The sequence below is a fragment of the Saccharopolyspora soli genome, assembly GCF_022678645.1.
Classification (GTDB): Bacteria; Actinomycetota; Actinomycetes; order Mycobacteriales; family Pseudonocardiaceae; genus Saccharopolyspora; species Saccharopolyspora soli.
Genome location: NZ_JALBWV010000051.1, coordinates 1 through 56578, shown reverse-complemented (window position 1 = coordinate 56578; position 56578 = coordinate 1). Strand labels below are relative to the sequence as shown.

General features: G+C 67.9%; 54 protein-coding genes, 1 tRNA gene and 2 pseudogenes (1 of these 57 cut by a window edge). 24 read left to right on the top strand and 33 right to left on the bottom strand.

Going from position 1 to position 56578, the window contains the following annotated elements; all coding sequences use genetic code 11:
- The 6 genes from MOQ72_RS31455 to MOQ72_RS31430 form a co-directional block, all read left to right on the top strand.
- Window positions 1-968, top strand: the 3' end of a protein-coding gene (locus MOQ72_RS31455) for a sodium-translocating pyrophosphatase (RefSeq protein ID WP_242189394.1). It extends 1339 nt beyond the left edge of the window; only the last 968 of its 2307 coding nucleotides appear in the window; its start codon lies beyond the left edge, outside the window; its stop codon occupies window positions 966-968.
- Between the two features lie 178 nt (window positions 969-1146).
- Window positions 1147-1743 carry a hypothetical protein gene (locus MOQ72_RS31450; RefSeq protein WP_242189383.1) on the top strand — a complete coding sequence of 199 codons (597 nt, stop codon included), beginning with the start codon at window positions 1147-1149 and terminating at the stop codon, window positions 1741-1743.
- A gap of 170 nt (window positions 1744-1913) precedes the next feature.
- Window positions 1914-2507: a hypothetical protein gene (locus MOQ72_RS31445; RefSeq protein WP_242189382.1), complete on the top strand. Its 594-nt coding sequence runs from the start codon at window positions 1914-1916 to the stop codon at window positions 2505-2507.
- A 212-nt stretch (window positions 2508-2719) separates the two neighbouring features.
- Window positions 2720-5485: a type I DNA topoisomerase gene (gene topA / locus MOQ72_RS31440; protein WP_372495593.1), complete on the top strand. Its 2766-nt coding sequence runs from the start codon at window positions 2720-2722 to the stop codon at window positions 5483-5485.
- A gap of 63 nt (window positions 5486-5548) precedes the next feature.
- A complete protein-coding gene (locus MOQ72_RS31435; protein WP_242189381.1) occupies window positions 5549-5884 on the top strand; it encodes a hypothetical protein in 336 nt (111 codons plus the stop codon).
- A 124-nt stretch (window positions 5885-6008) separates the two neighbouring features.
- Entirely contained in the window at window positions 6009-7232 is a 1224-nt protein-coding gene (locus tag MOQ72_RS31430; protein ID WP_242189380.1) for a DNA polymerase III subunit delta', read from the top strand.
- Window positions 7233-7270: 38 nt separating this feature from the next.
- Here the strand turns inward: MOQ72_RS31430 and MOQ72_RS31425 are convergent, their stop codons facing one another.
- Complete coding sequence (locus MOQ72_RS31425; RefSeq protein ID WP_242189379.1) at window positions 7271-8212, bottom strand: oxidoreductase; 942 nt, start codon at window positions 8210-8212, stop codon at window positions 7271-7273.
- 52 nt (window positions 8213-8264) lie between these two features.
- Here MOQ72_RS31425 and MOQ72_RS31420 point away from each other — a divergent pair, with 52 nt between their 5' ends.
- Complete coding sequence (locus MOQ72_RS31420) at window positions 8265-8669, top strand: MerR family transcriptional regulator (RefSeq protein WP_242189378.1); 405 nt, start codon at window positions 8265-8267, stop codon at window positions 8667-8669.
- Window position 8670: 1 nt separating this feature from the next.
- On the opposite strand, the gene MOQ72_RS31415 is transcribed toward MOQ72_RS31420, so the two are convergent.
- Together MOQ72_RS31415 and MOQ72_RS31410 are read right to left on the bottom strand one after the other, a co-directional pair.
- Window positions 8671-9447, bottom strand: a complete 777-nt coding sequence (locus MOQ72_RS31415) for a group II truncated hemoglobin (RefSeq protein ID WP_242189377.1) — start codon at window positions 9445-9447, stop codon at window positions 8671-8673.
- 86 nt (window positions 9448-9533) lie between these two features.
- The gene (locus MOQ72_RS31410; RefSeq protein WP_242189376.1) at window positions 9534-10586 is read right to left on the bottom strand and encodes a hypothetical protein; all 1053 of its coding nucleotides are present in this window, start codon (window positions 10584-10586) and stop codon (window positions 9534-9536) included.
- A gap of 370 nt (window positions 10587-10956) precedes the next feature.
- Between MOQ72_RS31410 and MOQ72_RS31405 the strand changes: the two genes are divergently transcribed.
- A tRNA-Thr gene (locus MOQ72_RS31405) sits at window positions 10957-11030 on the top strand.
- Window positions 11031-11145: 115 nt separating this feature from the next.
- On the opposite strand, the gene MOQ72_RS45340 is transcribed toward MOQ72_RS31405, so the two are convergent.
- From MOQ72_RS45340 to MOQ72_RS31390, 3 genes are all read right to left on the bottom strand, one after another.
- Window positions 11146-11892, bottom strand: a complete 747-nt coding sequence (locus MOQ72_RS45340; protein WP_242189375.1) for a tyrosine-type recombinase/integrase — start codon at window positions 11890-11892, stop codon at window positions 11146-11148.
- A gap of 214 nt (window positions 11893-12106) precedes the next feature.
- A complete protein-coding gene (locus MOQ72_RS31395; RefSeq protein WP_242189374.1) occupies window positions 12107-12640 on the bottom strand; it encodes a hypothetical protein in 534 nt (177 codons plus the stop codon).
- A gap of 244 nt (window positions 12641-12884) precedes the next feature.
- Window positions 12885-13196: a hypothetical protein gene (locus MOQ72_RS31390; RefSeq protein ID WP_242189373.1), complete on the bottom strand. Its 312-nt coding sequence runs from the start codon at window positions 13194-13196 to the stop codon at window positions 12885-12887.
- A gap of 437 nt (window positions 13197-13633) precedes the next feature.
- Between MOQ72_RS31390 and MOQ72_RS44745 the strand changes: the two genes are divergently transcribed.
- Entirely contained in the window at window positions 13634-13756 is a 123-nt protein-coding gene (locus MOQ72_RS44745; protein ID WP_277954950.1) for a hypothetical protein, read from the top strand.
- A gap of 64 nt (window positions 13757-13820) precedes the next feature.
- On the opposite strand, the gene MOQ72_RS31385 is transcribed toward MOQ72_RS44745, so the two are convergent.
- Both MOQ72_RS31385 and MOQ72_RS31380 read right to left on the bottom strand, forming a co-directional pair.
- A complete protein-coding gene (locus tag MOQ72_RS31385) occupies window positions 13821-14321 on the bottom strand; it encodes a pyridoxamine 5'-phosphate oxidase family protein (protein WP_242189372.1) in 501 nt (166 codons plus the stop codon).
- A gap of 17 nt (window positions 14322-14338) precedes the next feature.
- Window positions 14339-15745: an MFS transporter gene (locus tag MOQ72_RS31380; protein ID WP_242189371.1), complete on the bottom strand. Its 1407-nt coding sequence runs from the start codon at window positions 15743-15745 to the stop codon at window positions 14339-14341.
- Window positions 15746-15865: 120 nt separating this feature from the next.
- On the opposite strand from MOQ72_RS31380, the gene MOQ72_RS31375 reads away from it, so the two are divergent.
- Window positions 15866-16774, top strand: coding sequence for a LysR family transcriptional regulator (locus MOQ72_RS31375; RefSeq protein WP_242189370.1), 909 nt, complete (start codon window positions 15866-15868; stop codon window positions 16772-16774).
- Between the two features lie 46 nt (window positions 16775-16820).
- Here MOQ72_RS31375 and MOQ72_RS31370 read toward each other — a convergent pair whose 3' ends face one another.
- The 3 genes from MOQ72_RS31370 to MOQ72_RS31360 form a co-directional block, all read right to left on the bottom strand.
- Window positions 16821-17000: an AbgT family transporter gene (locus tag MOQ72_RS31370; protein ID WP_242189369.1), complete on the bottom strand. Its 180-nt coding sequence runs from the start codon at window positions 16998-17000 to the stop codon at window positions 16821-16823.
- Between the two features lie 72 nt (window positions 17001-17072).
- The gene (locus MOQ72_RS31365) at window positions 17073-18047 is read right to left on the bottom strand and encodes an asparaginase (RefSeq protein WP_242189368.1); all 975 of its coding nucleotides are present in this window, start codon (window positions 18045-18047) and stop codon (window positions 17073-17075) included.
- A gap of 22 nt (window positions 18048-18069) precedes the next feature.
- A complete protein-coding gene (locus tag MOQ72_RS31360; RefSeq protein ID WP_242189367.1) occupies window positions 18070-19089 on the bottom strand; it encodes an Lrp/AsnC family transcriptional regulator in 1020 nt (339 codons plus the stop codon).
- Window positions 19090-19248: 159 nt separating this feature from the next.
- Between MOQ72_RS31360 and MOQ72_RS31355 the strand changes: the two genes are divergently transcribed.
- From MOQ72_RS31355 to MOQ72_RS31335, 5 genes are all read left to right on the top strand, one after another.
- A complete protein-coding gene (locus MOQ72_RS31355) occupies window positions 19249-19854 on the top strand; it encodes an ArsR/SmtB family transcription factor (protein WP_242189366.1) in 606 nt (201 codons plus the stop codon).
- The gene (locus MOQ72_RS31350) at window positions 19844-20545 is read left to right on the top strand and encodes an SRPBCC family protein (protein ID WP_242189365.1); all 702 of its coding nucleotides are present in this window, start codon (window positions 19844-19846) and stop codon (window positions 20543-20545) included. Before MOQ72_RS31355 ends, MOQ72_RS31350 begins: the two co-directional genes overlap by 11 nt.
- Complete coding sequence (locus MOQ72_RS31345; RefSeq protein ID WP_242189364.1) at window positions 20542-20949, top strand: VOC family protein; 408 nt, start codon at window positions 20542-20544, stop codon at window positions 20947-20949. The genes MOQ72_RS31350 and MOQ72_RS31345 overlap by 4 nt, the downstream gene beginning before the upstream one ends.
- A 59-nt stretch (window positions 20950-21008) precedes the next feature.
- Window positions 21009-21401 carry a hypothetical protein gene (locus tag MOQ72_RS31340; RefSeq protein WP_242189363.1) on the top strand — a complete coding sequence of 131 codons (393 nt, stop codon included), beginning with the start codon at window positions 21009-21011 and terminating at the stop codon, window positions 21399-21401.
- Between the two features lie 148 nt (window positions 21402-21549).
- Complete coding sequence (locus MOQ72_RS31335; RefSeq protein ID WP_242189362.1) at window positions 21550-22329, top strand: phosphodiesterase; 780 nt, start codon at window positions 21550-21552, stop codon at window positions 22327-22329.
- A gap of 87 nt (window positions 22330-22416) precedes the next feature.
- Here the strand turns inward: MOQ72_RS31335 and MOQ72_RS31330 are convergent, their stop codons facing one another.
- From MOQ72_RS31330 to MOQ72_RS31320, 3 genes are all read right to left on the bottom strand, one after another.
- The gene (locus MOQ72_RS31330; protein WP_242189361.1) at window positions 22417-23694 is read right to left on the bottom strand and encodes a DUF2637 domain-containing protein; all 1278 of its coding nucleotides are present in this window, start codon (window positions 23692-23694) and stop codon (window positions 22417-22419) included.
- A 440-nt stretch (window positions 23695-24134) separates the two neighbouring features.
- Window positions 24135-25313: an NAD(P)/FAD-dependent oxidoreductase gene (locus MOQ72_RS31325; RefSeq protein WP_242189360.1), complete on the bottom strand. Its 1179-nt coding sequence runs from the start codon at window positions 25311-25313 to the stop codon at window positions 24135-24137.
- Between the two features lie 112 nt (window positions 25314-25425).
- Complete coding sequence (locus MOQ72_RS31320; RefSeq protein WP_242189359.1) at window positions 25426-26283, bottom strand: helix-turn-helix transcriptional regulator; 858 nt, start codon at window positions 26281-26283, stop codon at window positions 25426-25428.
- Between the two features lie 101 nt (window positions 26284-26384).
- Here MOQ72_RS31320 and MOQ72_RS31315 point away from each other — a divergent pair, with 101 nt between their 5' ends.
- The gene (locus tag MOQ72_RS31315; RefSeq protein WP_242189358.1) at window positions 26385-26918 is read left to right on the top strand and encodes a YceI family protein; all 534 of its coding nucleotides are present in this window, start codon (window positions 26385-26387) and stop codon (window positions 26916-26918) included.
- A 26-nt stretch (window positions 26919-26944) separates the two neighbouring features.
- Here the strand turns inward: MOQ72_RS31315 and MOQ72_RS31310 are convergent, their stop codons facing one another.
- Entirely contained in the window at window positions 26945-28099 is a 1155-nt protein-coding gene (locus MOQ72_RS31310) for a trans-sulfuration enzyme family protein (protein WP_242189357.1), read from the bottom strand.
- Window positions 28100-28684: 585 nt separating this feature from the next.
- Between MOQ72_RS31310 and MOQ72_RS45335 the strand changes: the two genes are divergently transcribed.
- The 3 genes from MOQ72_RS45335 (at window position 28685) to MOQ72_RS31295 (ending at window position 31351) form a co-directional block, all read left to right on the top strand.
- Window positions 28685-29272 (top strand): M23 family metallopeptidase, encoded by a 588-nt coding sequence (locus MOQ72_RS45335; protein WP_308198001.1) that lies wholly within the window; start codon window positions 28685-28687, stop codon window positions 29270-29272.
- A gap of 298 nt (window positions 29273-29570) precedes the next feature.
- Window positions 29571-30383, top strand: coding sequence for a DUF4231 domain-containing protein (locus MOQ72_RS31300; RefSeq protein ID WP_242189356.1), 813 nt, complete (start codon window positions 29571-29573; stop codon window positions 30381-30383).
- Window positions 30384-30547: 164 nt separating this feature from the next.
- Window positions 30548-31351 (top strand): hypothetical protein, encoded by an 804-nt coding sequence (locus tag MOQ72_RS31295; RefSeq protein WP_242189355.1) that lies wholly within the window; start codon window positions 30548-30550, stop codon window positions 31349-31351.
- A gap of 274 nt (window positions 31352-31625) precedes the next feature.
- Here the strand turns inward: MOQ72_RS31295 and MOQ72_RS31290 are convergent, their stop codons facing one another.
- Window positions 31626-34241 carry a PEP/pyruvate-binding domain-containing protein gene (locus MOQ72_RS31290; RefSeq protein ID WP_242189354.1) on the bottom strand — a complete coding sequence of 872 codons (2616 nt, stop codon included), beginning with the start codon at window positions 34239-34241 and terminating at the stop codon, window positions 31626-31628.
- Between the two features lie 185 nt (window positions 34242-34426).
- Here MOQ72_RS31290 and MOQ72_RS31285 point away from each other — a divergent pair, with 185 nt between their 5' ends.
- Window positions 34427-34684 carry a hypothetical protein gene (locus MOQ72_RS31285; RefSeq protein WP_242189353.1) on the top strand — a complete coding sequence of 86 codons (258 nt, stop codon included), beginning with the start codon at window positions 34427-34429 and terminating at the stop codon, window positions 34682-34684.
- Window positions 34685-34784: 100 nt separating this feature from the next.
- Here MOQ72_RS31285 and trxA read toward each other — a convergent pair whose 3' ends face one another.
- The 3 genes from trxA to MOQ72_RS31270 form a co-directional block, all read right to left on the bottom strand.
- A complete protein-coding gene (trxA, locus tag MOQ72_RS31280) occupies window positions 34785-35129 on the bottom strand; it encodes a thioredoxin (protein ID WP_242189352.1) in 345 nt (114 codons plus the stop codon).
- Complete coding sequence (locus MOQ72_RS31275) at window positions 35129-35533, bottom strand: MerR family transcriptional regulator (protein WP_242189351.1); 405 nt, start codon at window positions 35531-35533, stop codon at window positions 35129-35131. The genes trxA and MOQ72_RS31275 overlap by 1 nt, the downstream gene beginning before the upstream one ends.
- Window positions 35534-35927: 394 nt before the next feature.
- Window positions 35928-36416, bottom strand: coding sequence for an inorganic diphosphatase (locus MOQ72_RS31270; protein WP_168586214.1), 489 nt, complete (start codon window positions 36414-36416; stop codon window positions 35928-35930).
- A 247-nt stretch (window positions 36417-36663) separates the two neighbouring features.
- On the opposite strand from MOQ72_RS31270, the gene dacB reads away from it, so the two are divergent.
- Window positions 36664-39951 carry a D-alanyl-D-alanine carboxypeptidase/D-alanyl-D-alanine endopeptidase gene (dacB, locus tag MOQ72_RS45330; RefSeq protein WP_242189350.1) on the top strand — a complete coding sequence of 1096 codons (3288 nt, stop codon included), beginning with the start codon at window positions 36664-36666 and terminating at the stop codon, window positions 39949-39951.
- Between the two features lie 165 nt (window positions 39952-40116).
- Here the strand turns inward: dacB and MOQ72_RS45325 are convergent.
- Window positions 40117-40239, bottom strand: a pseudogene (locus tag MOQ72_RS45325) (TetR family transcriptional regulator); the annotation flags it as partial.
- Between the two features lie 398 nt (window positions 40240-40637).
- Between MOQ72_RS45325 and MOQ72_RS31255 the strand changes: the two are divergent.
- On the top strand, window positions 40638-41495 hold the full coding sequence (locus tag MOQ72_RS31255; RefSeq protein WP_242189349.1) for a Rossmann-fold NAD(P)-binding domain-containing protein: 858 nt from the start codon (window positions 40638-40640) through the stop codon (window positions 41493-41495).
- Between the two features lie 31 nt (window positions 41496-41526).
- Here MOQ72_RS31255 and MOQ72_RS31250 read toward each other — a convergent pair whose 3' ends face one another.
- The 9 genes from MOQ72_RS31250 to MOQ72_RS31210 form a co-directional block, all read right to left on the bottom strand.
- Entirely contained in the window at window positions 41527-42384 is an 858-nt protein-coding gene (locus MOQ72_RS31250) for an alpha/beta hydrolase (RefSeq protein WP_242189348.1), read from the bottom strand.
- Window positions 42385-42683: 299 nt separating this feature from the next.
- Window positions 42684-43619: an ACP S-malonyltransferase gene (locus MOQ72_RS31245; protein WP_242189347.1), complete on the bottom strand. Its 936-nt coding sequence runs from the start codon at window positions 43617-43619 to the stop codon at window positions 42684-42686.
- Entirely contained in the window at window positions 43616-44215 is a 600-nt protein-coding gene (locus MOQ72_RS31240; protein WP_242189346.1) for a malonate decarboxylase holo-ACP synthase, read from the bottom strand. Before MOQ72_RS31240 ends, MOQ72_RS31245 begins: the two co-directional genes overlap by 4 nt.
- Complete coding sequence (gene mdcD, locus MOQ72_RS31235; RefSeq protein ID WP_242189345.1) at window positions 44212-45933, bottom strand: biotin-independent malonate decarboxylase subunit beta; 1722 nt, start codon at window positions 45931-45933, stop codon at window positions 44212-44214. Before mdcD ends, MOQ72_RS31240 begins: the two co-directional genes overlap by 4 nt.
- The gene (gene mdcC, locus MOQ72_RS31230; protein WP_242189344.1) at window positions 45930-46268 is read right to left on the bottom strand and encodes a malonate decarboxylase acyl carrier protein; all 339 of its coding nucleotides are present in this window, start codon (window positions 46266-46268) and stop codon (window positions 45930-45932) included. The genes mdcD and mdcC overlap by 4 nt, the downstream gene beginning before the upstream one ends.
- Window positions 46237-47133, bottom strand: a complete 897-nt coding sequence (locus MOQ72_RS31225) for a triphosphoribosyl-dephospho-CoA synthase (protein ID WP_242189343.1) — start codon at window positions 47131-47133, stop codon at window positions 46237-46239. Before MOQ72_RS31225 ends, mdcC begins: the two co-directional genes overlap by 32 nt.
- A gap of 5 nt (window positions 47134-47138) precedes the next feature.
- Window positions 47139-48800 (bottom strand): malonate decarboxylase subunit alpha, encoded by a 1662-nt coding sequence (gene mdcA, locus MOQ72_RS31220; protein WP_242189342.1) that lies wholly within the window; start codon window positions 48798-48800, stop codon window positions 47139-47141.
- A gap of 382 nt (window positions 48801-49182) precedes the next feature.
- Complete coding sequence (locus tag MOQ72_RS31215) at window positions 49183-49620, bottom strand: TIGR03618 family F420-dependent PPOX class oxidoreductase (protein WP_242189341.1); 438 nt, start codon at window positions 49618-49620, stop codon at window positions 49183-49185.
- A 273-nt stretch (window positions 49621-49893) separates the two neighbouring features.
- Entirely contained in the window at window positions 49894-50991 is a 1098-nt protein-coding gene (locus MOQ72_RS31210) for a hypothetical protein (RefSeq protein WP_242189340.1), read from the bottom strand.
- A 704-nt stretch (window positions 50992-51695) separates the two neighbouring features.
- On the opposite strand from MOQ72_RS31210, the gene MOQ72_RS31205 reads away from it, so the two are divergent.
- Window positions 51696-51869: a hypothetical protein gene (locus MOQ72_RS31205; protein WP_242189339.1), complete on the top strand. Its 174-nt coding sequence runs from the start codon at window positions 51696-51698 to the stop codon at window positions 51867-51869.
- A 93-nt stretch (window positions 51870-51962) separates the two neighbouring features.
- Entirely contained in the window at window positions 51963-53513 is a 1551-nt protein-coding gene (locus MOQ72_RS31200) for an ISL3 family transposase (protein ID WP_443706324.1), read from the top strand.
- Window positions 53514-53990: 477 nt separating this feature from the next.
- On the opposite strand, the gene MOQ72_RS31195 is transcribed toward MOQ72_RS31200, so the two are convergent.
- The 4 genes and pseudogenes from MOQ72_RS31195 to MOQ72_RS31180 form a co-directional block, all read right to left on the bottom strand.
- On the bottom strand, window positions 53991-54182 hold the full coding sequence (locus tag MOQ72_RS31195; protein WP_242189337.1) for a hypothetical protein: 192 nt from the start codon (window positions 54180-54182) through the stop codon (window positions 53991-53993).
- 94 nt (window positions 54183-54276) lie between these two features.
- Window positions 54277-54855, bottom strand: coding sequence for a hypothetical protein (locus MOQ72_RS31190; protein WP_242189336.1), 579 nt, complete (start codon window positions 54853-54855; stop codon window positions 54277-54279).
- A 532-nt stretch (window positions 54856-55387) separates the two neighbouring features.
- Window positions 55388-55879, bottom strand: a complete 492-nt coding sequence (locus MOQ72_RS31185; RefSeq protein ID WP_242189335.1) for a hypothetical protein — start codon at window positions 55877-55879, stop codon at window positions 55388-55390.
- Window positions 55880-56125: 246 nt separating this feature from the next.
- Window positions 56126-56476 (bottom strand): annotated as a pseudogene (locus tag MOQ72_RS31180) (helix-turn-helix domain-containing protein); the annotation flags it as partial.
- Window positions 56477-56578 lie beyond the last annotated feature (102 nt).

The window sequence follows — 56578 nt, the reverse complement described above, 5'->3', positions numbered from 1 at the left end:
GCGTGATCGTCGCGATGGACACCTTCGGCCCGGTCAGCGACAACGCCCAGGGCATCGCCGAGATGTCCGGTGACGTCGAGGGCGAAGGCGCGAAGATCCTCACCGAGCTGGACGCCGTCGGCAACACCACCAAGGCGATCACCAAGGGCATCGCGATCGCCACGGCGGTGCTCGCCGCGACCGCGCTGTTCGGGTCCTACACGGACGCGATCGGCAAGGCGCTCGCCGATGTGGGCGGCCAGCTCAGCACCATCGAGTTCTTCGTCTACGCGCCGAACGTGCTGGTGGGCGTGATCATCGGGATCGCGGTGGTCTTCCTGTTCTCGGGGCTGGCCATCAACGCGGTGTCCCGCGCGGCCGGTGCCGTCGTCTACGAGGTGCGGCGGCAGTTCCGCGACAAGCCGGGGATCATGGACGGCTCGGAGCGTCCCGAGTACGGCCGGGTCGTCGACATCTGCACCCGCGACTCGCTGCGCGAGCTGGCCACGCCGGGTCTGCTCGCCGTGCTGGCGCCCATCGCGGTCGGTTTCGGCCTGGGTGTCGGTCCGCTGGCCGGTTATCTCGCCGGTGCGATCGCCTCCGGCACCCTGATGGCCATCTTCCTGGCCAACTCCGGTGGTGCCTGGGACAACGCGAAGAAGCTGGTGGAGGACGGCTACCACGGCGGCAAGGGCTCCGAGGCGCACGCTGCCACGGTCATCGGCGACACCGTCGGCGACCCGTTCAAGGACACCGCCGGTCCGGCGATCAACCCGCTGCTGAAGGTGATGAACCTGGTGTCGTTGCTGATCGCACCGGCAGTGGTCACCTTCACCGTCGGCGACGCCGCGTCTCCGGCGGTGCGCATCGGCATCGCGGTCGTCGCGTCCGCGGTGATCATCGGAGCGGTTGTGATCTCCAAGCGGCGTTCCACGGCGATCGCGGAGTCATCCACTTCTGACGACAAGGCGGTCAACGGCGCGACCTGACGTCGCACCAGGGACTGCCACAGCGGTAAGCAGGGCGCCTCCCCAGCTCGGGGTGGCGCCCTGCTGCTGCGCTGGGGTTTCGGCGGCTGATCGACCCCGGCTTCCGGTGACCGGCGGACGGTGCGAGAGAGTCTGGGCGGCACGGCGAAAGCAACTCCGATCTCCGCGAGGAGTGCGCATGAAGATCCGTTCGACGTCCATCGCGGCACTCGCCGCCATCCCCCTGGCGCTCACCGGATGCGCTGCTGCGCCACCGCAGGCGGCGCCGAACCCGCAGGCTGCCGCCCCGAGCCCCGAAGGGGTCGCCTGGGTGGGCCGGTTATGCGGGCTGGTCAGCGGCTTCTCCGCCGCCCAGCAGCAGCTCCCGGGTGTGGATCGGACGAACACGAGCACGCTCAAGAAAACGGTGGTCGACCGAATCGACTCGGCGGCGCGCACTGCCGACGACACGGTCCGCGGGCTGCAGGGCCTGGGCACGCCGCCGATCAAGGGCGCCGACCAGGTCAACAGCGGCTTCCAACAGGGCTTCACCGAGGTCCGCGACATCCTGCGAACCGCGGGTGACCAGGCTAAACAGGTCGATCCGACGGACCAGCAGCGCTTCCAGGCGGGCATGGCGGGGGTGCAGCAGCAGCTGCAGAAGGGCAGCCAGCTCAACCTCAAGGACAAGTTCGTCCAGTTGGAGCAGAACAAGGAGCTCAACACCGCCGCCCACCAAGCACCGGAGTGCAAACCCTTCTTCGCCCCACCCCAGCAGCCACAGTCGCCACGCTGACCCCGAAGCTAAATTTCGCGATGCGGAATCAAGTTTTCTTTTTCCAGTTTTGCCTAAAACTGGCAATCGCTGGATGCCGGGTCGGCAGTTTCAGGCAAAACTGTCGGCCTGCTTCATCTGCTCGCGCAATTGGGTGGATGTGCTGGCCAAGGTCGAACTGCTGTTCTAGCATGCGGGCCGTGGACCAGCTGTCCTTCTACTCGGCCGAGGCGCGGCAGCCCGACGTCGCCGATCTCGCGGGGATGCTGTGCGGACCGGGGCAGGCGGTCGGCTTCGGCCGCGGCACGGCGGCTCGGCTGTCCGTGGTCGTCGATGCCGAATGGCGGGCCCGCTCGCTGGTCAAAGCGTGCGCCGAACGCGGTGTGGAAGCTGAACTCGGCCGCTCCGACGAAGGCCGCCCGCTGGTCCGCACTGCCTTCCGCAGGGACCTCACCGGCCTCGCCGCGCAGTGGCTGCGCGGCGCCGTGAAATCGGTTCCCCAGGACTTCGTCCCGGACGGCGCCGCCCTGCGGATCTGGGCGCTGGCCGCTGGCTGCGCCGAGCCCACCGGCTACCGCCTCGGGCTCGACCCGCACGCTCCCGACACGCACGAGCCGCTGACCGCGGCGCTGCTCGGCTGTGGCCTCCCGGCCAGGCCGGTCGGCCCGCGGGCCGGTGGCCCGGCGCTGCGCGTCACCGGTCGTCGTCGGCTCGCACGACTCGCCGAACTCGTCGGCCCGATTCCCGATGGTGCGATCGAGCGAACGTGGCCGTTGGTGTCCTGACCGGTTTGACGCACATCACGCCAGGTCACGCGTTGGAACACGACCGTAACCCGATACGTTCGTACAAGAAGAAGTTGCCGAGCACCGGCGTGTTATATGCAACCCTGTGCGTTCCCGGTACGGCACAACCGACCGGGTAGGGGGCACACTGAGGAACTTGTCGAGCAACACCGGGTGCGACGGATGCTTCCGGGAGAAGAGAGCAGGTAAGCGTGGCTGGGTCGACACGGACGAAGAAGGCCGGCGGTACCGGCCGGGCTTCGGGGTCCCCCAACGGGGATGGCTCCGCGGGTCGGCGCTTGGTGATCGTCGAGTCGCCTGCGAAGGCCAAGAAGATCGCTTCCTACCTGGGATCGAACTTCATCGTCGAGTCTTCTCGCGGGCACATCCGGGACCTGCCGAAGAACGCCAAGGACGTCCCGGAGAAGTACAAGGGGCAGGCGTGGGCCCGGTTGGGTGTCGACGTCGACAACGACTTTGAGCCGCTGTACCTGGTGACCTCGGACAAGAAGTCGACCGTCACCGAGTTGAGGGACGCTCTGAAGCAGGTCGACGAGCTCTACCTCGCCACGGACGGTGACCGCGAGGGCGAGGCGATCGCCTGGCACCTGATGGAGACGCTGAAGCCGAAGGTGCCGGTGCGCCGGATGGTGTTCCACGAGATCACCGAGTCGGCGATCCGCGCGGCCGCGGCCAACCCGCGCGACCTGGACCACGACCTGGTGGATGCCCAGGAGACCCGCCGCATCCTGGACCGGCTCTACGGCTACGAGGTCAGCCCGGTGCTGTGGAAGAAGGTCATGCCGAAGCTGTCGGCGGGCCGCGTGCAGTCGGTGGCGACCCGGATCGTGGTCGAGCGGGAACGCGAGCGGATCAGGTTCGTTCCGGCCGAGTACTGGGACATCGCCGCCACGATGGACGCCGGCGCGGATGCCTCGCCGCGCCGCTTCGGGGCGCGCTTGGTCACGGTGGACGGCGCGAAGCTGGCCACCGGTCGCGACTTCGGACCGGACGGCCAGCTGAAGAACGCCGACACGCGGGTGCTCACCGAGTCCGAGGCTCGTGCTCTCGCCGCCGCGCTCACCGACGTGCGGCTGCACGTCTCCAGCGTCGAGGAGAAGCCGTACACGCGGAAGCCGTACGCGCCGTTCATGACCTCCACGTTGCAGCAGGAAGCCAGCCGCAAGCTGCGGTTCTCGGCCGACCGGACGATGCGCACAGCGCAGCGGTTGTACGAGAACGGCTACATCACCTACATGCGTACCGACTCGACGACGCTGTCCGAGACGGCGATCAACGCGGCGCGCAACCAGGCCCGCGACCTGTACGGCGAGCAGTACTTGTCGCCGCAGCCGCGCCAGTACAACCGCAAGGTCAAGAACGCCCAGGAAGCGCACGAGGCGATCCGCCCGGCGGGCGAGAGCTTCCGCACTCCGGGCGCTGTCGCGGCCGAGCTGAGCAGCGACGTCGACGGTTTCAAGCTCTACGAGCTGATCTGGCAGCGCACCATCGCCTCGCAGATGGCCGACGCCAAGGGCACCACGCTCTCGGTGCGCATCACCGGCACCGCGACCAGCGGCGAGGAGTGCACGTTCGCCGCCTCCGGCCGCACGATCACCTTCGCCGGTTTCCTCAAGGCGTACGTCGAGGCAGTCGACTCGGAGGCCGGTGGGGTCGCCGACGACGCCGAGTCGCGGCTGCCGCAGCTGGTCAAGGACCAGCCGATCACCGCACCGGAGCTGTCGCCGGACGGGCACACCACCAACCCGCCGCCGCGCTTCACCGAGGCCAGCCTGGTCAAGACGCTGGAAGAGCTGGGCATCGGCCGCCCGTCGACCTACGCGTCGATCATCAGCACCGTGCAGGAGCGCGGCTACGTGTGGAAGAAGGGCTCCGCCCTGGTTCCGTCGTGGATCGCCTTCGCCGTGGTCGGCCTGCTGGAGAAGCACTTCGGCCGACTGGTGGACTACGACTTCACCGCCGCGCTGGAGGACGAGCTGGACCGCATCGCCGAGGGGCGCCAGCAGCGCACCCGGTGGCTGTCCGGGTTCTACTTCGGCGGCGACATCGGCCCGGAGGACTCGATCGGCCGCGCCGGTGGGCTGAAGAAGCTGGTCGGCTCCGGTGTCGAGGAGATCGACCCGCGGGAGATCAACTCGATCCCGATGTTCACCGACGACGCGGACCGCACCGTCTACGTGCGGGTCGGCCGCTACGGCCCGTACCTGGAGCGGACGCTGGAGGACAGCTCGTCGCAGCGCGCGAACCTGCCGGACGACCTGCCGCCGGACGAGCTCACCGTGGAGATCGCGGAGAAGCTGTTCGCCACTCCGATGGAGGGCCGCAGCCTGGGCACCGACCCGGAATCCGGCAACGAGATCGTGGCCAAGGAAGGCCGGTTCGGCCCGTACGTCACGGAGGTCCTGCCCGAGGGCAGCAAGGGCAAGCCGCGCACCGGCAGCCTGTTCAAGGACATGTCGCTGGACACCGTGACGCTCGACGACGCGCTCAAGCTGCTGTCGCTGCCGCGCGTGGTGGGCACCGACCCGGAGTCCGGCAACGAGATCACCGCGCAGAACGGCCGCTACGGCCCGTACCTGAAGAAGGGCACCGACTCGCGGTCGCTGGAGACCGAGGACCAGATCTTCTCGATCACCTTGGACGAGGCGCTGAAGATCTACGCGCAGCCCAAGCAGCGGGGCCGCCGGGCCGCCGCGGCGCCGCTGCGCGAACTCGGCGAGGCGCCGGACACCGGTAAGCCGCTGGTGATCAAGGATGGCCGGTTCGGGCCGTACGTCACGGATGGCGAGACCAACGCGTCGCTGCGCAAGGGCGACGACGTGGCGTCGCTGACCATGGATCGGGCGGTGGAGCTGCTCGCCGAGCGGAGGGCCAAGGCCCCGGCGAAGAAGAAGCCGACCGCCAAGAAGACCACGACGACGAAGAAGAAGGCCAGTTCGTCTTCGAAGTCTTCTTGATCCTGGTGTTCCGCCGACCCGAGGTGGAGACTTTCCGGATAACCGGAGCCTCGGGAGGCGGACATGCGAGATGCCTTGCACGGCTTGGACGGCACGCAGCCGTTGTCGCCCTTGCCCGTTCGACGGGACGCCCTGTCCGGTTCGTTCTCGGTCCCGCAGCAGCGGACCGTGCCGCCTCGCTTGCCGCCGCGGCGCAGAGCTGAGGACGTTCGCAGGCCGGTGCAGCGCCGTCGGGTCTCGGCAGCGGAGCGGAGCCTCCAGACGCCGCGCCTGGAACCGCCGCACGAGAGGCCGCGGCGGACGGCCGGGTCGATCATCGGGCTACTGATCGTGTTGGTCATCGGCGCGGCCGTGGCGTTCGCGATCCTGCGCCGGGTGCTGGAGCTGTACTTCGGTTGATCGCAGGCCGGTCGGTGTCGCCCCGTACAGTCTTGGTGTCCGCGAAGACCGGAGGCGGCGTGAGTGGCGATGCCTTCTCCGCCGACCGGGTGCGGGTGTCCCGCAAGACGCTGGAGGCGACGTGATGCAGACCGACGCTCCGGAGCAGCCGAGGACCGGGGTGTGGGCGGAGGTCGTCGGGCAACCCGACGCGGTGCGGACGCTGTTCGCGGCAGTGCGGGCCGCTCGTCTCCAGGTGACGGGTGAGCCCGTCCCGCCGGGTGCGATGACGCACGCGTGGCTGTTCACCGGGCCGCCGGGATCGGGCCGGTCGATCGCGGCGCGGGCTTTCGCTGCGGCTCTGGAGTGCACGGACACCGATTCGCCGGGCTGCGGGCAGTGCGCGGCGTGCCGGACGGTGCTGCACGGTACCCACGCCGATGTGCGGTTGGTGGTGCCGGAGGGCCTGTCGATCTCGGTCGCGGAAATGCGCGCGCTCGTGCAGGCCGCCGCGCGGCGGCCGACCACCGGCCAGTGGCGCGTGGTGCTGATCGAGGATTCCGACCGGCTCACCGAAGGCGCGGCGAACGCGCTGCTCAAGGCGGTGGAGGAGCCGCCGCCGCGCACCGTGTTCCTGCTGTGCGCGCCATCGGACCACCCGGAGGACGTGTCCGTCACGATCCGCTCCCGGTGCCGCGTGGTGCAGCTGCGCACTCCGCTGTCCGGCGCGATCGCCGAGGTGTTGCAGGAGCGCGACGGCGTTGGCGCCGAGCTCGCCCAGTGGGCGGCGTCGGTGTGCGGCGGTCACATCGGCCGGGCGCGGCGGCTGGCGACCGACGAGGAGGCGCGGGAGCGGCGTGAGTCGGTGTTGCGCATTCCGCTGGGGCTGCGCCGGTTTTCGGACGTGTTCACGGCGGCGACCGGACTGGTGAAGCTGGCGGAGACCGAAGCGGTCACGGCGAACGAGGACCGCAACGAGGCTGAGAAGGAAGAGCTGAAGACCGCGATGGGTGCGGGCGGCACCGGCAAGGGCACGGCAGCGGCCACCCGAGGCGCGAACGCGGCACTGAAAGAGCTGGAGAAGCGCCAGAAGTCGCGCGCCACCCGTTCGCAACGGGATGCGCTCGACCTGGCGCTGGTCGATCTCGCGGGCTTCTACCGGGACGTGCTGGTGACCCGCGCGGGCTCGGAGGCGCCGCTGAACCACCCGGACTTCGGGAGCGCGGTGTCCAAGGCGGCAACCGAATGGACGTCGGAATCGGCGCTGCGCCGCCTGGACGCGGTGCTGGAATGCCGCTTGGCCCTGACCCAGAACGTCAAACCGATCATCGCGGTGGAAGCCATGCTCGCCACTCTCTACACCGGCTGACTCCACAGTGGACAACCGGTCCGGACCGCAGGAAGGGATCAGGCGAACGCGTTCACGCCGGTGAGGCTGGCCGAGAGGTCCCAGAGGCGGGCTGCGGCGGCGGGGTCGGTGGCCCAGGGTTTGACGCCGCCGATCAGCATGTCGTCGGTCGCGGCGGGTTCGGCGATGTCGCAGTCCTGGCAGTAGGCCCCGCCGTGTTCGTCCAGCACTGGCGCGGTCGCTGCCCACACCGCGGTCGCCGCGCCCTGCGCCGGGGTTTTGAACCCGACGGCGGGCTTGCCGTCCGGTGTCACCCAGCCCAGGCCGTCCCATTCCTCGCGTGGCACGTGCCGTTGCAGCGGTGTGAGGATGCTCCCCGGATGCACGGCGAAAGCGCGCAAGCCGAGCGCGTCGAGGTGCCGGGCGAACAGGGCGTTCGCGGTCTTCGACTGGGCGTAGGCCAGCCACCGGTCGTAGCCGCTGCGGAACTGCACGTCGTCCCAGCGGATTCCGGAGAGGAAGTGCCCCGACGACGCCACCGAAACCACTCGTGCCCTCGCTGACAACGTCGGAAGCAGGCGGTTGACGAGCGCGAAGTGCCCCAGGTGGTTGGTCGCGAAGTGCGCTTCCCAACCGGGACCGACCCGCGTTTTCGGGCAGGCCATGATCCCGGCACCGTTGATGACGATGTCGAGCGCGCCGGGGGTCTCCCTGAACCGGTCGGCGAATTCCCGGACGCTCCGCTGATCGCCCAGGTCGAGTTCGTGCACTTCCGCCCGGCCGATGTCGCGCAGCGCGGCTGATGCGGTGCTCGGTCGGCGGGCGGGCACGACGACGTGCGCTCCGGCGCGGGACAGGGACCGGGTGGTTTCCAGACCGAGACCCGAATACCCACCGGTGACCAGCGCGGTCCAGCCGGACAGGTCGATACCGGTGAGGACGTCGTCGGCGGTGCTCTCGGCGCCGAAGCCGGTGCCGATCCTGCGTTGTTCTGCCATCACGGTGACGACGCTAAGAGCTAGAGAGGACTCTAGGTCAAGGTATTGTGGTGTGGTGCGCGGACTGTCCATCGGGAAGGTCGCCGAGGCGACCGGGATGAGCGTGCACGCGCTGCGGTTCTTCGAGCGCGAAGGGCTCTTCCTGCGATCGATCCCGCGCTCCGGCGGGGGCCAGCGGGTTTACGACCACGCCGACGTGGAATGGCTGCTGCTGTGCAACCGGTTCCGCGAGTCGGGCATGCCCATCGCGAAGATCAAGGAGTTCGCCCGGTTGGTGCGCTCCGGACCGGGCAACGAGCCGGAGCGCCTGGCGCTGCTGAGGGAGCACGAACGAGCCGTGCAGGGCAAGATCGACGAGCTCCGCGCCAGCCTTGCGGTCATCCACGACAAGGTCGTCACCTACGAGGAGCACGTCCGCGACGGGACCGCTGCCGACCTCTGGGCGCCCACGTCCTCCTGACCTACGACGCGGGCTGCCAAGGCCGGACCTCGCCCCAGCCCCAGCGGGGCATCGGCTCGTCGAAGTCCGGGCGGGCGTCGGGCTGGGACAGCAGCCGGGCCATCCGGCTGCCCAACTCCAGGTAGGCCACGAACGCCGAGCGGAACTCCGGGTCGTCCGGGAGGCCGATTTCGTCGGCGGTGTCGAGCAGCAGGTCGACCCACCTGCGGCGTTGGGTCTCGGTGATCGCCTTGCCGACGTGCTTTCCGAGCATGTGCGCGTGGCCGCCGCGCTGTTCGGAGTACCGCGCAGGGCCGCCGAAGACCTCACCGAGCCAGGTGGCCACGTGCTTCGCGTGTTCCGGCGACATCTCCGCGAACACCGGCGCGAGCTCCGGGTCGAGCCGCATACGCTCGTAGAAGGTGGTGAACAGCTTCTCCAACGCTGCCGCGCCACCGGCCCACTCGTAGAGGGTCGGCACCGACGAACCGCAGCCGTCGATCCCGAGCGGCTCGTAGTGCCGCATCTCCTCGATGTTGCCGACGTACGGCTCGATCTCGGCGAAGAACGCGCCGAACGCCGCGCTGCGCCGGAAGCCCGCGGTGTGATCGTTGGCCGAGGTCCACCTGATCCGCAGGGCGTAGCAGCCGGGTTCGTCCGCGCACCTCGTCAACTCGTAGTCAACGCATTGCGGCGCGGCTGAAAGCGGCACCACGGCCCGTCGGTAGGCGTCCTCGAAAGCGGCAGCGCCGGGCTCGGGTACCCGGTAGCGGATGTACTCGACGATCACGCCCAGCATTCGAGCACGTTGGTTTTTCCTGCTCAAGTACGTACTTTTTGGTGCGTGAGCGCGCCCAGGAGCAGCAACGCCGTACCGCTCCAGAATCACGGGCTCGCCTTGCTGGTCGACGCCAGCGGTTCGATCCGCGCCTGGTAAACGGCCGGGCCGGTCGCCGCCGGAGCCGCGACTCCCGAGTCCCGGCAGTCCACACCGCCGCCCGGCGCCCCGACGCGGACGATCTGCTCGCCGAAGGTGATCCGCACCAGCGAGGTCGGAACCCCCACCGGGTGGCCACGAAGCACCTGGAGGTCGAAAAGCCTCGCCCCCGCGCGAATTTCGGTCCCGACGACGTTCTGCTGAAGCTCCCCGGCGCTCATCCGCAACACGCCACCGTCTAGAGCCCCAGGCAGCGGCAGGTCCAGGTCCGGGTGCGCGGCGTCGAGCACCCCGAGCTCCTTCCCGCCCTGCGACACCCGGAACACCGGAACCTGGTAGTCCACAGTGGACGTAGCAGGGTCCCCGGTGGCGGTGGCGACGAGCCGAGGCGCACCGATCACGTCAACCCGAACCTCCTGCGCGCTACCAGCGAACAACCGCACGCTGGACACCTGCATCGTCGAGCTCGCCTGAACGGCCTTGCCGACCTGCCCGGCGGCGGAAACCAGCTGCACGTTGGAATGCGCATCGACGACATCCGGCACGTCCAACAACGCACCAGCAGCAGGCGTCCCACCCGGCAGCGCGTTCACCACGGACGCACTGCCCATCGAATAACGCGCGTCGGCGATCGGCGACACGCACGGCCCTGCCTGCTCGTCCCAGCGGGCCTGCACGCTGCCGTCCAGCCCGCTGAGTTCGACCAGCTGGTCGGCCGGAGACGCGGGCGGGTGCAAGCTCCCGCTGGTCGGTTCGGCGTGATCAGGTAGCGCGGTTTGCGCGAGCCCCATCGGCATCTGCGGCGCCTTGCCGAACACCGCCACGCCGACCGGGGAGGCTTCGGCGACCGCGCGTTCGGGCGCGAAGAACGCGGTGGAGTTCGCCTGCGCGATGGCCCGCCCCATCCCGGCCTCGGCCACCGACTGCTTCGGCAACCGCTCCGTGAACTCGGGGTCGTCGATGATCGAGTCGCCCGGCACGGTGCCGGGCAGCAAGCGCACGATCCCGACCATGGTGCCCGCATCGGCCACGATCGGGCCAGGAGTGGAGGCGGGCCCGGAAGGAGGCGGCTGACCGGGCCGTTCAGGCGTGGGAACAGGAGTCGTCGGAGGGGAGCTCTGAGCAACAGCCGCGGGCAGGGAAAACCCGACGACGGTCACCGAAACAACGGTGCACGCGCTGAAGCGGCGAACGGCTCGCACCCAACCACCTCCTGGTCACGAAAGCAGAAGTGGCAAAGATCACGCCAGGCCCAACGAGCAGGAACCAGGGAGGTAACGACCAAGTGGCCCGCCAACGGAGCCGGAAGAGAAGACGACCAGGGGCCGCGAACGAAGGAAAGAAAGGTGCCAGCTACACTCAACGAGCACTGCCGCCTTAGCTCAGTCGGCCAGAGCGACGCACTCGTAATGCGTAGGTCGAGGGTTCGATTCCCTCAGGCGGCTCCGCTCTCACCAGGCGCTTTCCACGATGTGGAAAGCGCCTGGTGTCGTTCCGGCTCAGTTTCTGTCTCATTCATGGCTCCACAGGTGGCTCCACGCGGAGTCGTCGAGCGCCCGATCAGGCAGGTACGAGAGCCCCGGCCGGGCCGTCGTCGTCCTCGTCGCTCGGACGCTCCCAGCCCTTCCACAGCAGGCCGCCGACCTGGTCCGCGATGCCGCGCTTGATCTCGTCGGGCACGTGGACGTAGCGCTTGAGCATGAACGTTTCCGACCAGCCCATCATGTCCATGATCGCGCGGTGCGGGACGTTGAGCACCAGCAGCATGGTCGCTGCGGTGTGCCGAGCATCGTGTAGCCGGGAGGGGCGCACTTTGGTCTCACGCAGCTTCCCGGCGCTGGACTTCGGCGGCACGATCACCAGGCCGCCACCGTGCCGCTGCGGGCAATCCGCACCGCGTTTCCGTCCGCAGGACTTGCCCTCATCGCACCCGTGCTGCCAGGTCTGCCGCTGCAAGGCGCGCTGAATCGTCATGACGGCTGTTGGGTACGCCGCCGGGCAGTCCGCCACATCGTCGTTGCCGCATTCCTTGCAGCCGTGATGCCAGGTGATCCGCAGGTCCGACCATTTCAGGCCAAGAGCCTCGCCCTGTCGCAGCCCCAGTGAAAGGGCAAGGGCGAACCGTGCACCATTGCGTCGCTTTCGCGCCGCGTCGAGGACCCGCTGTGCTTCGGCAACGGCGAACGGCTCCATCTCCGGCTCCACGAGCTTCGGCGCTTTCGCCACCAGGACCGGGTTCTTCGTGATGTGCTCGCGCTTGACTGCTTCGTTGAGCGCTACTCGTAGTGTTCGGTGAACGTGGTGCACAGTGGACGATGCCAAACCGCGAGCGAGCAGTTTGCTGTACAGCTTCTCGACGTGCTCGGGTTGCAGCCGGTCAATTCGGTGTGCGCCAAGCCCACGCTAACCTTCCTTGCCAACCTAGTGCGGGGGATGACAGCGACGCAGACCATCGCCCGGAAACCTGCTCGGTGCGGGAGGTTGCCCTCATGGGTGTCGGGGTGCACTTTCGGGTGGCAGGTTATCGGTTGTTTGTGGCTTTGAAGTACTGGTTCGAGGGTTTGAGGAAGACCAGGATGAGAAACAGCAGCATCGCGATCGCCGCCATCGACGAATCGAGGATGGTAAGGATCGCGCTCGCATGGGTGGTGAGGGGCCCCTGCGTGAGCATTACGGTGATGCCGAAAAGGCTGTAGAGCAGCCAGACCACGGCGAGGATCGCGAGTGTGGTCCGAGACCAGTTCCGGCCAGCCCGCATCTGTAACGCGAAGATCACCCACAGCACTGCAAGCGCGAGGGTGCCCAACGTGTTGGCCACCATGAACATGACCGGGCCCAGCCAGTCATCGGTATATCTGATGAGTTCCAGAGCGTTTAGCACGAAGCTGATAACGGTCAGCACTGCCGAGAGGATCGGCACCACGATGCCGATCAAGGTCGCGGACACCACCGTACGGGGCGGGTTCGGTCGGTCAAACTGCTGCTGTGGCGGCAACTGCTGATAAGCCGCCGACTGGAACTGCTGCTGCTGCCAAGGATTTTGAGGCGCTGTCATGCGAAGAGAGTAAGACACCGACAAAGATCGACAAGGTCCAGTACGTGCCGGCGTGCCGGAGACCCCGCGATCTGGCCAAACGGATACCGCGCGACCCACCGATGCGGTAGTTCGCCCAGGCACGTAGGGACGTTGCCGCCGTGCTCGTGGGCTTTCCCGGAGTACCACAGGTCAATCTGCTTCCCTTGGACACTCATGGTTTTCTCACTGCAGCGGTCAGCGGAGAAGATCTTCCCGTCGAGGATCACGTAGGCCAGTCCGTCGGCCTTGGCCTGCTTGAGGGCGTCGTGGAGATCTGGTGCCTGGTCGGCGAGCACCTCGAGACCTCGTCGAGGTAGCGGTATCCCGTGGCGCGGGAGATCCCGTCGTCGCGGGCCAACGCGGTGACGTCGACGTCCTGGCGGAACCAGCGCAACCCCAGCACCGCTTGGCGGAAGCAGGTCAAGGCCCTGCTGTTCTTGCGGATACCACGTCGGCGGCGTTCGGTGTGGAACAGTCGGCTGACGTAGTGGGCGAGTTCGCGTGGCACGTCGAGCATGGCACGATAGGCGATCACGTGGAGTCCTACGGTGAAGATGATCTTTGGTCAGGCGAGGGTCAGGCGTTGTACCCGACCCTTGCCGGTGCTTCTGTTACCGCGTCCGGAACGCCCCAACGAGGGCTGCAAGCACGCCAAGAGCTGTGAGGAAAGCGCTGCCAGCGAACAGCACGGCTTCCTGCCAGGGTGCACCTGCGGCGCTCTTGATGACGCCAGAGGTCAGGGCGATAACTAAAGACGTCAAGAAGAAGACCAGGTGGAGCGGGTTCATGGTTCGTCCTGAACTGGTTCATGTGCGCGTCGGGCGTGAAACCGGCAGGAATTCCTAGATGCTGCACTGGTTCTGCGTTGACTCGGTATATCCGGCGTTGGCCGGTGAAGGCGCGTCGGCTGTGTAGCCATCGGCGGTTGTTCAGGATGTAGCCGTGTCCTGCGTCGAGGCTGAATGTGATGGCGTGGCGGTCGATCGAGGCCCGGAGCGCGGGCAGCCATCGCGTGGTGTCTGGGCCGAACTGGGCGAGTTCATCGAAGCGGAACCGGACCGCGATGAGCCCGTCAGCATTCGGTTCGTGGCGTGACCGCGCTCGGCACAACCGAGTGCGGTCACCCTGATTGAACTGCGAAGGATCCGAACAGCCTCGTTCAGTCGGTCGTGGCGGATGCTGTGTCGAGCCGCCAGATCGTGCTGTGCAGATCAGATCCCCGGACGAGTTGGACTCGCCAAGGGGAGATGCGGATCACGCCATATTCGGGGTCGCCGGGCCCGCCGCGCCAGTAGCGGATTGGGTCGTAACCTACGCCCGGCGGGCCGCCTTTGAGGTACACGTCCCAGGCATGGAGCTTGGACTCTTCGTCGTCGGCCCAGGTTGAGGTGCTGTCGACGAAGACGGCGTTTTGGCGCGGGCTCCAGTACGAGTACGTGGTGTGCGGATTGTTGGAAAGGTGAGCCGTTTTGATGGGGGTCTTGTAGGCGGCGAGCCAGCCGACCGGTCGTCCGTTGACGGTCTCCCAGACAGGGAGCAGCACCCTGGCTCGCGGGCGGTGCTGCCGGTCGACGGTGATCATCGTGGCGTACTTGATGTCGCGGATGTAGCTGAAGAAGGTGTCCTGAAGGGCCGAGAAGGTGCTGACTCTGGTGGCCATGACGGGCTCCTTTGCGGTCAGTGCGCGGCGGGGATCTTGGTGTCGTCGGATGTGATCGCCGGGCTCTTGCAGGGTCGCAGCCCGAATGCGCTGACGAGAGTGGCGATCAGGGCCGCCGTGAGCGGAACGACGAGGGCGGCGTGGTAGCCGTCGAGCATCGCGGCCGGAGTTCCAGAGTCGGTGGCAGCGATGTTGACAGCTGTCACGGTGGAAAGGCCGAGTGCGGCACCGAACTGGAACGACGTGTAGAGGAGACCTCCGGCCAAGCCTTGGTCGGCGTCGTCGATCCCGTCGGTGGCGACGATGGTGAGCGGGCCGTACACCAGCGCAAAAGCGAGGCCGAGCATGATCAGGCTGGGGAACATCATCGGGTACGTCCAGTCCGCGCCGACGGGCAGGAACAGCGCGTATGACAGTGCGGCGAGCAGCAGTCCGCCGAAGATCACCCCTGCGTTGCCGAATCGGTCGACCAGCTTGGGGGTGAGGGTGGGCGAGAGAAGGGCATCGATGCCGATGACGATCATCGCGAAGCTGGTCTGCAACGTCGACCAGCCGCGTAGTTCCTGCAGGTACAGCACCACGAGGAACTGGAAACCGAAGAACCCGGCGGCGAAGAGCACCCCGGTTACGTTGGCGCGCACCACCGACCCGGTGCGGAAGATGCCCAGCCGAACGAGTGGCATCGGGGATCGCCGTTCGATGGCGATAAAGGCGGCAAGGAAGGCCAACCCCGCGGCGAGCGTGCCCAGTGTCCAGCCGATGTTGGTGTGCGTGGCGCGCTCGACACCGAGGACGAGCAGCACGATAGCGGCGGTGATGGTGGCGCCACCGGCCAGGTCGATGCGCTGACCGGTCCGTTCGGGTCGCGGCGACTTGGGCACTAGTGCGAGCGCGGCGACCAGGATGAGGAAGGACAGCACAACCGGGGCGAAGAAGACCCATCGCCAGTCGACGGAGGTGAGCAAGCCGCCGACGACCAGGCCGATCGAGAAGCCACCCGCTGCCGTCCCGGAGTAGATGAGCAGCGCCTTGTTGCGCTGCGGACCCTCTTCGAAGGTCGTGGTGATGATGGACAGCCCGGCAGGGGTCATGAAGGCGGCGGCGACGCCGGTAACGAACCGGGCGACGATCAGCATCCAGCCTTCGGTCGCGAGCCCACCCAGGCCGGAGAAGAGCAGGAAGACGGTGAGCCAGAAGACGAACATCTGACGCTGTCCGAGGAGGTCGGCGGCCCTGCCGCCCACCAGCATGAAACCGCCGTAGCCGAGGACGTAGGCGCTCATGACCCATTGCAGTTCGCCGGTGGGCATGCCCAGATCGGCCCGGATGGCGGGAAGGGCCACGTTGAGCATGGCCACGTCGATACCTTCCAGGAAGATCGCCCCGCACAGGGCGAACAGCACTCCCCAGTCACGCGCACGCATCTGAATTCCTTGCTGTTGTTGGGAAACTTGGTGCCACCACGATCGATCGAGGCGTGCGGGGGAACAACGGCGAAGATCTCGACGTTCGTTCAACCAGGCTTACCGGTCGGGAGGATGCGGATGGAACGCGACGAGTTGGAGTGCTTTCTGATCCTCGCCGAGGAATTGCACTTCGGCCGCACAGCAGAACGGATGCGGTTGTCGAGGGCCAGGGTGAGTCAGCTCATCCAGCGTCTGGAACGCCGCGTCGGAGCCCAACTCTTCGTCCGCACGAGCCGCCGCGTCACCCTCACCAGTCTCGGTCGGCAGCTCCGCGGCGACCTCGAACCGCACCACCGCGCGATCGAAGCCGCCCTTGCGCGGGCCGCTGCGAGCGCACGAGGCATTGACGGGGTGCTGCACGTCGGGTTCGCCAACCCGCTGGCCGGGGAGATCGTGCTGAAGACGGCCGAGGCGTTGCGCGCTGCCCACCCTGGGCTGGCCGTGGAGATCTGCGAAGTACCGCTGTCGAACCCGTACGGGCAACTCCGAAAGGGGGAGTTCGACGTTCAATTGACGGAATTGCCAGTGCGCGAGGAAGACCTCGGCGAGGGGCCGACCCTGCTGACGGAAACACGCACCCTGGCGATTGCCTCCAGCCATCCGTTGTCGAAACGCGATGCGGTGTCGGTCGAGGACCTGGCCAGCGTACGGTTGCTGACCATCGATGGGGAGTTGTCGAACTACCGGTTGGAACGCCACGTCCCGACGCACACGCCCAGGGGCAGACCGATCGGCCGCGGACCCGCGATCACCAACATGCAGGAAGCGCTCATGCTCGTCGCTGGCGGCAAGGGAGCCTTGCTAGCGGCGGCGCACGCTGCCACGTACTACGCGCGGCCAGGAGTGGCTTACGTGCCGCTCGCGGACTCCGACCCGGTGGGCTACGGCCTGGTGTGGCGGGTCGGCGACAACACCAGCGCGATCAAGGCATTCGCCCGGACCGCCACTGACATGGTGCAGAAGATGACTCTGGGTGTCCGCGATTGAGCGTTGATGTTCAGCCCGTACGCGCTTCCGATGCGTGCCCATTGCGTCAGCACGAGACCGTGCCGATGACCATGAGGAACAGCATCAGGAACACCGCGATGTTGTCCATCAGCGGGGAGTCCACAATAGACCCTCCATCGCCGCGCAACGGCGAACCGGCTGGCACCATCGCCAGCACCAGCGCTACGGCACGACTCGGCTTGTCCTCGGTCGAGGTCTTGGTCATGCCGCACCCCCTTGGCGGACGCCGGGGTTGCTGCCGTTGACGTCATGGCGGGGCATGAGCTGTCCTTTGCGATTACTGGGATGCGGGGAGCAATTGCTCGACTGCTCGGATCACGCCGACGGGTTTGCCGTGTCCGAGGACCGGTACTTCGGCCAGTTCGTCGAGCTCGGCGTTGGTGATGCCGAGCGCGCGGAGCAGTGCCACGGCGAGCACGGGATTGGGCCGGTGCGAACCGTCGGCGATCTTGATCGCGATGGCGGGGCCGTCCGGAACCGCGAGGGCGAGGACGCCTTCGGCGCCGCCCTTCCCGATGCTGCCCGGTAGCGCCCGAAGCAGCCTGGTGTTCGGGTGCGTTGTGCTCGCAACCCACTCCGGATGCTCGCTGATCGCCGTCGAAACCCGCTGCGTCGCAGTGGTTTTCGCCGTTCTGATCTTGGCGAACGCGGTGGCGAGGCCGTGCAGGCTCAGGCCGAACAGCGGGGCGCCGCAACCGTCGATGGAGGTGGTGGCGATCGGTTCGCTGGCCAGTTCGGTGACGGTGGCCGCGATCTGCCGCTGCAAAGGGTGGTCCGGCATCCGGTAGGTGACCGTCGGCCAGTCGTTGGCGACGCAGGTGGCGAGCATCGCGGCGTGCTTGCCGGAGCAGTCGCCCGCGAGTGAACTCGGCACCGCGCCGTAGGCGGCTCGGGCGTCGTCGTCCAGGGGCAACCCAGGAGTGTTCTGCAGATCCGCTTCGGCGAGGCCAGCCCGGCCGAGCACGCGGCGAACCCCTTCGAGGTGGAACTGCTCACCGCCGTGCGAAGCGCACGCGAGGGCGAGCAGCTCCCCGTCCAGTTCGAGCCCGGCGCCGAGCATGCCCACGCTCTGCAGGGGTTTCATCGACGAACGCGGGAACATCGGCGTACGGCTGGCCCCGACCTCGAACAACACAGCGCCGTCGGGGTCGACGGCGATCGCCGAACCGAAATGCACCGATTCCACCAGCTCGCCCCGCACCACTTCGGCGAGCGGGACCGGATTTGCGTTGGTTCGCAGGCTGGCACTCATGCATGACCTCTCTGACGATCGCCTATTCGGGGCGCGAGTACCGGCTGACGGTGGCGCCGATCTCGCCGTGCGCACGTGGCAGCCAATGCCGCTTGTAGATGTTGAGCAGGACGGAGACCTCGAACGATGTGATGCCGCCGAGCGCGGCGAGATCACCGGTGAGGAACTCGCCCAGTGCCTCCTCGTCGGCGAAGACGCCGCCGTGGATGACCGACGAGGTGCCAGCGGTGACCGAGACGTACCGCGCGGAGGGGTGTTGTGCGAGTTCCTCGGCGACCGTGTTGGTCTGGCCGGGGCGCACCTGCAACGCGATCATCGCTTCGTACCGGTAGCCGAGCAGTCGGGGCTCCACTTCGACGCTCGGTCGGATCACACCGCGGTGCAACAGCGATTGCGTCAGCCGGTAGGCCGTGGACGGGGCGATGCCGAGTCGTCTGGCGATCTGGGCAGCGCTGATCCGGCCGTCCTCGTGCAGCAGGCGTACCGCCGCCAGCTCGTCGCGGCCGAGTTCGTCACCGAGTTCGTCATCGACTTCGTCGGGAAGTGTCGCGGTGTGCAGCGCGGCGGACTGTTCGGCACTGAGCCGCCGCAACCGCCACGAGCTCGACTTGGTGAACGCGCGCAGCACGAGCTCCGAGTGCACCGAGCGGATCCCGTCCAGGTCTTGGAGCTGTTCGGTGAGCAGGTTCTCCACATGCACCCGGCGGGCGGGTTGCACGGCGCAGTACACGTCCGCGCGGCCAGCCGCGGTGGCGGCCATCTGGACGTCCGGCATCCCGGCGAGGTGCTCGGCGACCTGCTTGGCGCAGCCCCGTTCGGTGCGCACCCAGACGTGCCACGGGTTTCCTTCGCCGGACAGCGACCAGTCCAGCTGTCCGATCACCCGGATCAGCCGCTCGTCGTGGAGCCTGCTCAGCCGCCGCCGGACCGTGTTCACCGAAACCCCGAGCACCTCGGCGAGCAGGTTCAACGGCGCCCGCGGTGCGATCTGCAGGGTGGCGACGAGATCAAGCTCGTCGTCGCTCAAAGATCGATCACTCATCGACACGAAGCGTATCAGAGCGCGGTTTTAGGAGAATGAAACATGCTAGATATACGGTGATGTTGACCGTTTTTTCCATTCGGCTGGACGTGGTAGGCGAGCTCTCCGACAGTTATGGCTGTCTTGACAACAAATCTTGTCAAGGGCATGCTCGGGTGCATGTTGGATGTTGCGGTTATCGACGAGCCGTCCGCGGCTGCGGTGACGCTGGAACCGGTGCGGGCGCGGCTGCTGCACGAACTCGCCGAACCCGCCTCGGCGTCGTCACTCGCGGCCAAGCTCGGTCTGAGCAGGCAGAAGGTCAACTACTACCTGCGTGGCCTGGAGAAGCACGGCCTCATCGGGCTGGTCGAGGAGCGGCGCAAGGGCAACATGACCGAGCGCGTGATGCGCGCGACCGCTGGGGCCTACGTGATCTCGCCGTCGGCCTGCGGTCCGGTGGCGCCGGACCCGTCCCGCTCGCCGGACCGGCTCTCCGCCCAATGGCTGCTGGCCGTGGCCGCCCGCCTGGTGCAGGACGTCGGCGCGTTGATCGGCGCCGGAGCCAAGGCGGGCAAACGGGTGGCCACCTTCGCCATCGACGGGGAGATCCGCTTCGCAAGCGCGGCCGAACGGGCCGCGTTCGCCCAGGAACTCTCCGACGCGGTCGCCGGGTTGGTGGCGAAGTACCACGATGAGAGCGCGGCCAGGGGCCGCGGGCACCGGCTCGTGGTGGGGTTGCACCCGTCGATGAGCCCAGCGCAGGAGGGCCGAGATGGCGCGTGAGTTCAAGCTGCCCAAGGAGATCGAGCTGCCCGCGTCGCCGGAGGAGGTCTGGCAGGCCATCGCCACCGGTCCCGGCCTGGCCGCATGGCTCATGCCGATGGAGATCGACCCGGACAGCTCCGAGGTCGCCGAGTGGGACCCGCCGCGCAAGCTGACCATCCGCACCCCGGCGGCCGAGGACGGCTCCACGAACGCCTTCGAGTACCTGATCGAGGGCAGGGACGGTGGGACGAGCGTGCTCCGGTTCGTCCACAGTGGCGTCCTCGGCGACGACTGGAGCGACGAGTACGAGGGCATGACCAGCAGCGGTTGGGACATGTACCTGTTCACGCTCGCCCAGTACCTGCGGCACTTCCACGGTCGTCCGGCGTCCTATGCGGAGGCGCAGGCGCCCGCGGTCGGCGGATGGGACCGGCTGCACCGGCTGCTCGCACCGGTCCGGCTCGGCGGACAGGTGACGATCGACCTGCCTGGCGGAGGGCGGATCCGCGGCGAGGTGGACTACCTGACCGAGCAGTTCATCGGGCTGCGCACCTCCGATGAGCTCATCCGATTCCACGAACGTTCCGCGATCGGCATGCCGATCGCGGTCAGTGACCACCACTACGGCGCACTCGCCGACCCGCAGCAGCGCGCCGAGCGTTGGCAGCACTGGCTTGCCGCCGCCATCGACCAGGGAGATCAGGCATGACCGAGGGCACACCGCAGAAGCTGACCACGTTTCTGATGTTCGAGGGCAGGGCCGAGGAAGCGATGACGCTCTACACCTCGCTGTTCGCCGACTCGAAGGTTTTGAACATCACCCGCTACGGCCCGAACGAGGCAGGCGCGGAGGGCAGCGTGCAGCACGCCACGTTTTCCCTGGCTGGTCAGCAGTTCATGTGCATCGACAGCTACGTCTCACACGCGTTCACCTTCACGCCCGCAACCTCGATCTACGTGCAGTGCGCCGACGACGCCGAGCTCAAGCGACTCCACGCCGAGCTGTCCAAAGACGGGGACGAGCTCATGCCGCTGGACAACTACGGATTCAGCACCAGGTTCGCCTGGGTAAACGACCGCTTCGGCGTCTCCTGGCAGCTCAACCTGCCCTGACCCCAACCGTTCGTCATCGGGGTTGACTTCGAGTTTGATCGAAGTTTGACACTGGCGCCATGTTGTCATCAGATGAAGGTCCGATCCTGTTTCGCAACACCATGCAGATCGCAACCGGCCACTTGGAGGATTTCCGGCTCGATGTGCGGAAAGCGGTCGAGTTCGTCGCAGAGCACGGCCCGCAGTTGATGGTGGACGTGTTCATCGACGAGGAGCGCATGCTGGCCTACAGCTACCAGCTCTACCGCGACTCGGAGTCGATCCTGATGCACTGGCAGATGTCAGACCCCTACATCCGCGAGGTGATGGCGCACTGCACGGTGCGGCAGTTCGACGTATACGGCGAGCCCGATGAAGCAGTGCTGGAGGGGGTCCGATCGATGGGCGACGACGGGGTCCCGGTGACGATCAACCCGCGCTTCGTGGGTTTCGCCCGCTTCCTGCACGCCTGACGTCAGGACGGCGCTGGGAGGTGCCCGGCGGAGCCGCAGTTGCTTGGACGGTTCCCCATTCACCGGGACGCGGCGTTGGCAAGTTCCGATGTTTCGCCTTCGGCGTGATTGATTGCCGTTGGGGATTGATGTCGTGGACTGTTCGAGGATGACTCTGGCGATTGCACATCTCAGCGATCCGCACATCACCACCGGCATGCTGGCCAGCGCTCCGGCCGCTGGGCTCAACCGCGCTCTCGGCCGTGTTCTCGCGCTCGATCCGCAGCCGGACTGCGTTGTGATCACCGGTGACCTGGTCGATCGAGGCAGCCCGGATGAGTACCAGGCGCTGCGCGAGGTGATCGGCCGTTTTCCGCTGCCGCTGCACTTCGCGACGGGCAACCATGACGACCCCGAGGCGTTGTTGGGCGAGTTCAGCGGCACGGGCTTCCTCGGCGGCGCAACGGAAACCCACTACGCCGTGGAATACCCCGCGTTCACCTTGATCGTCCTGGACTCCAAGGTGCCCGATTCGGGCGGTGGTCGGTTGGGCGCGGCCCAGCTGGCTTGGCTCGACGAGGTTCTCGCGCGCAGGTCGGATCTTCCGGCGATCGTCTGCGTGCACCATCCGCCGATCTCGATCGGCATCCCGTTCCTGGACGGGATGCGGCTGGCGGACGGCGAGGAGTTGGGCGAGGTGCTCGCTGGCCATCGCCACGTCGCTCGTGTCCTGACCGGGCACGTGCACCGTCCCATCACCGCGGCCTTCGCGGGCAGCGTCCTGGCCGTGGCGCCCAGCACACATCTCCAAAGCGGCCTGACCCTGCGCGATGGGCTCCCGTACTTCGTTCCGGAGCCGACGTCGCTCCTGCTGCATCTCCTCAGCGGCGGCTCGTGGGTCACGCACACCGTCCCCATCAGCCACACCGCCGCACCATCCGCTCGCTGACCGGTTGGCCGTCGAGATCTGCGAAGCACCGCTGTCGCTCGCGATTTCTCGCGAAATCGCGAGCCCTGGTCCTACGAGCTCGGGTTTTCAGTCCACGCTGATGAGTTCGCGGTTCGGGGTTTTGGTGAGTTCGTCGTGTTCCATCTCGTCTCGGACCGCCGCGATCTGGCGGCGACCCCAGCGTTCCGAGAAGCCGTAGCGCTGGCCGAGTTGGGCGCCCGTGATGGGTTCGCCGATCTCCAGGGACAGGCGGTAGTCGCGGCGGGCGAAGGTGCGCTTGTTCTCGTCCGTCAGGGGTTCTTCCGGTACCGGCGGCAGGGTTTGGGTTTGCTCCGACGGGTCGACCTCGTGGTTGCGGTCCAGCTTCGCGGTGGTGCCGTTGCTCGCGTTCGCTGGCTCGGGTGCGGCCGGGGCTTCGGCAGCGCCGGGGGTCTGGTCGGAAGGTTCGTCCCGCTCGACGTTGGTTTCGGCCGGAGCTTGCGGTCGACCGTTGGTCCCGGACTCGGCCGGTGTTTCGAGCTCGGAACGGCCTTCCGGCTCGGCTTCGGCCACGACGCGCGTCTGGGCTTCGGTCGCTTCCGGCGTTTTCGATGCGGGCTGCTGGGACTGGAAGCGCACAGATTCGGCACGGTCCGGTAGTTCTGCCGGACCTGGCGATTCGGGCGAGCGCCGTGGTTCGGCGGCGACCGGCGCTCGCGGCGGGGCTTGGCTCGGCTGTTGGACGATGGGGATCCGCTGGTACCCGGACCGCGGTGGTTCCGGCGGCTTCGACGGCAGGGCTGGTTTGGTCGATCCGACCTGTTCGTGGAAGGTCGGTCCGAGGCCAGCGATCTCGGACACCGGGATGTCGGTGACCTGGCGGCGGAACGCGCCAGCGGTGCCGCCGCGGTCCACGAGCCACCGCAGCAGCAGGAGTCCAGGACGCAGCCGGAGGCGGCGCTTGCCGTGCCGTTCTTCGTAGTCGGCGCGCAGCTCGGCCAGCACGACGTCGAACACGGCGACCGCGGCGACCGGGAGACCGGCGGCCACGACCCTGGCCTCCGGGGTCAGCTGGTGGATCCAGTTGATCCACGACGAGATCGCGGTGAAGGTCCACATCAGCAGACGTCCGCGCAGCGCGCTGCGGCCGTAGATCGAGGCGCGGTAGGTGATCAGCGTGGCGCCGAAGGCCGCGCCGTCGAACGTCGCCGGGATCAGCCATGCCGTCCAGTAGCTGAAGCCGACCATCTGGTCCTGGCCGTAGGCGTGCAGGCCGACGAAACTGGCACCCCAGCCCATCACCGCAGCAAGGGCGACGAAGCCCAGTGCGGCACGGGACAACCAGAGACCGTGGCCGGGTTTCGTGTTCTTCGGTTGATCGCTCAACGTCGGTCCTCAGTCAGCCGGGTCTTCGCGGGACTTGACGATCTTAGACGTGTGTCACTCGAAGGGGTGACGCGTATCGGGAGTTTGCTCGGATCCGGTGCGGACGCGGGCCCACGGGTGGTCTCGGCGGTGCGACGGCGTCCGGTTGGTCACCGGCGGGAAGGCCGCTGCGTTGTCGTTCCGCTCCTGGTATTCCCGCATTTCAGTCACCGTCTGATGTGGATGGACGTGGTCGTGCCGATCAGCCGGGGAGCCTCGACTCGTGCTTGGCCAGCGAAGGTGCTGCGGGCCGTGCGACTCGGCTCGCACCTGGAACGGCGCACAAGTACTTCGAATCGGTCGAATTCGCCATTCGCGCGGCGGTGCGGGCGGAACCGGACGAATCCGCGGGACCGACGGGACCAATGCCGTGATCGTCCGGATCCGCCTCGACAGCCGGGTCACGCGGTGGCGTAGATGTCCCGGTACAGGCGCAGCGCGCGGGTTTCGAGGTCGCTCGGGTCCTGGTCGGCGAAGCGGTCTGGGCGCAGTCGGTCGAGGTCGGGGATGGTCGGCTCCTCGTCGCACATCAACTCGACCAGACCTCGGGCCGCGCCTCCGGCGGCAGTCACCCAGATCGCCACCGCTGACCAGAGTCCGGCGATGTCCGGGAAGGCGCCGAGCAGCGGCAGGTTGTCCGGTGTCATGGCGAACACGCCGTTCAGCCGCTCCGCGATCGGGAAGCGGTGCGCTGCGGGCAGCAGTTCCATCGCTCGTCGCACGGCATCGTCGAACAGCTCACCCGGCCACGGCTGCTCCGCGTGCTGGCCGAGCTGGTCGAGGGGGACCGGCTGCGGGGTGTGGTCGTAGGTGCCGAGGCCGAGGCGGGCACCGTGGTCACGCGCGTAGGCGTGGTGCTCGGGCCAGCGCACGAACGGTGTCGGCGCGCTGGATCGCGGGCGTTGCGGTCCGTGCACGTAGGGGTGGGCGACCGGTGTCAGCGGGAGCTGCTGATCGACCAGCGATGCGGTCACCGGGCCCCAGATGCCGCTCGCCAGCACCACGTCGTCCGCCGGGAACGACTCCGTCGCGGTCCGCACCGAGGACACCTGGTTGCCGCGGATTTCGATGCCGACCACCGCAGCATCGTCGACGAACCGAGCGTTGCTGCGCTTCCGCAGCGCCGCGGTGATGATCCCGGCGCGCGCGGTGCCGTCGTCGGCGAAGTGCAGGCCGCGGACGCAGTGCGCCGGGTCGATCAGTTCCGGCGCCAGCGCAACCGTCTCGGCCGCGTCGAGCAACCGGTGCGGAAGTCCGGCAGCTGCCGCGAGCTCCGCGCGTTCTTCCAGTTTGGCCACGGCTTCCGGGGTGAACGCGACCTCCACGCCACCGACGCGGTCGAAAGCCCGCTCGCCGTTGAATTCGAGGTCGTCGTACAGCGCAGCGCTCGCGCGTGCCAGCTCGGTCAACACCGGCGCTTCGTTGAACAGGCCCACCAAGCCGGGTGCGCGCCCGGTCGATCCGCGCAGTTGGCCGGTCGGCGCATGGTCGAGCACAGTCACCGCGACGTCCTCGGGCAGCTGCGCCGCGATCGACGACCCGACGATTCCGGCACCGATTACCACGATCTTCCTTGTCATACCAACCAACTTAGAGCCGTCCGGCATCTTGCCCCGCGTGCCGGTGCGGGTCGCGGAACGGCCAATTTCGCGCGAAATCGGACATGGACGCGCCCCTCGCGAGTGGCGCGGATCAGCCGGGGACGGCGCGCAGTGCGCCGGGGTGGCGTCCGTTGAGGCGGTCGAGCGCGGCGGCGGTCGCTTCGTCGTCGGGCAGGTAGATGATCATCTGCTGGTTGTCGGCATCCGGGAGTTCGAGGACCTCGAAGCCCAGCCGCAACTCGCCGACCTCCGGGTGCACCCACCGCTGCACGCCGGTGCGCTCGGGCACCGCGGGCGGCGATTCGGACCGGGCGGTGAACTCGTATCCAGCGGCATCGGCCAGCTCCTCGGCGATCCGGCTGGAGTGCGCGTCCTCGGGGTGGAATCCGAGTTTGAAGAAGTTGACCTGCGAGTCCGCGGCGCGACCCCACTCGGGGTGCGCCGTGCGGGCTCGGCCGTCGGTGAACAGGAAGCGCAGCAGGTTGGGCGGCGCACCGTCCAACACGCCAACCGGGCCCGCCAGCCGCTGGTATCCGTCGGTGCACGCGAGCACATCGCTGATTCGGTTCACGACCAGCGCCGGACCAGGTTCGAGCCGATCGAGGATCGCCTGCACCCCCGGACGGACTGCCTGGACCGGCGGGTCTGGCACCCGCGGGCACAACGCGGCCGGTTTGTCGTAGCCGAGGATGAGGAACAGCTGGGAGCGGTCTTCAGCGGAGAGCTGCAACGCGTCGAGGAGCGCGCCCAGCACTTCGGCGGAGGGGTGCCGGTCGCGACCCTGTTCCAGCCGGGTGAGGTATTCGACGCTGATCCCGGCGAGCGTGGCGAGTTCCGCCCGGCGCAGCCCTGGAGTGCGGCGACGCGGGCCGGTGGGCAGGCCCACCTCGGCAGGGGCGATGGCTTCCCGGCGGGCGCGCAGGAAGACGCCGAGCTCGTTGTCGCGCACGACTGGAATCTACCTGCTGGAATCGCGCGGATCGTGGCCCTGCGAGGGCCAGTATCCGCACGGTCTTCCTCGCGTTCGGCGCGACCAGCAGGTTGGTGGCCATGACGATTGCACTTCCGCTCGCATCCGGGCGCTGGGCGCTGGACCCGTTCCACTCCTCGGTCGGCTTCGCGATCCGCCATCTCGGCGTGTCGAAGGTGCGCGGCCGCTTCGCCGAGATCGACGCCGAACTACTCGTCGGCCAGACGCTCGACGGCAGCGTGATCAACGCCACCGTCGCCACCGCGTCCATCGACACCGGCAACACCGACCGCGACGCGCACGTCCTCTCCGCCGAACTGCTCGACGTCGAGCGCCGCCCGACGATGACCTTCCGCTCCACCGGGTTGCGAGGCGACGGCGCGGACTGGTCGCTCGACGGCGAGCTGACCATCGGCGAGGTGACCAACCCGATCACCTTCGAGGTCGAGTTCGGCGGCATCCAGGACTTCCCCGACGGCTCCCGGCACGCCGGGTTCGAGGCGACCGGCGAGATCCGCCGCGGCGACTACGGCATCCACTTCGGCGCCTCGAACGCGCTGCTCGGCGACGTCGTCAAGGTCCAACTCGACGTGCAGTTCGTCGAGCCCAAGTGACGTGCTGACCCGGTGGCGCGACCGGGTCAGAGCTTGGCCAGGGCCTGGGCGAAATCGGCGATGAGGTCGTCGCGATGCTCGATGCCGACGCTGATGCGGACCAGGTCGTCGGTGATGCCCAGGGCTTCCCGGTCCGCTCGGCTCATCCCGGCGTGCGAAGTGGCCGCCGGGCGGGTGATCAGCGACTCCACCCCGCCCAGACTCGGTGCGTCATAGGGGAGTTGCACCGCGTCGATGAGCGCCTGGGCCGCTTCGACACCGCCGCTGGGCCGGATGCTGAGCATGCCGCCGAAGCCGTTGAACAGCTCGGCCGCGCGCCCGTGATCCGGGTGCGCGGCCAGGCCGGGGTAGTTGACTTCGCGGATTTCCGGTTGCGCAGCGAGGAATTCGGCCAGCGCCAAGGCGTTCTCGTTCTGCGTCCGGACCCGCAGCGCCAGCGTTTTCAGGCCGCGGGCGAGGAGGAACCCGGTGTGCGGGTCGAGGCTGCCACCGAAGTGGTTCGAAGTGGTCCGGGCGCGCTCCACGTAGTCGACCCGGCCGATGATCGCGCCCGCCACGATGTCCGAGTGGCCGTTGAGGTATTTCGTCGCGCTGTGCAGGGAGAGGTCGAAACCCGCGGCCGTCGGCCGGAAGTTCACCGGCGTGGCGAAGGTGTTGTCGATCAGGCTGACCAAGCCCGAATCCCTGGCGAATTCGGCGATTTCGCGCAGCCGCCCGACCCGGACCAGGGGATTGGTGATGCTCTCCACCAGGATCGCGCGGGTGCTCGGGGTGCGGGCGGCTGCCCAGGTTTCCGGGCGCTGCGGATCGATGAACGTGTAGCTCCAACCGAAATCCGCGGCGTGGTGGGTTAGGAAGTCGTGCGTGCCGCCGTAGAGGCAGTCGCCGACCAGCAGGTGATCACCGGTGCGCAGCACGCTGTGCAACGCCGTCGAGATCGCCGCCAAGCCGGAAGCGGTCGCGAGCGCGGCTTCGGCGCCTTCCAGCGCGGCGAGCTTGTCGTGCAGGTACGTCTGCGACGGCGTCGAGTTCAGCCGGATGTACCTGATGTCGTGGTAGTCGGTGTCGGCCGGGACCGAATACACCGTGCTCTGGTAGATCGGGAACACCACGGACCCCTCGGGGCCGGGCCGCCGCTCGCCCCCGTGCACCGCCACCGTCTCGATCCGCGCCTCGTCCACCTCAACCTCCCACTGGTACCCGCTGCTCCCACCGCAGCGCCCGGGTGAAGGGCACCTTTCACCAACTTACTGGGTAAAAGGTGCCCTTCACTCGTCACTCGATTGGGGTGGGTGCCGGTGCGGTGGTCACCCGGTGCACCTCGGATGCGGGATGCGCGAAGGGTGCCTTCGGGTGAAGCGGCCGGGCCGAACGCACCCGTCACTTTTGGCTCGATCGGGTGACTCTCGGTCGGGTGGAGTGGGGGTCGGGGAGGTGAATCGGGCGGATCGGCGGCGTTCGGCACCCGGTGTAACAGGTGGAAAGGACTTCGGGTTCGACCCCGTCGCGATTCACCGAGAATCGTGACCACTGTGGACACAGAGTGTCGGCGAGGATTTCTTGTGGTTGACCTTCCCACTCATCCGGCCGGGGCAACGGCGAATTCCGCTGTCGTCCTGATCGGTCATTTCCGAATGCATTCGCGGCGCGGTTCAGCTGCAATCTTGCCGAACCGCCTTGCCGTCGGATTGGAAATGTTCGGCGGCTGCGGAATTCGGCCCGGCCACCGCGCGGAAAGCCGCGGGTGGCGGGAGGAGTTGAACGCAATGTCAATTCGAGAAAAGACCGTGATTCGCGGCTTGGTCAGCCTGCTCGGCGCGAGTGCGCTGTGCTCCGCCGGTGTTGTGGCCGCCACGCTGGCTGTGCAGGGTGCCCAGCAGGTTCCTCCGACGGCTGCTCCGGATCGAATCGCTCAGTTCGCCGCGCAGGCATCTCGCGACCTCGGTCCGCCCGTTGATCCTGCACGGATGTGGGTCGCTCCCACGGCTGGTGAGATCAGCAGCGGCTTCGGTGAGCGCTGGGGCACTGTGCACAAGGGTGTTGACATCGCCAACGACATCGGCACTCCGATCCGGGCGAGTTCGTCCGGCACCGTCATCGATTCCGGACCCGCCAGCGGTTATGGCCTGTGGATCAGAATTTCGCACCAGCGCGACATCGTTTCGATTTACGGGCACATCGACGAGAGCTTCGTCGAGGTCGGGCAACAGGTGCGGGCCGGGCAACTGATCGCGACGATGGGCGACCGCGGCGAATCAACCGGGCCGCACCTGCACTTCCAGGTCGAAGTATCCGGAGTTCCAGTGGATCCGGTGCTGTTCTACCGGGAGGTGGCCGCTCGGTTGACGCATTGATCCAGCGCACCTTCCTCGCGCGTTCTCATCGGAGTTCCGCGGGACCCGGTTGACGGCCGCTTCGACGGCGCTGTCACAGTGGCAAGCCCTGCAAACCGCCCGCGATGCCGGGCATGGCACCACTGGCTGTTATCACTGCCGGATATCGATCAGCGCGCAATGTTCGAGGCCAGCAGCGATCACTCGGCGCATCTGATGGTGGACCGATCGGCCTATTCGACGATCACCCTGATAGCCGATTGTCGTGGTGCTCCGGGAGCTACTTCGATCGCACTAACGCGCTGGAAGGATCGATGTGATGGAGCGAGTGGATACGGCCGGAATCGTCGGCGGTGGAGTGCTCGCCGAGGATCGTCAGCCGCCGGACTGGGAACGCCGGATCGCTGAGCGTTCCGAGCAGCACTACCGCGCGCGGATGGTGCAGCGGCTGCTCCTGCTGTGGGCGTTGCCGGGCAACCTGGTGCTGATCGGTGTTGCGGCGGCCGTGCTGGGGTTATGGGGTGCCGTGCTACCGGCCGGGATCGTGTTCGCGCTGGCGGTGGCCTCGATCGCGGTGTCGGCGAAGTTCCTCTACCGGCAGCACTTTAGGGTTCGCGCGGTGGAGTCAGAACTGCGCACGCTTGAGCACGCGCACCGCGAGCACCTGTTGGACGAACTGGAGTCCGGCGATCTGCTGGGCGCGCACAAGCGCTACCGGGCCCAGCTGCCGGAGCTCATCGAGCGCTACCGGAGCGAGGCCCGCCGGGACCGCTGGAAGGGCAATGCGCTGCAGACGGTCGTCATCGGCGGCTCGATAGTCGCCGCGACGGCCACCGCGACCGCGATGTCCGTTGTGGACGTTCGCTGGATGGCGGCGGTGTTGAGCGTGCTCGTCGCGCTGTCCGCGGCGTTCGCCGGACATGCCAACTACCGGGACCGGTCCACCGCGTGGCAGCAGACCGCCGACGCCTTGGAGCGCGAGTACGAGTCGGTGGAGTTGCGGGTCGGCCGGTATCGGCGGTGTGACGGTGAGCGCGAGGCGTACGCGGAATTCGCCGACGCGGTCGAGGCGCTGCGGGCCGAACAGGCGCGCCGGTTGCCCTCGGCAGCCACAGATGGGCTCGGGCAGTAATCACGTCAGAACCCATATCCCACAAAAGTGGGGTGAAAGGTATCGATGGTGATCACTGAACGTCCACATTTCCCACTTATGTGATCGCTGAATAGTGGAGGGTGATTCTTCCGTAATCTCCGGCGGGCGCACAGGAAACGGCCTGTGCAGAAAGGAGCATTGCGATGAAGCGCACCCTTACCGCAGCGGCCGCTGTGCTGGCCAGCAGCGCTGGCGCTGTCGGCTTCGCCGCGACCGCGAACGCCGCCGAGACCCCGCAGCTGCCCGCCGAGCTGCCCACGGACAACAACCTCGCCCAGACGGCCTACCACTTCGCGGGCACGCTGCACTCCGCGAAGCAGACCGTGGGCGACGTGGTTCCGCTGGAACAACAGCTAGCCGGGCCCAGCAACCGACAGCTCCCGCTCGGCTCGCTGTCCGGCCTGCTCGGCGGCACCCCGCTGGGCGGTTTGCTGGGCGGCGCAACCGGCGGCCAGGGCCTCGCCCCGAGCAACGCGCTGGGTGGCCTGCTCGGCGGTGCGACCGGTGGCCGGAGCCTGGACCCGAGCAGCACGCTCGGGGCGCTGCCGATCGGCGAGGTGATCCCCGCTGGGCAGACCCTGCCCGCACCGAAGTCCGGTGGCCCGGCGGACGACCTGCTGCCGCCCGGCACGGGTTCGGCACTGGACCACGCCACGGCCGGCACTCCGGAGACCAAGCCCGCCCAGCTGCCGCCCGCGGAGCAGAACCCCGACCTGGTCGGCGAAGCGCTCAGCGGCGTGCTTGCCGGATCCCCGGTCGGCGACACCGAACTGCCGGTGGGCAAGGCTGGCGACCCGCTGAGCGGCATCACCGGACCAGAGGGCCCGCTCGGTGGCCTCAGCGGCGGTCTGCCGATCGGCAAGGCCACCCCGGCCGCGCCGCTGGACAAGGTCAACGACCTGCTCAGCCACGGCCCGCTCGGCGGCACCAACCAGCTCGGCGGCTGACGCACCGAACCTGATCGTCGACGGCGCCCGTCCGCGCCGCAGCAGTTCACCGACCCACCGGAACTCGCCGGAAAACCCCCTCCCGCAGCGGGTTCTCGGTCGAGCACACCGCTGGACCGGCGGTCGCACCACCGATCGCGCCCCCGAAAAGGACTCGATGGCCCCCGCCACCCCAGGCGGGGGCCATCGCCGCGCCAGGATCCGAAAGCGCTCGGCCTCGCGCTTCGACGCGTCCCGTCGGCGCTGCGGTGCTCTCGGGACCGGGCGTGGTGGGTCAGGACAGTTCGACGGTGCCTGCGGAGCCGTGCACGGTGATCTGCTGGCCGTCGCTGATCCGGCTCGTCGCGCTGGGAACGCCGACCACCGCTGGGATTCCGTACTCCCGCGCCACCGTCGCGCCGTGCGAGTACGGCCCGCCCATCTCCATCACCAAGCCCCCAGCGGTCAGGAACAACGGCGTCCAGCCGGGATCCGTGGACGGCGCGACCAAGATCTCGCCCGGTGCCAACTGCGCGCCGACCGGGTCGTGCACCACCCGCGCCGTTCCCGTGACGCTGCCCGCCGATGCGGACGTTCCGACCAACTGGCCGTCGGCCGTTTCGGCGGGCAGCATCGCCTCCGGTTCGGCACCGTCCGAAAGCAGCACCCGCGGCAGGTGTCGACGCCGCAGTTCTCGCTCGTGGGTTTCGCGGCGCTGCGCCACCAACTTCCGGTGGTCAGCGCCGTCGAGCACCTCGGCGAGTTCGTCGTAGTCGAGGAAGAACACGTCTTCGGCCTGCGCCAACCGGCTGGTCGTAGCGAGTTCCCGGCCGATGGCCCGCAGCTGGCGACGAGCTTGCGCGAGCGCCATGACCAGGCAGTACTTCGGCAGTTCGCGGATTCCGATGAGCTGTCGCACCCGGTCCATCGCCAAGTCGGCGATCCGAGCGCGCAGCCGGTTCTTGCGCCGCAGCCGGGACACGATCTCGGCGGCCATCCGCTCCGCCTCGGCCACTCCGCTCCGGTACTGCTCGTCGGCGGCGTGCCCGTCCTCCCCGGTCCGCACGTAGTTCGCGATGAGGCCGAGCACGTGCGCGGGATTCTCCGACCAGCGCGCTACTCCGATGTCGATCTCGGCCACCGCGCGGTGCCCGTGGTGGTCGAGGAACGCGCCGAGTCCACTTTGGATTCCGGTGGGCAGCGTCCGGTCCTGGTAGCGCTGGGCCAGGTCGGCAACGGTCGATTCGCCGAACAGCCGGGCCGTTTCGGGGTCCTGGCGAGCGTCTTGTGCGATGCCCCAGAGTTCCAGGTCCATCTCGGTTGTGACGTTGTGCGGGATGCCGCGCAGCACGATCTGCACTTCCTCGGCGGTCGCCGCGTTGCCAACGAGCTTCGGCAGCAAGCGGCTCAGGGCGAGGATCGGCAGCAGCCGCGGCGGGATCTTCGCGATGCGTGGAGTCGTGATCTCCAGCAGGTATTGCCGGACTGCGGCCAGCCGCTCGGGTGCGGACGACGGTTCGACGCGGGCGAGTTCCGCGCGGATTTCAGGCACCAGCCGGAAGACCTGATCGCGAGCGCGCTTCGGGTCGCGCAGGGTTCGCACGACCTCGATCGGTGCCCTGGTGTGCGCGACGATTCCGGCGAGTCGGCGCAGCAGCGGCCACGGCACCTTCGCATCCAGCGGCAGCCGCGGATCGTCGAGCAGCGACTCGAAGACCTTGCCGGTGCGGGCTTCGGCCATCGCGAACACCCGAGGGGCCACCGCTCGGCCGATCTTGTTGCGGGTCATGCCGGTGATGTCGGCGAACAGCCAACCGTCGGCCTGCCGCCACACCTTGGGCCGCGTCCCGTCGACGGGAATCCCGAGATTGCGCATCAGGCCGGTGAACATCAGCGCCAACGTCGCCCCGCCCAGTGGTGTGATCGGCCGGTAGACGCCCTGTGCCACGTTGATCGACAGGTAGACGTGCAGGCCTTCGTACGGTTCGTCGGGCAGCGGGAACAGCGTGGTGATCGGCCTCGACTGGGTCAGCCAGAGCACGCCGTCGCCGTCGATAGCCCACTCGATGTCCTGCGGGGCACCGTAGTGCTGCGCCACATCCGCGCCCAACGCGGCGAGGGCGTGCGCCTGGTCGTCGCTGATCGAAGCCCGATCGCCTTGCTGCGCAACGGATTCCGTGCCGCCACCGGACCTCGGGCGGATGCTGGTTGGTTTGTCGCCGAGCCGTCGCGCGGTGATGCGGCCGGATTCGACCACGAAGTGGTCCGGGGTGACCGCGCCGGACACCACCGATTCGCCGAGCCCGGTGTTCGCGTCGATCACCGCCTCCGTCCGGCGCCCCGTGACCGGGTTCGCGGTGAACAGCACCCCGGCCGCTGCCGCGTCCACCATGCGTTGCACGACGACTGCCAGCCGCACCGCGCGGTGGTCGATGTCGTTGGCCGCTCGGTAGGCCACTGCCCGGTCGGTCCACAGCGAAGCCCAGCACTGGCGCACCGCGTCCAGCAGCGCTGCTTCGCCGATGACGTTCAGACAGGTGTCCTGCTGACCGGCGAAGCTGGCGTGCGGCAGGTCCTCGGCGGTCGCCGAGGAGCGCACCGCGACCGGCACGTCCCGGCCGAGTTCTGCGTAGGCCGAGCTGATCGCGGCGACCAGCCCGGCGGGGAGCTCGGCGACCGCCAACCGGGAGCGGATTTCGGCGGCCGAGCCGGGTAGGCGGTCGAGCAGTTCGTCCGTCAGCTCCCGGCAGACCTCGTCGTAGGCGAGCGTGCTGATGCAGAAGCCGGGCGGCACCCGGAAACCGGCGGCCAGCAGCTCACCGAGGTTCGCGGCCTTGCCGCCGACCAGCTCGCCGCCGCTCGCGTCGATCTCACCGAGGTCGAGAAGGGTCCGGGTCCTCAGCGCGCTCATACCAACCTCCACGTGCTGTTGCGAGCAAGGTAACGCGGAGTGGCCAAAAAATCAACAATTGTTGAATTTGATGCGACGATGGGGTGGTCTCGGTCGCAGCCGCGTCAGAAACCGCGCGGATCGGCATTTCTCCTTTGGAACTCGTTTGGACGCGACACGGCCGCGCGCCTGGCGGAAGGAGCGGGATGCAGTGGTGGATGGTGACGGCAGTGGCAGTCGGCGGCCTGCTCGTGTCGGCTCCAGCAGTGCGCAGGCACCTGCTCCGGCGTCGGGCGGTCGCTCGGGTGCGGACCGAGCTGGCCTGGTTCTACCAGCAGCGAGCACCGCGCGACCGGTACACGCCGGGTAGCGGGAAGCACGCTTCGACGACACCGGTCGTGGTGCTGCGCCGGTCCGACGGTTCGGCACTCGGCTGGGTGTCGCGGCATGTGCGTCGTCGCTGACGTAGGCGGCGGCACCGAAAAATGAAGTTGCTCCGAGACGAGTTATCCACAGGTTCGGCACTTATCCACAGCTCTGTGGATAAGTGCCTAGCGTTGTTCATCAACGCAGGGCGGCGTCCAGTTCTGCCAGGAGCTTGGCCTTCGGGCGCGCGCCGACGAGCGCCTGCACCGGTTGGCCGTCGCGGAAGAGCATCAGCGTCGGCAGCGACATCACCTGGTAGTTCCGCGCCACGAGCGGGTTCTCGTCGGTGTTGATCTTGCGGACGGTCAGCGAGCCCGCCCGCTCGACCGCGATTTCCGCCAGCACCGGCGCGATCATGTGGCACGGCGGGCACCACTGCGCCCAGAAGTCCACCAGGACAGGTGTGCCGTGCCGCAGGACCTCGCGCTCGAACGTCTCATCCGTGACTGCGGAAACCTCGCCGGAAAGGCTCGTCGGTGACATCAGGACTCCTCGGTTTCGTTCGGTTCACTGGTCACGCGGCACGGCTCGGGTTGCCTCGCCACAGCCGCGGCCAACTTGGTGAGCAGGCTCGCCCGCACCGAGTTGAGCCGGTCCAGGCAGGCATCCACCTCCGCGAGCTTGCGCTGGTAGACCTCGATCGAATCGGCGCAGGAGTCCCCGGCCTCGTGACCGGCGCGCAGGCAATCGACGAACGGCCTGGTGTCGTCGAGGCTGAGTCCGACGGCCTGCAGCGTCAGGATCTCGTTGACCAGCCGGAAGTCCGCCTCGTCGTACTCCCGGTAGCCGTTGGTCGAGCGCCGTGCCGTCAGCAACCCCTGTGATTCGTAGAACCGCAGCGCGCGAGTGGTCGTTCCAGCGCGCCTGGCCAGTTCACCGATTCGCATGCGCTCGACGGTAAACGTTGACGCGCGCGGCAAGGCAACGTCTTCGCGCGGCAGCACCGATGAAAAGGTGCCCCACGTTCGGCAATCGGGCACGGAAAAGCCCTCCTCGAATCCAGCGCGAGGAGGGCGGTCTTTCCTGCACGGCGCTTTCGGCTGCTGGCTTCGAACCCGTTCGGCGGGCCGTGGAGGTGCCAATTTCGCGTGAAATTGGCACCCTCGCTCCACGGGAAGCGGCGATTTCGCGCCAACCCGCCCGTCTCAGAACTCGCGCGGATTGGGGTGAGGGGTGGTCGTCAGGCAAGCGGCGGCAGCCGCTTCCTCCCACGCTCGCAGCTGGCACCGCCTCTGAGGTTCCGCTACCCGCACCGCTACGCAAGCCAATCCGCGCACCCTGTTAGTGCCCCTGTTCTTTGGCTCGTTCGTAGGAGCGCTTGATCTCCGCTTCGGCCTCGGTGCGGCCGACCCACGTCGCGCCCTCCACGCTCTTGCCCGGCTCCAAGTCCTTGTACACCTCGAAGAAGTGCTGGATCTCCAGCCGGTAGAACTCGGCGAGGTGGTGGATGTCGCGCAGGTGCTCCTGCCGCGGGTCGTCCGAGGGCACGCAGATGACCTTGTCGTCGCCGCCCTTCTCGTCGCGCATCCGGAACATGCCGATGGCCCGCGACTTGATCAGGCAGCCGGGGAACGTCGGCTCCTGGACGAGCACCAGCGCGTCCAGCGGATCGCCGTCCTCGCCGAGGGTGTCCTCGATGAACCCGTAGTCCGCCGGGTACTGGGTGGCGGTGAACAGCGTCCGGTCGAGACGGATCCGCCCCGTCTCGTGGTCCACCTCGTACTTGTTCCGGTTCCCCTTGGGGATCTCGATCGTGACGTCGAAGTCCACGCGGTTCCTCACTCGTCTTGCGTCGGGTGCGGCCGCCAGCTCGCGCGAGCGACCGCGTCTAGGGCCTGTTCGTTCGCGGTGTGGGACTCAGCTCGCACCGCCGCAGCTACTGCGGTTCCGCCACCCGCACCGCTGCGCAGACCACTGCTGAAACAATCTCTAGTGTGGACCACGGTGAGCCTCCAGGCCCCACCGCAGTGCGGGAGGTCGCAATCTGGCAGTCTGGCGATCCGTCGAGGAGGAGCACGTGCCCGAACCCCAGAACAGCGGGGGTGAGGTGTCCGAAACCAAGGTCCAGGCGTCAGCACCGGATGGTGAGAACCCGACCCGAACCGATGCGTCGTCCCCGGACGGCTCGCGGTCTGCCGAACGCGACGCCGCAGCGGAGTCGGAGAACACCAAACCCACGACCACCCCTGATCAGCCTGCCGAGGACGCGACCTCGGCCGACGCCGCGGCGCCCGATGGTTCGGCGCAACCCGGCGACCCGGAGCGCTCCGACGCTGCCCAGCAACCCGCGGATCAGTCGGCCGTCGCGGAGAAGGCGGCTGCATCGGTGGCCGAGCCAGCGGTTACCGCGACGAAGCGGGTTGCCGGGGATCTCGGTGCGGAGCCCCCTGGGGAGTCGGCGGAAGGCGCTGGGGAAACTGCTGTCGCCAGTGCGTCATCGCAGGTCAGCGGCACTGTTGAGCTGGACGAGCCGGATCCCGAAGGTGCGCGGGCCAGCGATGTGGACCAGCCTGCGCCGGAGACCGCTCCTGCCGAGGCGGAGGATTCCGCGCCGCCCGAATCGAGTTCTGGCGATGAGTCGTCGCAAGCCCGCGTCGATGCTGAGCAGCCGGAGGACGCGGCTGATGCGCGGGAGACCGTGCGGCTGACGGCTGGCGATCGGTCATCGACCGTGTCGTCGCAGGTCAGCGGCACTGTCGAAGTTGATCGGCCGAGTGAGCCCCAGCAGCCGACGCCGACTGACGGCGGTGCGTCTTCGCAGGCGGGTATCACGAGCAAGCGGGTCGCCGGGAGCCTCGGCGAGGAGGAGCCCGCGACTGACGCGGGTAGCGACGAGCCAGCAGGCGACCAGGACGAGCAGCCGACCGAGGCTGACGGCGACGAGCCTGCGGCAGCGGTGGTTGTCGAACCCGAAACCGAATCCGACGCTGAGCCGGTTGATGCCGACGAGTCCCCGGCGGAGGCGGATGCCGAGCCCGAGGCCGCAGAAGATACCGCTGCGGAAGCTCCGGTCGAGGAGGAAAGCGGTCCTGCTGCCGACTCCGGCGCGGATGTCCAGGCCCAACCGGTTGTTGAGTCTGAGGAAGAAGTCGCGGACCAGCCTGGATCGGATGCTGCGGTCGAGGCCGGTGCCAGCGCCGAGTCGGACCCCGCGGCTGCCGAAGTAGCTGCCCCGGAGCGGGCCCCGGTCAGCGGCGAGGCGGCGGAGCGCGACGATCGGCCGACCGACGAGCAGGAACGTGTCGTCGAGCCACCGCCGTCGGTGGTCGAACAGACGCAGCAGTTCGCGCCGATCACCGACGCGACACCGCCGCCCAGCGCAGCCGAGCAGACGCAGCAGATCAGGCTGGTCGAGGTCGCCGAGCCCCCGCGTATCGACGAGACCCAGCAGATCCCGCGGATCGACGTCGCGCCCGTCGATGAGGTGCGGCCCGCGAAGGCACCTGAAGAATCCGAGGTGGAAAAGACCACCCGGATCGAGCTCAAGGACTTGGCGGAGCTGCGCACCTCTGGTGAACCCGCGCCGCAACAGATGCGGACCGCCCCGCCGGTCGCACCCGCGGAGCAGACCCAGCAGTTCGCCCGCCCCGACTTCAGCGGCCCGCCGCCGCGTGCCGCGTCCGCTGCGGATTTCGCGGGTCTGACCGCCCCGCACGTCAAGCCTTCGAGCGGGCCGCCGCAAGCTCCGATGGGTCTGGCCCCGCCGGTGCCAGCGGCGTCGCCGCAGGATTTCGCGGGCTTGGCACCGCCTCGGGCGCAACCGCAACGCCTCGCACACCCCGCAGCACCGCAGGACTTCGCCGGTCTCGTCGCTCCGCAACCCGCTTCACCAGCGGATTTCGCGGGTCTGACGGCACCTCGGGCGCAGCCGCAGCGGATTCCGCAGAGCCCGCCGGAGCCACCGGAAACCGCCGACCAGCCGAGGGCCGAACGGCCCCGGCGGCGCCGGACGTTCATCGCGGTGGCCGTGGTCGTCGTCGTGCTGCTCGGGGTCGGCATCGCCTTCGGTCCGGCGCTGGTCGACGTCCTGAAGCAGACCCAGATCGCGGCACCGCCCGCGCCGGTCCAGCTCAACCCGGCGATCAAGCCGCTAAACCGGAACGCGTCGCTGCCGCAGCAATCCGGCATCGCAGCCGCGCTCGCCGGCCCGCTCGCCGATCCCGGCCTGGGCACGTTCAGCGGCATCGTGCTGGATGCCCAGACCGGGGCAGCGCTGTGGCAGCAGAACCCCAGCCAAGCGCTCATCCCGGCGTCCACCGGCAAGCTGTTGACCACGAGCGCGGCGCTGCTCGCACTCGACCACCAGCAGCGGCTCACCACCAAGGTGGTGCGCGGCAGCCAGCCGGGCAGCGTCGTGCTGGTCGGCGGTGGTGATCCGACCTTGTCCTCGCTGCCCGCGGGCGAGGAATCGGTGTATCCGGGCGCGGCTCGGCTCGACGACCTGGTGGCCCAGGTCAAGGCCGCGACCGGCGGGAACGTGACTTCCGTGCAGGTCGACACCAGCCGGTACACCGGGCCGACCAGCGCGCCGGGCTGGCTCCCGCAGGACGTCGCGGCCGGGTTCTACGCCCCGATCGAGCCGGTGATGCTCGACGGTGGCCGGGCCGATCCGACTCGGGACACCAGCCCCCGCTCCTCGGCTCCGGCGATGCAGACCGCGCAGGAGTTGGCCAACCGGCTCGGCGGCGCCGCGGTGTCGCAAGGCCGGGCCCCGGCCAACGCCCAGGTGCTCGGCCAGGTCCAGTCGGCGACCGTGCAGGACTTGGTCGCGACCGTGTTGCAGCACTCGGACAACGTGCTCGCCGAAGCACTGGCCCGCGAGGTCGCCATCGCCACCGGCAACGAGCCGTCCTTCGCCGGTGGGGTCAAGGCGGTGCGCGAGGTCTTGCAGAACAACGGCTTCAACCTCGGCGGCACGACGATGGCCGACGGCAGCGGACTGTCGCTGGACGACCGGGTCACGCCGAACCTGCTCGGGGCGCTGCTGACCTCGGCCACCGCGTCGGCGGGCCCGGACGGCGGGCTGCCGCCGCAGGCGGTGAAGCTGCGCGCGCTGCTGCCCGGCCTGCCGATCGGCGGGGGCAGCGGCAGCCTGAACGACCGCTACCAGGGCAGCGCGGGCCAGGGCTGGGTGCGGGCGAAGACCGGCACCCTGGACGGCGCCAACAGTCTCGCTGGCACGGTGGTCACCGAAGACGGCCGACTGCTGGTGTTCGCGCTGATGTCCAACGGCACCAGCTCGGCGGCGGCCCGCCCGGCGCTGGACAAGCTCGCCGACGCCCTGCGCGGCTGCGGCTGCCGCTGACCGGCCGAAGCGACCACCGGGCGGGGTGGGGGGGGGGGGGGGGGGGGCCCCGCGGGCCCCGCCCCCCCCCCCCCCCCCCCCCTTCCGCAGGTCCGGTTCCCGCCGCGCCTGCTCCAACGCCGGTTGGATCGTCACGGCGAACCGCTGCTGCATCACGGCCCTGATCAGGTCTTCGCGTCGGGGGAATCGGCGGTACAGGGTGGCGATGCCCACCCCTGCCGCTGCGGCGATCTCCTCCATGGACGCCGAGGGATCGCCGCGCTGGAACACCTGGTGCGCGGCCTCCACGATGCGTCGCACGTTCCGGGCCGCGTCGGCGCGCAGCGGCTGTCGGGCACTGTCGGTCACACCGCACACTACCAATTGATAGGAACCTATCAAGTCTGTGGTAGCGTAACTGATAGAAGTCAATCAGTTAGGGGTGTCAGTGCGTGCCAGCTGGGATGTTCCGCCGCCGATTCGTGGCCGCGGGCTTCGTTGGCGGTATGAGCATCGAGGCGCACCCTGCGTTGAACTGCTGGTCGGCGAGTCCCGGTGCGGCCAGTTGGTCACGCCCGCCGGAGGCGAGCAACCGCGCAAGAAGGGGAGTATCGATGAACGCCGCAAGCCAATCCGCTCCGAGTGCGTCCAAAATTCGCCGGAGGCAACGTCTTTCCGCCACAGGGGTGCCGGATCGGAGTGTGGCCGTGCGACTGGCGCCCATCGAGCAGCTCGACCTGTCCGCGAAGAAGTTGGTCGTCATAGGCGGCACCAACGGCCTCGGGCGAGCCATCGCCCAGCAAGCCCTGGCGCGACGTGCCGATGTCACAGTCGTCGGGCGCACGTTTCGCGATGCCCCGACCGACCGGTTGACGTTCGTGCCAGCCGATCTGTCGTCGATGCGCGAGGCCGTCCGCGTGGGCCGCGATCTTCCGGCGGAATCCTTCGACGTCGCACTCTTCACCACCGGGATCTTCGCTGCCCGGACACGTGAGGAGACGCACGAGCACATCGAACGCGACCTGGCGATCAGCTACCTGAGTCGCCTGGCGATACTGCGAGGTCTCAGCCCCGAACTCGGATCAGCACGTGGCGACGGTGCGCCCAGGCCGCGCGTTTTCGTCATGGGGTCCCCCGGAATCGGCGCGCTCGGAAACCCGGATGACCTCAACTCCGAGAAGAGCTACAAATCCATGGTCGCGCACTTCAACACCGTGGCCGGGAACGAGGCCATCGTGCTCGGCGCCGCGGAACGGTTCCCGGGCCCGGCGTTCTTCGGCCTGGGCCCGTACATGATCAAAACCGATATCCGAAGCAACTTCCTGGGCGAAGGCAGCACCATCCACCGGCTGTTCGAGGCGGCCGTCGGCCTTTTCATGCAATCTCCCGAGGCATATGCGAAGCGGATCGTGCCACTCCTGTTCGCGCCGGAGCTCGAAGGCCGGACCGGGCTCATGTTCGGCCACAAAGCGCAACCGATCCGACCGACGCAGGGCTTCGACAGCGCCTACGTCGATCGCTACCTGTCGGCGTCCGAAGCCCTGCTGCGGCGCGCGCTCGCCTGATCGGCCGGGGCCACCGCCCGCATCGAAGCGTTCAGCGGACGGCGCAGATGGCGTTACCGATCACCGCGGTCACCGCGTCCGGGTTCGAGATCAGCGTGAGGTGGGAGCCGCCCGGGAACTCGGTGATGTTCGAGCGGGCCCGTTGGGCCATCGACCGCTCCGAGGACAGCGTGATGATCCGGTCGCCGGTGCTGATGAAGTACCAGGACGGAATCGTCTTCCACCCGGCTTCCTTCGACGGCGTCATGAACGCGCTGTTCGAAGCCGCTCGTTGGGAGGCCCACAGCCGGTTGGCGACGTCCTGGGGCAGGTCCGAGCCGAACGAGCCGACGAAGACCTGTTGCTTGAGGTACAGGTCCATCGCTGCCGCTGGAGCCCCCGCGTAGGCCACCATGTCGTAGAGATCGGCGGGGTTCGCGTTGAGTGCGGAGTCGGACCCGCTGAGCTGGCCGGTGGTCTCACCAACATCCGGCGCGGCTGCGTCGACGTACACGAGGGCCTTGACGTTCGGATTTCCCACCGAGGCGTTCGTGATCACGGACCCTCCGTAGGAGTGCCCGACGAGCACGACAGGTCCGGGAATGGTCTTCAGGAAGTCGGAAACAGTAGCGGCATCGCCGGTCAAGTCCCGGAGCGGGTTGCCGATGGCCCGAGCGACGTACCCGGCTTGCTGCAGGGCACCGACCTCGCCGTTCCAACTGGAAGTATCGGCCCAAGCGCCGTGGACCAGCACGACAGTGGGCTTGACAGCGGCGGGTGCGCAGGGCACCAGCGGTCTCGGCGCCGCGAACGACGTGCACGCGGCCGTGAGCATGGCGATCACGAAAAGCGCCATCACGACCGTGATCCTGTTGCGCTGCTGCGTTCTCTGTTGTCGCTTGAGTCCCATCTGCCTCTCCTCTCGCGCGACCGATCTGGTGGGGCAATGGTGAGTCGGCAGCACGGAACCCCGAACCGAGAAGAACGTTGAACGGCAAATAGCCCCTTGCCGAGGTGGAAGGTCGCGCCGTCACCGCCGCTGATGCGCACCTCCGCGATGACCGTCGGCGCCGTCCACAACGCACGACATGGCCCCGAAAACGACGATGTGCCCCAGATTCGTCAACTGCGCATCGCCCCCTTCCGCTGCGAACGGTGCGCATGTCGGACCCGCCCATCGTCACCCCCGGCAGCCAAAGCCGCGACTCGTTAGCTGACCGCTCCCAGGAAGCGGCGGGAGTGCGCGAGGACTTGGTCGATGCCGTCATCCAGAGCATCGGCGTGGAGTTGGGGGAGGGTGCGGACCAGGAGTCGGCTCAGGACGTCGCCCGGCGGCAGCTGCACTGCGTAGGTGGCGCCGAGTTCGCTCATCAGCCGGGTCGCGTCGTGCCACTGCACCGGCCGTGCCACGGCGCGGGCAAGGTCGTCGAGAACCGCGTCGCTGTCGCCGCGAATGCATCGGCCACCGGTGTTGGTCAAGTACGCGACCCGCTGGGGACGACGTGGCAGGCGGGCCAGGTGCTGGGCGAGGCGGCTGGCGGTGCGTTCCTGGAGCGGGCAGTGCGAAGCGACCGCCACGTCGAGGTGCTGCACGCGCCCGCCCCCGGCATCGCGCACGGCCGGTTCAGCTCGGCGGAGCGCGGTGCTGGTGCCGCTGATGACAATCTGGTCCTGGGCGTTGACATTGGCGATCCACAGTGGATCGTCGTGGGTGCTGATCTGCTCGGTCAGCGAGCGAACGGTGGGCAGGCGCAGCCCGATGATGGCGGCCATGCCCCAGCGGCCGTCCGCGCACACCTCCCGCATGAGATCGCCGCGCAGCCGCACGGCGGTGAGTGCTTCGGGCAGGGTGAGCACGCCTGCGGTGACGGCGGCGGCGAACGCGCCAACGGAGTGCCCGGCGAGGAATTCGGGCGACAAACCGTGGTCGTCGGTGAGGGCTCGGGCTGCGGCAACTCCGGAGACCAGCAGTGCCAGTTGGGTGTCGGTGCTCGAACGCAGCGCTTTTTCGGTGTCGAGCCGGTCGAGATCGAGGTGGTCGCCCGCGTCGGCGAGGGTAGTTCGAACGGCGGGGCTGTCGGGTAGGGCGTGCAGCATTCCGGGCCGCTGCGATCCCTGTCCGGGGAAGAGCAGCGCCAAACTCATGTCAAGGTCTCCGTCCACACCAGCCGAGGTCCGTTAGGGGTGCGCAGGAGCACCCGGTCGGCGCCGGACAAGAGTTCGGCGAGCGCGACGGCGCCCCAAGGCGCGTCGAGTTGGCAGTCGACCCGGACGGACAGGTCTTGCAGCGACGCTTGGACGGCCGCGAGTTCGGCCAGTGGCGGTGGGTGCTCGACCCGCAGCACGATGTCCAGGTCGCTGTCGCGCGTGATGGCGGGCAGCCCGGTGGCCAGCTCGAAGCCCACGCTGCCACCGGGGCCCCAGCGCAAGCCCGTCCTGTCGAGGCGCGGCCGTACCGCGTGCAGTGCGCGGACCGCAGGTAACTCCGCGCGCAGCGTGTGCGCGCGAGCGGTCAGCGCTTCGGGTGGGAGCACCGCGGCCACGGCGTCGAGCGGGACGTCCAGGGCGAACCGTTGCGCCCGATGCGGGCCGCGCACACCCACCGCGACACGGCCTTCCGCCGCGAGTGCGCGGCGGGCCACGACCCAGGGGGTCCGGCACAGCGCCAGCACCACCCACCTCGGGGCGGTCGCCGGGGTGACCGGCCAGTTCAGCCGGAGCAGGTCGTGCGGGCGAATCATGTGTTCGACCACTGCTGGCCGAGCCGATCCCGGACTGTTCGCGAGGCACTACGGGTGCGCACGGCCGTTGGCGAGTCGAGCCTGGTGGACAGGTCGCTCGGCCCCCGGCGGGCTCGGTCGACGGCTGCGGCGACGGCGTCCCGAACCGTGCTGGCGTCCTTGGTCGTCGGGGCGTCCGCGTCGTTCACGGACAGGAGTCCGTCGCAGAAGCCCAATCCCGCCCAGTCCCGCACGTCGTAGCTCAGCGGGGCGATCTTCTTGGCGAGTTCGTCGAGTTCTTCGACGGTGCGCATGGTGATGCGCGCGGCGGCGGGTTTGTGCATGGCGTGGATCTCCACCTGCGGATCGTCGAGGGCCAGGATCTGCTGGGCTTGCAACCCGTGGGCGAGAAAGCCGCCGGAGAGCGCGGTCCCGACCACGACGGCCACCAAGGGGTGGCCGACGGTGCGCGCGGTCCAGTAGGCGTCCACGGTCGTGGCGATGGCCTGGTGCAGTCCGGCCATTTCCTCGATCCGCCCGTATGCCTGGCTGGCGAGGTCGACCACGGCCACGATCGCACGGCGCCGCTCGGCGTCGGAATCCTCGCGCACCACCTCGCGGATCGTCCGAGCCAGCGCCAGGCATTCGGTCAAGCCGACCTCACCGCCCCGCGCCCGGTAGAAGGGATTGTCCGGATCTGGCACGACGCTCAAGTGCACGGCGTCGGCGGTGTCGGCACGCAGCACCGAGGGGATGACCTCGACGGGATCGGCGTCGGCAAGAGTGCGGAGCCACGTGCGGCCGCGGCTGCGGGGCGGGGTGGATTTCCCCCTGGTGGAAGGCGATTCGGTCCCGGTGCGCAGCGGCGCGTAGTCCTGGCCCCACGAGGCCCGCAGGTCGCCCGGTGCGGGAGGGTGTGCCGGGTCGAGAGTGGCCAGCCGGGTGGCGAGCACGTCGAGCCGTTCGCTGCGGTGCGTTCCCGGCTCGCGCGGGCCAGCGGCCAAAGACGCGCGCACGGCATCGCGAATCGCGTTGGCGTCATCCGGAACCAGGGTTTCGGCCAGGCCGAGGGCGCGGCGTTGTTCGCCGCCGTCGATGGCCCAGATCAGCGCCCGGTCGGACGAGTCGAACTCCGCTATCCCGGCCTCCTGCTCGATCACGGCCGGTCCGTCGAGCCCGATCCGCCCCTGCGGGGTGACGATCAGGTGGGTGCACAGTCCGGCGGCGATGCTGACCCCTCCGAAAGAACCGACCTCGCCAGCGACGACGCCGACGACCGGAGCCAACGGGCGCAGTTCGAGCAGTGCGGAGCAGATCTCCGCCACCGCGTTCAACCCCAGGTTGGCCTCTTGCAGCCGAACGCCGCCGGTTTCCAGCAGCAGCAAGGCGGCTGTCGGCGCACCCGATCGGGAGTCGGCCGCGGCCAGCCGCAGCGCCTGGCTGATCTTGGCGCCAGCGACTTCACCGGTGCCGCCGCCCTGGAAGCCCTGCTCGATCGAAGCGATGACCACTGCGGCTGCATCCACCGCGCCGCGCGCGATGACAACACCGTCGTCGGCCTGCGGCACGATGCCCTGCGGTTGCAGCCAGGGGGACTCGATGCGGTCGAAAGGTCCGCAAAGCACCCGCATCGACCCGGTGTCCAGCAGAGCTTCGGCGCGGGCGCGTGCATCGAGTTCGAGGAAACTGCGGCGCTGGAGCTGCCAGTGGGATTCGGCAAGCTTGGTGGGGGTGATCATGCCGGTTCGCCTCCGGTCGCGTTGTCGGTCCTCGTGGCGGATTCCGCCGCCTGCCGCAGTCGCAGCGCGACCACACCCGGTGTGGCGCCGAAGTCGTTGAGCTCCCATCGCCCCAGCAGGGAAGTCCGGGCGAAGAAGCGCTCCAGCACGGCCTGCCAGAGCACCTCGAAGCCGTCGATGCTGGTGCGGACCCGCACCTCGGCCTGCCCACCCGGCTCGGTCTCCGGCGCGGGCAGGTCCAGCAGGATCTCCAGGTCACCGGAGGCGACCACGCCGACGTGGACGCGCCGCAGGGGTACCCGATCAGCGGGAAAACGGTAGGTCAGGATCTGCATGGCGATCGGGGTGTCCTTTCTCGACGGGCAACGAATCGAGGAACACGGCAGCGGACAACAGATCGGCGCTGCCCCCGGGCGAGAGCCGTCGGGTTCGGGCGAGCCGGTCGAGTGCGGCCAGCCGCAGCCGACCGGCGACCGTGGCGCAGCCCCCGGCAGCGAGCACACCGACCGCCGCGCCGCGGACCGCGGCCAACCCGCGCGGGCCACCTCGGTGCAACAGGCACGTGTCCTCCAGCGACGCCATCACCGCCAGCAGTGCGTCCAGGCGGGCCGACGCTTCGTCCGCGCCACGGGCCCGAGCGCGCCGCAAGGCGGGCAGGGCATGCTCGGTGACGTGCGGGAACTCGGCCCGAGCCTCACCTGCTGCGCCGACGGCGCCGTAGCAATGCCGGGCCCGAGCCCCGTGCGAGAGCGGCCGGAGCGATTCCGGCGGCAGTCGATGATCGGGCAGCCGGGCCAACTTCGCCGCGGCACCAACCGCTTCCCGCGATCCGGGCCACTGCGCTATACCGGCGCTGAGCAGACCCAACGCCCACAGCGCACCGCGGTGGGTGTTGACGCCGCCGGTCACCGCCAGCATCCGGCGTTCCCCGTCCCGGCCGATCGCGCCGAGTTCGGCGCGCAGTTCGAGCCCCAGTGGCAACGTCGTGGCGACCTCCGCGCATCGTTGGAACGCCACGCGCAGCGCCTCGGCCGAGCGGATCAGCAGGTCCAGCGTCATGTCGCGGTGCGCACCGCCACCACGACGATCGGTCAAACCGGGCTTCGGCGTGAGTTCGGCTTCGGCTCGCAGCGCGGCGACGGCGAACTCGGCGATGCGCCGGGGTGCGAGCCGAGTTCGCACGCGGGTGGCCGTTGACATCCGGGTCACCAATCCCGGAACTGGGCTGGTGGTTCGTACAGCCCACCGGACCAGGCCACCAGGTCACCGATGCTGCGGGCCGCCAGCAGGGACCGGTGGGCCAAGCCGACCTCGACACCGAGATCCTCGGGCAAGGCGACCAGGCCGTCCTTGCGCAGTTGCTCGACCTGGTCCGCGGTCATCCGCCGACCGACCGACGTGACCCCGGCGACCGCCGCGAGCGCATCCCGGCGATCGGCCAGCGAGTGGGCTTTGTAGAGGTAGGCCACGCCCTCTTCGGTCACCACGTGCGTCACGTCATCGCCGTAGATCATCACCGGTGCGACGGGCATCCCGGCGTGCTCGCCCACCTCGACGGCGTCCAACGTCTCCAGGAACGTGGGAGTCGCTCCGGTGCGGAAGGTCTGGGCGATCTGGACCACCAGCTTGCGGCCGCGCAGGGCAGGAGACACCCCGTGCAGCATGCTCAACCACGCGCGAGAGGGGTGGCGTCGACCGTGCGGATCGTGCCCCATGTTGGGTGCACCACCGAATCCGCTCAGTCGCCCGTCGGTGACCGTCGAGGAGTTGGCGTCGCCGTCGATCTGCAACGACGACCCGATGAACATGTCGATCGCGTACTGCCCGGCCAGCTGGCACAGCACCCGGTTGGATCGCAGCGACCCGTCCTGGCCGGTGAAGAACACGTCCGGCCGGGCGGCGGTGTAGCGCTCCATGCCAGCCTCGCCGCCGAAGGAATGCACCGACTCCACCCACCCGGACTCGATCGCCGGGATCAGCGTCGGATGCGGGTTGAGCGTCCAGTGCCGCGCGATCTTGCCCTTGAGCCCGAGCCGCTGCCCGTAGGTGGGCAGGATCAACTCGATGGCGGCGGTGTCGAAGCCGATCCCGTGGTTCAGCGAAACCACCTGGTGCCGCTCGTAAATCCCGCGCACCGCCAGCATCGCCTGGAGGATCTCCAGATCACCGATGTGCCTGGGATCTCGGGTGAACAGCGGTTCCAGCGCGAAGGGCCGGTCCGCGGCGACCACCAGGTCCACCCAGTCCCCGGGGATGTCCACCCGGGGCAGTTCGGCGGGGTCGACGATCTCATCGGCCTGCACCAGCACCACCCCGTCCCGGAACGCCGTCGCTTCGGCGATCGTCGGGGTGTCCTCGGTGTTCGCCCCGGTGTAGAGGTTGCCCAGCCGATCAGCCTTGGCCGCGCACAGCAGCGCCACCTGCGGAGCGAGGTCGACGAACATGCGCGCGTACAGCTCGACGTAGGTGTGGATCGCGCCGACCGCGACCGTCCCGTCGGTCACCATCTGCGCCATCCGCACGCTCTGCGGACCGGCGAAGGCCAGATCCAGCTTGGTGGCGATACCGCGCTCGAAAAGGTCGAGGTGTTCCGGCCGGGACACGGACGAGATCAACATGTGCAAACCGTTGACCCGTTTCGGATCGCAGGTGGCCAACGTCCGCGAGAGGAAGTCGGCCTGCTTCTGGTTGTCCCCTTCCAACGCCACGCGATCACCCGGCCGCAGCAGGGCCTCCAGAACATCCCGAAGACGCCCGTCAGTGACAACCTTGCCCGAGGTCAACGTTTCCACGGCAGCGAGCCTGTCCCGCTTCGCCGCGCGCCGCCGATCCCACACCCCGGAGGAAGTGCCCGCAGTCGCGCCCATGATCCCCCCAACACCAACCACCGACACAAAAGCGGCGGCTGTACCCCAGTCCCGGCTCCAGAGCCTGGCCCGCACAACAACGGGTGGCGTGCGGGAGTCGCTGCCACCGTCTCGCTGCTGGAATCCCCGACATCGGCCAGGCCCAAACACCACGTCGAGGGCTGCCCAACAGCAGAGCCGCTGGGCAGAGTCCGAGAGCCTGCGCGCGTAGCTGGGCCAAGCGGCTGCGCCGCGAGAAAGAAGAGGGACCGTCTGCGTGGAGCCCCGCCGGGGGCGCCAGGCTGCCTCCTCGGATCTCGCTCGGCTATCGCTAGGCGCTCAGCCCGTCGATCGCACCTCGGGCAGTAGCCGCCTGCCGGGCCGTGGCGAGGCGGGGCTGCGGTCAGCTGCCGTAGATTCGGGTGGGGTCAACCAGAACGACCGTGCGCCGTTGCTCGGCCATGACCCGGTCGTACTCGTCCCAGTCCTCGTGGCTACCGCCTGCCGCCGTGAATACCTCACGCCGCAGCAGTCGCAACCTCTCGCCGTCGATGCCGGAGACCGGATCATCCGGCCCGATGAGCATTGCGGTGCCCTCGATGGTGGCCCAGGCCCAGCCAGACCGAACCGTTGCGGTCACCTGCGGGCGTGCCCGCAGATTGGTCAGCTTCACCCGTCCGTAGGTAACGAACCCGAGCACCGGAATGCTGGTGCGCGGGTGGGGCAGCAGGCCAGCGTTGACCAGCGACGCCTGGATCGTGCCGTCCGCTCGCAGGGTTGAGACGACGACCAGGCCGCGTTCCTTCGTTGCCAGCGCGGCAAAATCGTCCAGCGTTGTCATACCCACCGTGTCCCTCACCAACGGCCGTACGGGTCTCGGGCGGTGGCCACGACCCGGTGGCCCCGCTGGGCGAGCTCGGTGGTGATCGCTCGGCCGATGTCTTTGGAACTTCCTGTGTTCAGGATCGAAGACATGGTTTTCGGTCGCTCCTCGCTTGATGGGGTGTTGAACGGCGGGGGTGGTCAGGCGGCACCAGGTGCGCCCTCATCAAGACAAATCCCTGCCCGCCATTTCGCGCAACTCGGGTGATGCACGGATCGGAGACAGCGGTGCTCAGGAACCAGGGACGAAGGGGACGTTCTCGGGTGCGGCCTTGCGGTTCTTCTCGTGCCGCGCGCGGGTCGGCGGTGCGACACCGCGGGCGAGTTCGGTGACGCGCGCCAGCACCTGCCGTGGGCGGACCCGGTCGCGCAGCACGCTCTCGCTGGTGGGGTCCGCAGTCACTGTCGCGACCGCCTGGACCAGCACCAGCGGCACGATCAGCCGCACCTCGTTCCACGCCCCCGCCAGCAGGATTGCGACCAGATACGGCGTTGCCAGCAGGTACAGCACCGTGGCCGACGTGCGACCCGATCCTCCGGCGGCGGCGACCGCCGCACAGTGCACCATGTAAACCGCGACGAGGGCGCCAGCCAGCCCCAGGATCGCCAACAGCCCTACGTCGAACACGGTCAAGCCGTTGATCACGCTGGTGTCCCAACCGAGCACCACCCGCAGACCGACGTACGTGGCGGCGAAGGCAAGTGCCGAGACCCCCGTGAGCACGAGCCCGCGGCGCGCCTCGCTCCTGCTGCTGCGCAGCGCGAAGACCGCAGCGCAGGCAATCGCGAGAGCCTGCGTCTCGCGGGTCAACGTGCCGAGGACGGTGATCAGCACCAATGCGTACGGTGCGGCGCCCGAACGCCACCGCAAGCACGCGACGGCGGCGAGCAAGAACGCGTAAGCCAGCATGTCATACGGCGTCATGACCCAACTCGACGCGAGAACGATCACCTGCACGAGCAGGTAGAGGGCCGGAGTCAAGGGGCGGTCCGGATCCCACAGCAGCCGTTGGAGCAGGATCGACATCGCGAGGTAGGCGACCAGGTTGACCAGCACGAGCGAGCCGTACAGGCCGACGTCCATGCCTGGGACTGCGGCGGTCATCCACAAAGGCCGGTTGTGCAGCACCTCGACGAGCACATCGCCGAGGTGGTCGTCGACCACGCGAACGAGCCACGCCCCGAGAATGCGGAACCGGTAAACTCCTTCGGCGAGCTGGGAATCGAAGCTGGAGCGGGTGTAAGCGAGCTTGCTGTAGACCGGGAAAAAACCGTAGTGCAGGAAGTGCCATGCCCAGATTGGCAGCACTACCGCAGCGATTGCGGACAACCGCGACCATCTCTGCGCCGTGTGCACACTGACCTCCTCGGTGCTGTTGCAGGCTACGCGTGGCGCGGTGAGAAGGCGATAGCAATCGTGCAAGCGCTGTCCCTTTGTCGCGGCAAAAGGGAAATCTGGCAATGTCGTGTCGGTTCCGCATGCGGTACTGGGCGTTTGCCCGGTTCGAGGTGGCTCCCGCAGGCCGGGAAACTGATCCAGAAGTCCTCGCCGACGAGAACATCCACTGTGGACGACAATGGCTGGTCCTGCCGTCGAAGAGCGTGTGGAACTGCTCGGCATCACTCGGGGACCTGCGAGGGGCGGTTCGCGGTGTTGACACCAGAGGGCCCCGAGATGGAGATCAAGAACGGCCCTCTCACCCCGGGGACTGCCTGCGCTGCGCCCCCAGTGCGGCTCGTACAGCATCTACAACAAGCCGCTCGCGCCGTGAGCTGCGGGTTTCCGTCACGGTCGGGATCGCTCGGCGCCGCCGTCAGGGCGGTGGTGCCGGATGAATCCCGAGGAGATCATCAGGGGATTGACCGGCGCGCAGGCCGACAGGGGGGCGTGCGTGGTCTGCGGACGTGACTACCTTCGCGCTTCGGGGGTCGTGTCGCTTGTGGTGGGTCGGTCGCTGACCGGCTCGCAGGTGTTCGCGTGTGCGGGGCGCTGCGGCCAGGTGGCCGGAGCCGACCCGATGATGGCTCGTCGCCGTGTGGGTGGTGATGGCCGATGAACGCCACGTCGAACGACGTACAAAAGTGCTCTACCTTGTGATCAAAAATCCACTGAAAAACCGTTCCAACATCACCGGGAAAACAGTAGGCTGGAAAAAGGTGTTGAACACGCTGGTCATGTACTACGGTGACCGGGTCACCGTGCAGTAATCGACAAGGCGATCACATCATCGCCCACAAGATTCCTGGCTCTGTCGCACTTTCGGTGGTGACGGTGGGTCGGTCGGTTGACCACGGTGCGTTGTGCCAGGGTTACGTTGGTGCAATGTTGATCAACTTCTGGCTCTGGTGTTCTCGGGGCTATCTTTCCTGGTCATCCAGGGGGTCGAGGATGTTGCTGGGGTGATCGTTGTTCGGGCGTCCACACCGTCGGGGCCGGTGGTCTGCCCGGGTTGCGCTGTGGAAACGGGGCGGGTGCATGGCTATTTCGAGCGGCGGGTCACCGATGTGCCGGTGGATGGGCGGCCGGTCGTGGTCCGGGTACGGGCACGGCGGATGCGCTGCTCGACGGTGGACTGCTCGCGGCAGACATTCCGCGAGCCGCTGACCGGCGTTGCCGAGCGGTATCAGCGCCGCACTGCCCGGCTGGTCACGCAGGTGGGTCGCGTCGTGCGAGAGCTGGCCGGGCGCGCAGGCGTGCGGGCTCTGGCCGGTCTCGGTATTCCGTTGTCACGGCAGACCGCCCTGCGAGCGCTCTTGCGGCTACCAGTGCCGGCCCGGCCGGTGCCGACGGTGATCGGCGTGGACGATTTCGCCCTGCGTAAGCGGCAGCGCTACGCCACCGTGATTATCGACGCGGTCACTGGCGAACGCGTCGACGTCCTGGCCGACCGGACGGCCAGCACCCTTGAAGCCTGGTTACGCGAGCACCCCGGCGTGCAGGTGGTGTGCCGGGATGGCTCCGGTGCCTACGCCGAAGCCATCCGCCGCGCGCTACCCGACGCGGTGCAGGTCGCCGATCGCTGGCACCTATGGCACAACCTCGCTGAGGCCGTCGGCAAGGAAGTCGCCGCCCACAGCGCGTGCTGGGGCAAAACCGGCCCGCCACCACGCGAGGGCAAACGCGCCGCCACCACTCGGGAACGCTGGCGGCAGGTGCATGATCTGCTCGATCGCGGCGTCGGACTGCTCGAGATCTCCCGCCGCCTGAACCTGGCGCTGAACACGGTCAAGCGCTACGCCCGCATCGACCAACCCGAACGCCTGGTTCGGGCTCCGCAGTACCGGCCCACCCTGGTCGACCCGTTCCGGGACCACCTACGCCGTCGCCGTGAAGAAGATCCGGCCGTGCCCGTACTGCAGCTGCTCAACGAGATCACCGAGCTCGGCTACATCGGAAGCCAGAACCTGCTATATCGCTACATCACGCAAGGACGCGTCGAATCCGACCGGCCCGCGATCTCGCCCAAGCGCCTCAGCCGCTACCTGCTCACCCACCCGAACAAACTCCAAGATCACCAGCGAGAATGGATCGACGCCGCGACCGGCGCCTGCCCCGAGATGACCGCGCTCGCCGCCCTCATCGGCGACTTCGCCGCGCTGCTCACACCCGCCCCTGGCAACAACGAACGCCTGACCGGCTGGATCGACCACGCCCGGGCCGAGGACCTTCCCCACTTACACGCATTCACCCGCGGCCTCGATCTCGACCGCTACGGCGTGGACGCCGCCCTCACTCGAGAATTCCACAATGGACGGACAGAAGGAGTGAACACGAAAACGAAGCTGATCAAACGACAAATGTACGGACGCGCAGGCTTCCCCCTCCTCCGCCACCGCATCCTCCTCGGCTGACACCGAACGTCACCACCGAAAGTGCGACAGAGCCAGATTCCTGACACTCCCTACGAGATTCCGGCTAGGTGACGACACCAGGCAGAATATACTTAGGAAACCTACGAAGCGGTGGAGGGGGATGCCGGAAAGGCCCGAGCGGCCAGTGCTCTTTCTGGACATCAGTAGGCCTCAGCCGATTGATACACTGATCGGTTACGGGAAGATCGCCAAGGCTGCTGCCATTCGAGGAGAAGTGGTTGATCTCGACGATCAGAGCCGAAGTCTACTCGGTCGGGTTATGGGTAAATCGTATGAGAAGAGCGCTATCGCTACTCATGATGACAAACAGATTGGAATTCTTGGGTGGGGCGGTAACACCTACTCGAATCTGCGCGGCTCTCCCAGCTCACGGTCCGACGCTATTCAGGCAGAGGAACCTACGCCTGATGAGAGGAACCCCATAGGTACGAATCGTTCCGCTCCACCCCAGCGACGTTAGCTGCTGGTGAGTTCGTGGTATGCCTCGCGGAGTTCAGCAGCTTCGGGCAACGGCTTGACCGCGTTGACTACCTCGGTGATGCGCCAGTAGTTCGACGGGGGGATTTGGCCTGTTGCGATGGCGGTGTGTGCGGCGGCGCAGGCTTCGTCGAGTTGGCCGGTTTTGGCGGTGACGAGGGCGAGGTCCACGTGTGCGCTGGCGTAGCGGCGGGGCTATCGGTGTGCGGTCCAGTTTGATTCGAAGCGGGCGATCACTTCGCGTGCGTAGCGTTCGCCTTCGGGGTCACCCAGCCACGCGAGAGTCGTTGCGGTGTAGGCGTTGGCCTTGGGTGGGGTCGTAGCGGTAGTGGTGCTCGGGATCAGCGGGTTGACGCAGCGGTCCGCACAGATCGTGTTCCCGTTCCAGAGCCCGGTAGGTGGTGTCGGCGTCGCCGAGGCGTGCGGAGGCGCGTCCTTCCTGGGCGGTGGCTTGGATGGCCGCCGAGCTTCCTGTGGGGGCGTGGTGTTGGGCGACGCGGGAGAGTTCTCGTGCTCGGTGGTGGTGTCCTTGGGTGAGGGTTCGCCAGGCTTCGGTTTCGTAGCACCATGCGCGGATTTCGGGGTGGTCGGCGTGTTTGGCGAGGTGGTCCGCGGCGCGTAGCCATGCCGTGGCTTGGTGGTGCTGGTTGAGGTCGATGTGGACGGTGGCCGCGAGCAGGGACAGCCAGCCGCTGACGACGACCAGGCGGCGGCGTCCGCTGAGGGTCATGTGGCCGGTGTCGAGTAGGCGGCCGACGTAGCCGACGTGGTCGTCGATGCGTGGCAGGAGATCGATCGGGGCTGTCGTTGGGTAGTCCAGCGCAAACGCGACGGCGTCTGGCACGCCGCCAGGGGTGTAGCCCTCATGCGCAACCTCACCATGACTCACTAAACAACCCGCCACGCGGTTAAAGACCGCGCTTTCCCTTGCCCAGCACCACAAGTTGATCAATACGGGACAGGCTTTAGCAGAGCGCCCGGTACTCACTACGGCACGCAGCAGTGAGCACATGGCTGACGGCCGGCGTTGACCCGACGACCGTGGCGCGGTGGGCCGGCCACTCCGTGGCTGTGCTGTTGGAGACTTTACGCCTCATGCTTGCACGGTCAGGACGTGGTGGCCCGCCAGCGCGTAGAGAACTTCTTCGGGTACCGGGCCGAGTAGCTGTGGTGAGTTAGCTAGTGGAGACAGGCGAGTAAAGCTGCCCCCGACAAAGGTGTTCCTGCCGGGGGCAGCTTTCGCCCTACCGGATGGAAACCTGGCAAGGTGAGCCTGCGATGACGCCGTAAGGATCTCAACGCAACGTGCGTCACACCTAGACCCGTCGCTGGTATATGGCTGTGTGACGACCCAGCGGCTTCGTGAATGCGATCGTCTACGAACCGAGCATATCCAAGCTGAAGCCCATGGAAAAGAGAACGAGGGCTGTCCACTTGGCAGAACCTCCATCCTTGGCAAGAGCGGACAAACGCGCAAGTAGTCTAAAAATACTGAATAGTGATTTTTGGACTGAGAGAGCTAGGAGCGCAACCCCGCCCAGGGCCAGCAAGTAAGTGGCTGTGCTCCCTAAGGAAAACGCCTTGGCTGCTAGTACCCCAAGAATTGGGGCGGATGCTCCAAAAAGCAGGAATGTCAAATCGTCCGCGTGCTCGATCTTTAGTACAGTTTGAACGCTTATAAACTGATGCATCACCGGATTAGAAAACGCTGATGACTCCATTCTCTTTGAGAGTTTTCGTACGCTAGCCCGCTTGAATCGACGGGCGAGCTGATCGAATCTTTCAGGGCCAACCAGGTCGATCACGGCGACCATGCCTGCAATGAATTGCAGTATTTTGCCGAATCGTGCCCACCAAACAATCTTCAACCCCAGAAGTGTGACCCCTTTAACCTCGCATCCTCTCATCCACTCGTTAACGATTTGGCTCAAGCCAATTGAGCCGGACTCGATGCAGGGTGGTGGTATGTCGGTCAGCAACCCAGGTGAACCTCCGGCGGCCAGGTCAAGCGTGTTTGCGCGGGCTGATCGCCCTCGCTGGACTCTCTGTCGATGTGATGGTTTCTCCACGAGAAGTGATGCACGACACATTGGTCAGTCGAGGCGACCCCCATGGGTGGGTACCAGGGTGCCGTCCACAATCAGAACCGTCTCCGGGCTGTGCTTGCGCTTCGTCTGCGACAACGCCAGATACGGGCCGATGTGCTCGACAACCCGCCCGGCCGCAGACTTGGAGATATCGAAGAGCAACGCGACCTGCCGCAGGGTCAGGTTGGTGCGGTAGTAAACGGCGACCAGCAACACCCGGTCATCCAACGACAGGCCCCACCGACGGCCAGCGCCGGTCTGCTCGGCGCCACGACCTCGCACGATGCCCACCAGCTTGCCGAACTGCCGCACCGACAGCCCCGTGAACGTCGGTATCCACGCCGGTTGGTCAACCCCGATCACCTGCACCCCGTACATGATCCACTACCCACCCAGACCCACGATTACGGGACTGCGATGATCGGTTATGCCGTCCCCTACTCGGGTCTGACTCTTTACGGGACCGGCTTCGTGCCTTCA

Coding starts and splice junctions, on each gene's coding strand:
- MOQ72_RS31450 (WP_242189383.1), top strand. CDS start 1,147: ATGAAGATCCGTTCGACGTCCATCGCGGCACTCGCCGCCATCCCCCTG.
- MOQ72_RS31445 (WP_242189382.1), top strand. CDS start 1,914: ATGCGGGCCGTGGACCAGCTGTCCTTCTACTCGGCCGAGGCGCGGCAG.
- MOQ72_RS31435 (WP_242189381.1), top strand. CDS start 5,549: ATGCGAGATGCCTTGCACGGCTTGGACGGCACGCAGCCGTTGTCGCCC.
- MOQ72_RS31430 (WP_242189380.1), top strand. CDS start 6,009: ATGCAGACCGACGCTCCGGAGCAGCCGAGGACCGGGGTGTGGGCGGAG.
- MOQ72_RS31415 (WP_242189377.1), bottom strand. CDS start 9,447: ATGCTGGGCGTGATCGTCGAGTACATCCGCTACCGGGTACCCGAGCCC.
- MOQ72_RS31395 (WP_242189374.1), bottom strand. CDS start 12,640: ATGACAGCGCCTCAAAATCCTTGGCAGCAGCAGCAGTTCCAGTCGGCG.
- MOQ72_RS31385 (WP_242189372.1), bottom strand. CDS start 14,321: ATGGCCACCAGAGTCAGCACCTTCTCGGCCCTTCAGGACACCTTCTTC.
- MOQ72_RS31380 (WP_242189371.1), bottom strand. CDS start 15,745: ATGCGTGCGCGTGACTGGGGAGTGCTGTTCGCCCTGTGCGGGGCGATC.
- MOQ72_RS31375 (WP_242189370.1), top strand. CDS start 15,866: ATGGAACGCGACGAGTTGGAGTGCTTTCTGATCCTCGCCGAGGAATTG.
- MOQ72_RS31370 (WP_242189369.1), bottom strand. CDS start 17,000: ATGACCAAGACCTCGACCGAGGACAAGCCGAGTCGTGCCGTAGCGCTG.
- MOQ72_RS31365 (WP_242189368.1), bottom strand. CDS start 18,047: ATGAGTGCCAGCCTGCGAACCAACGCAAATCCGGTCCCGCTCGCCGAA.
- MOQ72_RS31360 (WP_242189367.1), bottom strand. CDS start 19,089: ATGAGTGATCGATCTTTGAGCGACGACGAGCTTGATCTCGTCGCCACC.
- MOQ72_RS31355 (WP_242189366.1), top strand. CDS start 19,249: ATGTTGGATGTTGCGGTTATCGACGAGCCGTCCGCGGCTGCGGTGACG.
- MOQ72_RS31350 (WP_242189365.1), top strand. CDS start 19,844: ATGGCGCGTGAGTTCAAGCTGCCCAAGGAGATCGAGCTGCCCGCGTCG.
- MOQ72_RS31345 (WP_242189364.1), top strand. CDS start 20,542: ATGACCGAGGGCACACCGCAGAAGCTGACCACGTTTCTGATGTTCGAG.
- MOQ72_RS31340 (WP_242189363.1), top strand. CDS start 21,009: ATGTTGTCATCAGATGAAGGTCCGATCCTGTTTCGCAACACCATGCAG.
- MOQ72_RS31335 (WP_242189362.1), top strand. CDS start 21,550: ATGACTCTGGCGATTGCACATCTCAGCGATCCGCACATCACCACCGGC.
- MOQ72_RS31325 (WP_242189360.1), bottom strand. CDS start 25,313: ATGACAAGGAAGATCGTGGTAATCGGTGCCGGAATCGTCGGGTCGTCG.
- MOQ72_RS31315 (WP_242189358.1), top strand. CDS start 26,385: ATGACGATTGCACTTCCGCTCGCATCCGGGCGCTGGGCGCTGGACCCG.
- MOQ72_RS45335 (WP_308198001.1), top strand. CDS start 28,685: ATGTCAATTCGAGAAAAGACCGTGATTCGCGGCTTGGTCAGCCTGCTC.
- MOQ72_RS31300 (WP_242189356.1), top strand. CDS start 29,571: ATGGAGCGAGTGGATACGGCCGGAATCGTCGGCGGTGGAGTGCTCGCC.
- MOQ72_RS31295 (WP_242189355.1), top strand. CDS start 30,548: ATGAAGCGCACCCTTACCGCAGCGGCCGCTGTGCTGGCCAGCAGCGCT.
- MOQ72_RS31290 (WP_242189354.1), bottom strand. CDS start 34,241: ATGAGCGCGCTGAGGACCCGGACCCTTCTCGACCTCGGTGAGATCGAC.
- MOQ72_RS31285 (WP_242189353.1), top strand. CDS start 34,427: ATGCAGTGGTGGATGGTGACGGCAGTGGCAGTCGGCGGCCTGCTCGTG.
- trxA (WP_242189352.1), bottom strand. CDS start 35,129: ATGTCACCGACGAGCCTTTCCGGCGAGGTTTCCGCAGTCACGGATGAG.
- MOQ72_RS31275 (WP_242189351.1), bottom strand. CDS start 35,533: ATGCGAATCGGTGAACTGGCCAGGCGCGCTGGAACGACCACTCGCGCG.
- MOQ72_RS31250 (WP_242189348.1), bottom strand. CDS start 42,384: ATGGGACTCAAGCGACAACAGAGAACGCAGCAGCGCAACAGGATCACG.
- MOQ72_RS31245 (WP_242189347.1), bottom strand. CDS start 43,619: ATGAGTTTGGCGCTGCTCTTCCCCGGACAGGGATCGCAGCGGCCCGGA.
- MOQ72_RS31240 (WP_242189346.1), bottom strand. CDS start 44,215: ATGATTCGCCCGCACGACCTGCTCCGGCTGAACTGGCCGGTCACCCCG.
- mdcD (WP_242189345.1), bottom strand. CDS start 45,933: ATGATCACCCCCACCAAGCTTGCCGAATCCCACTGGCAGCTCCAGCGC.
- mdcC (WP_242189344.1), bottom strand. CDS start 46,268: ATGCAGATCCTGACCTACCGTTTTCCCGCTGATCGGGTACCCCTGCGG.
- MOQ72_RS31225 (WP_242189343.1), bottom strand. CDS start 47,133: ATGTCAACGGCCACCCGCGTGCGAACTCGGCTCGCACCCCGGCGCATC.
- mdcA (WP_242189342.1), bottom strand. CDS start 48,800: ATGGGCGCGACTGCGGGCACTTCCTCCGGGGTGTGGGATCGGCGGCGC.
- MOQ72_RS31215 (WP_242189341.1), bottom strand. CDS start 49,620: ATGACAACGCTGGACGATTTTGCCGCGCTGGCAACGAAGGAACGCGGC.